A 41,068-nucleotide genomic window follows, 5' to 3' on the forward strand; every position below is an offset into this window, starting at 1 on the left:
CGCCCAGGCCCTGCCGGCCCACCTCACGCCCCAGGCGAAAATCACCCAGCAATTGCGCTTTATCTTTATCGGTTTGAAGCACTGGCAAGGCCTGGGCAGCACCGAGTAAAACGATCAACCCGCCGAGTGGAAACGCTTGGCCGTCGTGTAGTTTTTATTCCAGTAGCTGTTGCTCAGCGAATCGATGCGCACGCTCTTGCCGGTGCGTGGCGAATGGATAAATTTGCCTTCGCCGATATAAAGCCCCACATGGCTGACCTGCCCGCGCCCATTGGCTTTGAAAAACACCGCATCGCCGGGCTTCAGTGCATTTCGCGGGATGGTCGCGGCTGTCGAGCGGTGCATCGCCGCCGTGGTGCGCGGGATCTGGATATTCGCTTCGGTCTTGAACAGATAGACCAGGAAACTGCTGCAATCGAAGCCTTGTTGCACCGAGGTACCGCCGAACTTGTAGGGCGTGCCCAGCAGTTCATGGGCGCGGTCAACCACGTTGTTGATAGTTGCCGGTGCAAAGGTCGGACGCGGTTGTAGATTGGCCGAAGCCGTTGAAATGACGAATGACAGACTGGCGATGACTAAGCAAAAAAATGACTTGAACATGATGAGCGTCGCAGTGAATTAAACACGGCGCGAATCCTAAAGTTTCAATACGTAGCTCCATGAACGGCGAATCTTCAGGATGCGTAGGACAAATCCGAAAAATGCCCGGGTCAAGTGCACAATCACAAAACGAGCACCGTTTTGGCGCGCCGATAGAATTCTCCTACGCCCTATTTAGTGGCGCCACAGCGCCTACTTGCAGACTTTTCCTACTCACTGCCGAGATTGGCAAGGCCCTTGCTCTAGCACTTGCATCGCTCATTGCTGGAAGCCTTCTGATGCTGGTGATCCACCGCCGAATCGCCCCCCAAGCCCTCTGGGCTGCCGAGCTGCTGCTGAACTTCGAAGCCCGTAGCAAAAGCCGCCTGCGCTGTTTCAGTGCCGACGGCGAAGACGTCGGCCTGTTCTTGGAGCGTGGCCAGCCACCGCTGCACGATGGCGAATTCCTACAGGCCGAGGACGGACGTGTCGTACGCGTCTGCGCACGCCCTGAACAGCTGCTGCACGTCACCTGCCCCAGCGCCTTTGAACTGACCCGCGCCGCCTATCACCTGGGCAATCGCCACGTGGCACTGCAAGTAGGAGATGGCTGGCTGCGCCTGCTGGATGACTACGTGCTCAAGGCCATGCTCGATCAACTGGGCGCTACCACTGAAAACCTTGAAGCGCCGTTCCAGCCGGAACACGGCGCCTATGGCGGTGGCCATCACCATTCGCGCCATGGCGACGAAGACTTCAATTACCCGCCCAAGCTGCACCAGTTCGGCGTACGCCTATGAACCCAGCCTGGGCGCTGTTGCGTCTGGCCAGTCCGCAGTTGCCGATTGGCGGCTACAGCTATTCCCAAGGCCTGGAAATGGCCGTGGAGAACGGCCGCGTCAGTGATGCAGCCAGCGCCCGCCGCTGGATCAGCGATCAGTTGTTGCTCAACCTCGCGCGCTTTGAAGCACCGCTGCTGCTCGCCCATTGCCGCGCCGCCGCTGAACAGGATTGGGCGCAGTTGGCACAGCTGTGCGAAGAACACCGCGCCAGCCGTGAGACCCGCGAGCTGTATCAGGAGAGCCGGCAGATGGGTTACTCGCTGCAACAACTGCTCAATGGCTTGCCTGAATTGGACGACGCCGCGCGCCACTTCCTTGAACAACGCGGCGAACCTCACCTCGCCCTGGGCTGGGCCCTGGCCGCCCGCGCCTGGACCATCAGCCCCGCCGACGCCCTCGCCGCCTGGCTGTGGAGCTGGCTGGAAAACCAACTGGCCGTACTGATGAAAACTCTGCCCCTGGGCCAGCAAGCCGCCCAGCGCCTGACCAGCGAGCTGCTGCCACTGCTGCAACAAGCCCAGCAGGACGCCGCGCGCATCGACCCCAACCATTTCGGCAGCGCCGCGTTCGGCCTGTCCCTGGCGTGCATGGCCCACGAGCGCCAATACAGCCGCCTGTTCCGTTCCTAGGAGAACACCCCATGAATACACAACCTTTGCGCGTCGGCATCGGTGGCCCGGTAGGCTCCGGCAAGACCGCCCTGACCCTGGCCCTGTGCCTCGCCCTGCGCGACCGCTACAACCTGGCCGTGGTCACCAACGACATCTATACCCGCGAAGACGCCGACTTCCTGGTGCGCAACCAGGCGCTGGCGCCCGAGCGCATCATTGGTGTGGAAACCGGTGGCTGCCCGCACACGGCGATCCGCGAAGACGCGTCGATCAACCTTGAAGCGGTGGACCAGCTCAACCGGCGCTTCCCCGGCCTGGACCTGATCCTGGTGGAGTCCGGCGGCGACAACCTCTCCGCGACCTTCAGCCCGGAGCTGTCGGACCTGACCATCTACGTGATCGATGTGTCCGCCGGCGACAAGCTGCCGCGCAAGGGCGGGCCAGGCATTTGCAAATCCGACTTGCTGGTGATCAACAAGATCGACCTGGCGCCGCTGGTGGGTGCTTCGCTGGAGCTGATGAACAGCGACACCACCCGTATGCGCAACGGCAAACCCTTTGTGTTCAGCAACCAGAAAACCGGGGTTGGCCTGGAAGAAATCGTCGCCTTTATCGAACGCCAAGGCCTGCTGACCGCCGCCTGATCAACCCATAAGGAACCTGTCCATGAGCCTCAAGAAACTCTTCACCGCCGCCGCGTTGCTGCTGGCCCCGGCCCTCGCGTTCGCCCACCCGGGCCATGGCGATAACGGCTTGATCGCCGGGATCAGCCACCCGTTGGGCGGTATCGACCATTTGCTGGCAATGGTTGCGGTCGGCCTGTGGGCCGCGCAACAGAAAGGCGCGGCGCGCTGGGCGCTGCCGTGCACGTTTGTCGGCACCATGTTGATCGGCGGCGTGCTGGGCTTTGAAGGGATGCAATTGCCCGCGATGGAAAGCGGGATTGCCGCATCGGTACTGGCTTTGGGCCTGGCGGTAGCGCTGGCGGTGCGGCCGCCGTTGTTTGTCGCGGTGGGTGCGACTGCGTTGTTCGCCTTGTTCCATGGCGTGGCCCATGGTTTGGAGCTGCCGGACATGTCCAGCCCGTGGGCGTATGCGGCCGGGTTTGTTGGCGCGACGGCTGTGTTGCACGCGGCCGGTTATGCGGTGGTGCGTTTCCTGCCAGCCGCGGCTGCGCCGTTGGTGCGGATTGCCGGGGCAGCTTCGGCGGCGACTGGGGTTTGGTTGCTCGCGGGCTGATTCGCGACGCCTGTCAGGCCCGCATCGCAGGCAAGCCAGCTCCCACATTTTGATCTGCGAACCCAATCAAATGTGGGAGCTGGCTTGCCTGCGATAGCGGTCTCAAAGACACCACAGAACCCAAGCCTGCTACCATGCGCGCCTACACCCCTGCCGTGACGACGCCAGCCAATGCCCACCGCTCCAAGCTCCACCCTGAACGCCGTGCTCACGCACTTCCACAGCCTGATCGTGCCGCTCTGGCAAGGCCCTGGCTGGAATGCCGAGTTGGCGTTGCCCTATGAGGCGCTGGACGCCAACCATCAGCCACTGCCCCCGCAACGCTACCGCGCCATGGCCTGTGCCCGGCAGTTGTACCTGTTCGCCAGCCTGATCGGCGAACCCGGCGCGGCGTTTGCCGAAGAACGCGCGGCGGCGTTGTTCCGCTCCCTGCAACGGCACTTCCACGATGCCGAGCACGGCGGCTGGTTCTACAGCATCGACCCGGCCGGCCAACCGCTGGACAAGCGCAAAGACCTCTACACCCATGCCTTCATCATCTTCGCCTGCGCCCACTACTGGGCCAAGGTACGCGAGCCGTTGGTGGAATCGGTGCTCAACGCCGCCCTGGCAGTGGTCGCCGAGCGCTTTGCCACAGGCGACGGCCTGTACGAAGCCGTGCTGGAACGCAACTGGTCATCCCTCAAGTCCGGCCCGCTGCAAAACCCGCTGATGCACCTGGCCGAAGGCTTCCTGGCCACCCTCGCCGTGCGTGAAGACGCCGGTGTACAAGCGGCACTGCTGGGCCTGGCGACGGCCATGCAGCAGCGCTTCATCGACCGCCAGCATGGCGTGATGATGGAAAAACCGCTGGGCGCTGTGGATAACTGGTTTGAACCGGGGCATCAGTTCGAGTGGTTCTTTTTGCTGGAATCTTCCGACGTCCTACGCGGCACGCCGTTGCATGCCTCGCTGACGCGGGCTTTTGCCTACGCCGAGCAAATGGGTGTGGATAAGTTGAGCGGTGCGGTCAGCGGCATGTTGGCGCTGGATGGCAGCGTGCGCGATGGCACCCAACGCATCTGGGCCCAGGCGGAATACTTGCGGGCGCTGACCTTGCGGCCGGGCAGCGAGGCGGTGTTGCAGCGCCAGTTGCTGGCGCTGCAACAGCATTTTTTGCATGGCAAAGGCTGGAATGAATGCCTGGATGCCCAGGGTGTGGTGAGTCGGTGGGATATGCCTTCTACTACGCCTTATCACTTGGCGACTTGTTATCAGGGTCTGATCCAGCATTTGGGCTGACTTTCAGGGCCCTATCGCAGGCAAGCCAGCTCCCACAGTTTTGACCGCGTACACGGTCGAGTGTGGGAGCTGGCTTGCCTGCGATAGCCTCACCTCGGTCTAACTGCCGATCACGCAATCCACTTGCGATCCCCCGTAAAACTGATGGTCAACCACCGCGCCGCATCCGCTTTGCCCAGCCCTGTGGATATCTCTTCGCGCAGCCCATCCAGGGTCGCAACGTTATCCACCGGGTAATCCGCCGGCAACACCACATGAATCTCGATAAACCGCGCCCGCCCGTGTTTTTGCACGTAGGACACGTAGTCGTCGAAACCGTGTTTGGCCTGGGCCGCATCCATCACTTCACGCACCTTGTCGTCCAACTGGTCCGGGGCGATCCCCAGCACCTCGCGCAACGCCGGGCGCAGGATCTTGAACGCCGGCGCGAGCATGCTCAGGGCCAGCAGGATCAGGATCAATGGGTCGACGTACACCGCCCACTCGCCATAGCCCTGGGACTTGAGCAACAGCGCGGCGAGGAAGCTGATCAGCAAGCCGATCGATAGCATCGCGTCCACCAGCCAGCTGATGTTGTCGAACTGGATCAGCGAGGACTTGAGCGTGCGATTGCGATAACGCACGTAGAAGAAGTAGGCAAATTCGACGACGGTAAACACCGCCGCATAAATGATCACCAACCCCAACTCGATCTCGCGCCCTCCATTGATAATGCCGAACACGCCGTTGAGGAACGCATAGATGGCGATCAGCAACAGGAAGCTGCCTTCGATCAACAGCACCATGGGCTCCAGGTGCCAGTAGCCGAACTGGAAGCGCTCGTTGCTTTTCTTGGCGATCAGCTTGGCCGTGATCAGCATCAACACCTTGATGGCGGTGGCGATCAGCGAGAAAAAGCCGTCGAACAGAATGGATTGGGCGCCGGATATCACACCCGTGACAATCCCGGCGATCGCGACGGCGAACATCAGGATGGTCGATTGTTTGAGCAGTGCCTGCTCACCTCGGTTACTCACATTTCCTCCTGTCAAAACCTTGAAACCGCTGAGTGCGGTGGGGTTCTCAGGAGGGGAGTGTACCTTATGGCCTGTTTTGGCTGATTTGACGCCATCGCGGGCAAGCCCGCTCCCACATGTTGACCGAGTACATCCTTGGTGTGGGAGCTGGCTTGTCGGGTCGCCGCATCGCTGCGATGGGCGCGGCGCGGTCTAAAGCCTTACTTCGCGCCACGCTCGATGGCAAACCCAGCCCAGGTCTGGCTCACCGGCATCAACTCCAGGCGGTTGATATTCACATGGGCCGGGGTATTCATGACCCAGAAGATCGTGTCGGCAATGTCCTGCGGCTGGATCGGTTCGGCGCCGGCATAGGTTGCGTCATAACGCGCCTGGTCGCCGCCAAAGCGCACCAGCGAGAACTCGCTCTCACACAGGCCCGGTTCGATGTTGGTCACCCGTACGCCGGTGCCTTGCAGGTCGCAGCGCAGGTTCAGCGAGAACTGCTTCACGAACGCCTTGGAGCCGCCATACACATGGCTGCCCGGGTACGGATAGTTGCCGGCGATGGAACCCAGGTTGATGATCCCGGCGCCACGGCCGTGAGCGATCAGGCGCGGCAACAGCAGGCTGGTGGTGGTCAGCAGGCCCTTGATGTTGGTATCGACCATGGTTTCCCAGTCGTCGAGGCTGCACTTGGGTGCAGGGTCGGTACCAACGGCCAGGCCCGCGTTGTTGATCAGCCCGCGCAGCTTCGCGAACGATGGCGGCAGGTTGGCGATTGCCTCTTCCATGCCCTTGCGGTCACGCACGTCCACCACCAGGCCGTGCACTTCGGTTTGCTTGGAAAGCTCTTCGACCAACGCATTCAAGCGCTCGGCGCGACGACCGGTGAGCACCAGTTTCCAGCCGGCTTCGGCAAAACGACGGGCGCAGGCTTCGCCGAAACCTGAGGTTGCGCCAGTAATAAACAGCGTGTTGGACATGGTGTTCTCCTTGCGGGCATCGGAAAAAAATCAGCCAGCAGAATGCCCGTACGACGCGGTTGCGGCAACCGCTATGCACAGAACTTCATGTGCAATTGATCATTTTTTAACCATATCTCGCAAAGCCTTACAGAACGTGGCTTGCAGCCATGTGCGCGCAGGTTATCCACAACTGCGCCCACAGTCTTTGGGGGCAAGTGCAAAATACCTCAGGCCGCTGTATGCGGGGCTTGCAGGCGATTTTAGAAAGTTTTTTGCTTGACCTTGGCGGGGCCGTATGTAGGCCCATCAACGGGGAGAAAATCCCAACGATGGCTCCAGGCCAGTCATTCCGGCCTCTGCGGAGGTCTTTCCAGAGTTTAGTCACAGACTTATCCACAGGCTGGGGGGACATAAATCGGTCATATACCTGTGTCTTTAAACAGGTTGACAAAGCCCTTGGCCGGTCGCGAAAAAACCACTGATCAAAAAACAACCAGAACGCTGTAAGCCACGGCTTTAAAGGCTTTCAGCAGAGTACTACCACGTTACCCACAGCCGGTTCCACAGTGGATGGGGACAAGTCAAAACTGTGACAAAACAGGGATTTGCGGCGGCTATATGTCGCGCTTTGGAGGGTGGCTGGATTTGTTTTCCACAATTTGGTATCGGCGCTGTGGACACTACAAAAACAAATGTGGGAGCTGCTCATTGTGGGAGCTGGCTTGCCTGCGATGCAGACACCTCGGTCTATCTGGTAAACCGAGGCGATGCTATCGCAGGCAAGCCAGCTCCCACACAAAGCCAGCTCCCACCGGGGGTTTGCGTCAAGCTTTAGGTCAGTGCCCGCCAAGGTAGGCGTTACGCACTTCCTCGTTCACCAGCAGCTCTTTACCTGTGCCGGTGAGACGAATCTCGCCGTTAACCATCACATACGCCCTGTCCGACAAGCGCAGCGCATGGTTGGCGTTCTGCTCCACCAGAAAGATGGTCATCCCGGTCGACGCCAACTCCCGCAAGGTCGAGAAGATCTGTTTCACCACAATCGGCGCCATCCCCAGGCTCGGTTCGTCCAGCAGCAACAGCTTGGGCCGGCTCATCAGTGCGCGGGCGATGGCGAGCATTTGCTGCTCGCCACCGGACATGGTCATGGCCCGCTGGTTACGCCGTTCCTTGAGCCGAGGGAACAGCTCGAACATGCGCTGCATATCCTCGCTGGCGAACTTGTCGCCAATCGGGATGGTGCCCATCAGCAGGTTTTCCTCGACGGTCATGTCGGGGAACACCCGCCGCCCTTCCGGCGACTGCGCGATGCCGTTGGAGGCGATGTAGTGGGACGACTTGTGGGTAATGTCGACGCCGTTGTACAGAATCTGCCCCGACTCGGCCCGTGGCTGGCCGAAGATCGACATCAGCAGCGTGGATTTGCCCGCGCCGTTGGAGCCGATCAGGCTCACGGTTTCACCTTCATTGATGTGCAGCGAGACTTTTTTCAGGGCCTGGATCGGGCCGTAGAACACGTCCAGGTCCTTCATTTCGAGGATGGGTGTGCTCATACCAGCTCCTCTTCGTCGGCGCCGAGGTAGGCGGCAATCACTTTCGGGTCGTTACGGATCGCATCCGGGCCGCCTTCGGCGATCACGTTGCCGTGGTCGAGCACCACGATGTGGTCGGAAATACTCATCACCATGCCCATGTCGTGTTCAATCAGCACCACCGTCAGGTCGTGTTCGTCGCGCAGCAGGCGAATCATCGCGCTGAGGGCTTCGGTTTCCTGGGGGTTGAGGCCCGCTGCCGGTTCGTCCAGGCAGATGATCTGCGGCCGCGTGCACATGGCCCGGGCGATTTCAAGGCGGCGCTGCTGGCCGTAGGAGAGTTCGCCCGCAAGGCGATTGGCGCAGTCCACCAGGTCCACCACTTCCAGCCAATAGAAGGCGTGGTCGAGGGCGTCGCTTTCGGCCTTGCGGTAGCCCTTGGTATTGAGGATGCCCGCGAGCATGTTGCGGTTGACCCACATGTGCTGGGCCACCAGCAGGTTCTCCACCACGGACATTTCCTTGAACAGGCGAATGTTCTGGAACGTACGGGCCAGGCCTGCACGGTTGACCAGGTGGGTACCGCCGAACATCTTGTAGTACACACGGCTGAGGAAGCTTTTCGGCGAGACAAAGTCGGTGGGCTGGAAGCGTTCGCCGAGCAGTTGGATCACGTCGGTCTGCTTGCCGCGCACGTTGAGGTTGATCTTGCCGCCGCTGGCTTTGTAGAAGCCGGTGAGGCAGTTGAACACCGTGGTCTTGCCGGCACCGTTGGGGCCGATCAGGGCGAAGATCGAGTTGCGTTCGACCTTGAGGCTCACATCGCTCAGGGCCTTGATGCCACCGAAGTGCATCATCAGGTGTTCCACGGAGAGCACGACTTCCTTGCTCATGGCGCTACCCCCTTGCGTGGTGTCACACCGGTACGGCTGATGCGGATCAAGCCGCGCGGTCGCCAGATCATCATCACCACCATCAGCACGCCAAACAGCAGCACGCGGTATTCGGAGAAGCTGCGCAGCAGTTCCGGTGCGACGGTCAACACGAACGCCGCGATCACCACGCCCACCGTCGAGCCCATGCCGCCCAGCACCACGATGGCGAGGATCAGCGCCGACTCGAAGAAGGTGAACGACGACGGGTTGACGAAGCCCTGGTAGCTGGCAAAAAACACACCGGCCAGGCCTGCGGTGGACGCGCCGATGGTGAACGCCGAGAGCTTGACCAGCACGTGGTTCAGGCCCATGGAACGGCAGGCGATCTCATCTTCGCGCAAGGCTTCCCAGGCGCGGCCGACCGGCATGCGGGTCAGGCGGTGCTTGATGTACAGCACGGCCAGCACCACCAGGAACAGCACGATGTAGATGAACATGAACTTGATGTTGGGGTTGTAATCGATGCCGAAGAACTCGTGGAACGGAATCCCGCCCTCCTTCGCCTTGCGCCCGAATTCCAGGCCAAGGAATGTCGGCGATGGCACCGGCATGCCGTTCGGCCCGCCGGTAAACGACAGCCAGTTATTCAGCACCAGGCGGATGATTTCACCGAAGCCCAGGGTCACGATGGCCAGGTAGTCACCGTGCATTCGCAACACCGGGAAGCCGAGTATGCATCCCGCCAACGCCGCCGCGATGGCCGCCAAGGGCAGCACCGTCCAGAAGCCCAGGCCGAGGTATTGATAACCCAGGGCCAGGCCGTAGGCGCCAATGGCATAGAACGCCACGTAGCCGAGGTCGAGCAGGCCAGCCAGACCGACCACGATGTTCAGGCCCAGGCCCAGCAGCACGTAGATCAAGCCGAGGATGACCACAGTGAGCAGGTACTTGTTGGCGAAGATCGGGAACACGATGGCGATCACGATCAGCGCCGGGATGATCCAGCGCAGCCGCGACTTGTAGTCCGGCGCCAGCACATGCACGCCGGAGCCGCTGCTTTCGAAGCCCTGCAGGATCTTCAAGCCCTTGGGGGTTTGCAGGAACAGGCTGAGGGCAAAGCGGCCGACCATGACGATGGCGACCAGCGTGGCCACGCGGGCCGGTTCCAGGTTGAAGCTGTAGCCGTCGAGGACGACGCCGACGATCGGACCGAACACGACCAGGGAAATAAGCCCGGCGAGAATCGTATCGACCACACTTTTCTTGATATCGATGGGTTTGGCAGCAGACATGTTTACACCTTAGCCACGAGTGGGCGACCCAGCAGGCCCTGGGGACGGAAAATCAGAATCACCACCAGCAGGGAGAAACTGAACACGTCTTTGTAGTCAGAGTTGATCAACCCCGCGAACAGCGACTCGGAGATACCGAGGATGATCCCGCCAAGCATCGCCCCAGGCAGGGAGCCAATGCCGCCGAGGACCGCAGCGGTAAACGCCTTGATGCCGATGATGAAGCCGGCGTAGAAGTCGAAGGTGCCGTAGTTGAGGGTGATGAGCACACCGGCGAGGGCGGCCATGGCGGCACCGATGACAAACACGTAGGAGATCACGCGGTCGGTGTTGATGCCGAGGATGGAGGCCATCTTGCGGTCTTGCTGGGTGGCGCGGCACATGCGGCCGAGCTTGGTGTATTTGATCACGTAGGTCAGCAGGGCCATGCCCGCAAAGGCGGCGACCAGGATGAACACCTTGGTGTACGTCAGTTGCACGAAGCCGGTGCCGATATCGACACGCCAGGCCCCGGCCAACAGGGTGGGAATGCCTTGTTGCTTGGCGCCCTGGGCGATCTGTGCGTAGTTTTGCAGGATCAGCGAGATGCCGATGGCGCTGATCAGCGGCGCGAGTCGGGTGGAGTTGCGCAGGGGTTTATAGGCGACACGCTCGATGACCCAACCGTACACGCCGGTGACGACCACGGTGAAGATCAAGGTGCCGAGAATGAGCAGCGGGAAGGATTCAATGCCGAAGTAGGCGAGCAGGGCCAGGGTGATCGCCGCGAGGTAAGCGGAAATCATATAAACCTCGCCGTGGGCGAAGTTGATCATGCCGATGATGCCATAGACCATTGTGTAGCCGATGGCGATCAGGCCGTAGACCGACCCGAGGGTCAGGCCGTTGACCAGTTGCTGCAGGAAAATACCATCCATAACGCAATCTCACGCGGTGAGCACCTGCACACCTGTAGGTGTGCGGCGCTTCTGGAGGAAAAGACAGATTTGTTGCTGGACGCGATGTAGCTGACAACCGCGGTCCCCTGTGGGAGCTGGCTTGCCTGCGATAGCGGTTTCACATTCAACACCGTGTTGACTGTCAGTCCGTCATCGCGGGCAAGCCCGCTCCCACATGGGGTCCGTGTTGCTCGTGCTTACTTCTGTTTGTCCAGCTGATGGTATTTACCGTCTTTATCCCACTGGTAAACCACGTAGTCGGAGATTTTCAGGTCGCCCTTGCCGTCCCATTCCTTCTTGCCCATCACAGTCTGAACAGGGTTGGCTTTCAGCCACTTGGCCGCATCTTCGCCCTTGTTCGACTTGGCGCCGTTGAAGCCGGCAGCCAGGGCCTGGACCGACGCGTAGGCATACAGGGTGTAGCCTTCTGGCTCGGTGCCGTTCTTGCGGAACTCTTCCACCACGGCCTTACTGTCTGGCAGCAGGCGCGGGTCGGCGCCGAAGGTCATGTAGACGCCGTCGACGTATTGCGCGCCGCCAGCGGTGGCCACCAGTTCGTCGGTGACGACGCCATCATCGGACATGAACTTGACGTCTTTCAAACCGGCTTCACGGATCTGGCGAACCAGGGGACCGGCTTCCGGGTGCAGGCCGCCGAAGTACACGACGTCGGCGCCCAGGGAGCGGATTTTGGTGACGAGCGCACTGAAGTCTTTCTCGCCGCGGGTCAGGCCTTCTTCCAGCACCGGCTTGACGCCGCGCTTGGTCAACTGGGCAGCGGTGGCGTCGGCCAGGCCTTTGCCGTAGGTGTCCTTGTCGTTGATGACCGCGACTTTTTTGCCCTTGAGCACATCGACGATGTAGTCGCCGGCCACGATGCCTTGCTGGTCGTCACGCCCGCACATACGGAACATGGCGCCCAGGCCGCGCTCGGTGACCTGTGGGTTGGTGGAGCCTGGGGTGATTGCGATGATGCCCGCTTCGTCATAGACCTCGGAGGCCGGGATGGTGTTGGACGAGCAGAAGTGCCCGACGACGCCGATCACCTTGTCCTGGTCCGCCAGGCGGTTGGCCACGGCCACGGCCTGCTTGGGCTCGCAGGCATCGTCGCCGGCCACCAGCTTGATCTGCTCGCCGTTGATGCCGCCTTCCTTGTTGATTTTATCGGCTGCCGCTTGGGCACCCTTCATGTACTGCTCACCGAAAGCAGCGTTGGCACCCGTCATCGGGCCCGCCACGCCAATTTTCACATCAGCTTGAACAAACGTAGAAACACCCAGCGCCGCTGCAACGGCAAGGGCCAGGAAACCTTTCTTGTAAAACGTCTGGGACATGAGTGGTGCTCCGATATTTTTGATTTTTGGCACTACAACTTGCGTTCAAACTTTTCACTGAAAGCCCTGAGCAAAGCGCGTGCCAGTAGGTTTTTATTCTTCAAAAAGACACGGTGTCATTGTTATTGCGGGTGTTTCGGCGCCATTCGTCAGGACGTGCAACCCTCTAGCATCAAGAGGTGCAACCAGGACGCCGAAAAAGTACAACCCAGGTAGGTCACACCTGCAACCAAGCCAATAAACGACAGCTCCTATGGCTGTAACAGCCTGCGTAACGGAACTGCACATTTACAGTGCGTGACTGCTACGACTTGCACCAATACAGATTAGTAGCCTGCTAAGAAAATGCCGGCTTCTGAGCGGTATTTCGCTGATCAGATCACGATCCGCAAACATTGACCGGCGTGATACAGCGAGAATCCCGCCTCATACAGACAGCTGCGCAGGCCCACCCCGGCCAACGGCTGCATCGGTGCGAACGGAATCGGCAAGGCCTGGGGATTCTGGTGACACAGATAGTCGGCAAACGCCTTGCCGACCACGCTGCCAGTGGTCACGCCGCGGCCGTTGTAGCCCGTCACGGCCACCAGGCCCGGCGCCGGTTCGAACAGGCGCATCAGGTGGTCGGGGGTGAAGGCAATGCAGCCGGTCCAGGTGAACTCCCACTGCACCGATTTGAGGTACGGGAAGTAGTGCTGCTGCACCCGATCGGCCCACGCCTTGAGGAACCACGCCGGTTTCTGGTTGCCATTGCCCAGACTGCCGAGCAACAGGCGGCCATCGGCATCACGGCGGATGCTGCTCAAGACCTGGCGCGTGTCCCACGAACCCTGGCCGCCAGGCAGGATTTGCTCGGCGGCGGCGTCCGTCAGCGGGGCTGACGCGACCTGATAGTAGTAGCCGGGGAAAAAGTTGCGTCGCAGCTCGGTCCATTCGCCTTCGGTGTAGGCGTTGGAGGCGATCACCACTTGGGCGGCCTGCACCGAACCTTGGCCGGTCTGCACCGACCAATCAGAACCCTGGCGCTCCAGTTGGGTGACCGGGGAATGGTCGAACAACTGTCCGCCTAGGCCAACGGCGGCATTCGCCAGACCACTGGTGTAAGCCATCGGGTTCAAGGTGCCGGCGCGGCGATCGAGCAAGGCGGCGGCGATTTTCTGCGTACCGGTGGCCTGCTCGCAGGCCTGGCCGGTGAGCAGTTCCACCGGTGCGCCACGGCGCTTCCATTGTTCTTCACGGCTGCGCAGATCCGCCTCGCCCCGGGCGTTGTGCGCCATGTGCAAGGTGCCTTCGCGGCGCAATTGGCAATCGATGTGGTATTTGTCGATCAGGCTGAACACCAGCGAAGGCGCCGCGCCCAGCATGCGATTGAGCTGGCTGCCGACCTCGCTGCCGAAACCGGCCTCGATGTCATCCGGCGGGATCCACAGGCCGGCATTGACCAGCCCGACGTTGCGCCCCGAACCGCCGTGGCCGGTGCGATGGGCCTCCAGCACGGCAACGCTTTTGCCTTGTTCCAGCAAGTGAATGGCCGCCGACAAACCGGTGATGCCGGCGCCGATCACGCACACATCCACCTTGACCTCCCCCTTGAGCGCGGCGCGATCCGGCCGGCTGGGGGTGAGGTGTTCCCATAAACATGTTTCGCGTAATGCCATTGCCAGACTCCGATGAGACCCAACACACCACTTTTCCGAACTGCAAACCCAATCAACTGTGGGAGCTGGCTTGCCTGCGATAGCGGTGGTGCAGTCACTACCGCTATCGCAGCGATGCGGCGACCCGACAAGCCAGCTCCCACATTGACCTCACTCCGACTTTGAGGGATCAGTCGAAGGTGATGCCCTGGGCCAGCGGCAATTCCAGCGAATAGTTCACGGTATTGGTCTGGCGACGCATGTACCCACGCCACGCATCCGAACCCGACTCACGCCCGCCGCCGGTCTCTTTCTCACCGCCAAACGCGCCGCCGATTTCCGCCCCGCTCGGGCCGATATTGACGTTGGCGATGCCACAGTCACTGCCCACCGCCGACATGAACTGCTCGGCCTCACGCACATCCGTGGTGAAGATGCACGACGACAGGCCTTGGGGCACGGCGTTGTTCAGGCGCAGGGCTTCGGCGAAGTCGGTGTAGCCGACCACATACAGAATCGGCGCGAAGGTCTCGGTGCAGACCACGTCGCTCTGTTCGGGCATTTCCACGATGGCCGGCGACACGTAATAGGCATTCGGGAAGGTGTCTTCCAACTGGCGCTTGCCACCGAACACCCGGCCGCCTTCGCTCAAGGCTTGCTCCAGGGCGTCCTGCATGTTGTCGAAGCCGTGCTTGTCGATCAGCGGGCCGATCAGGTTGCCTTCCAGCGGGTGGCCGATGCGCACCTTGGAATAGGCGGCCTTGAGGCGGGTGACGATTTCTTCCTTCACTGACTCGTGGGCGATCAGGCGGCGCAAGGTGGTGCAGCGCTGGCCGGCGGTGCCGACGGCGCTGAACAGGATGGCGCGCACGGCCATATCCAGGTCGGCACTGGGACCGAGGATCATCGCGTTGTTGCCGCCCAGTTCAAGGATGCTGCGGGCAAAACGCGCGGCGACTTTGGGCGCTACTTCGCGGCCCATGCGCGTGCTGCCGGTGGCGCTGATCAGGGCGACACGCGGGTCATCCACCAGCGCGGCACCGGCGTCGCGGCCGCCGATGATCACTTGGCTGAGGTACGGCGGCGCATCGTTGAAGTTCTTCAGTACGCGCTCGAACAGCGCCTGGCAGGCCAGGGCGGTGAGCGGAGTCTTTTCCGACGGTTTCCAGATCACCGCGTTGCCACACACCAGGGCCAGGGCGGTGTTCCACGCCCAGACGGCGACCGGGAAGTTGAAGGCGCTGATCACGCCGACCACGCCCAGCGGGTGCCAGGTTTCACGCATATGGTGGCCGGGGCGCTCGGAGGCGATGGTCAAGCCGTAGAGCTGGCGGGACAGGCCGACAGCAAAGTCGCAGATGTCGATCATTTCCTGCACTTCGCCCAGGCCTTCCTGGGTGATCTTGCCGGCTTCCCACGACACCAACTCGCCGAGGTCGGCCTTGTATTCGCGCAGCACATCGCCAAATTGGCGCACCAGCTCGCCGCGACGCGGGGCTGGCACTTTGCGCCAGGCGTCGAATGCATGCTCGGCGCGACTGACCTGCTGCTCTACCTCGGCGGCACCTTCCCAGTGCACGCTGCCGATACGGCTGCCATCAATCGGCGAATGCACAGGCTGTTTACCCGACTGGTACAGCGCCGGGTTTACCCCCAGACGATCAAGCAATGCGGCAACCATGGGTCACTCCTTCAATCTGCAAACTCAGAAATTCGCGCCGCGGCCCGCACGGCGATCCAGAGCTTATTTGTAGCTGGCCCAAGACTTGCCAACAAACGACGATTAGGCGAGATATCATTCCGTTTATTCATGCAAAGCATAAAAAGAGGCACACCGTGCTGAACAAAAGACATTTGCCCTCGATCACCGCACTGCAATGTTTCGAAGCCGCCACCCGCCACCTGAGCTTCACCCGCGCCGCCGAGGAACTGAACCTCACCCAGAGCGCGGTAAGCAAGCAAGTGGCGCAGTTGGAAGAATTGCTGCAACACCTGTTGTTTCGCCGCGTACGTCGGCGCTTGCAAATGACCCCGGCCGGGGATTTGTACCTGGTGGAAGTGAGAAAAATCCTCACACAGGTGGAGATGTCCACCCACTACCTGCGTTCCTACGGCGGTGAGACCGAAGTGCTGCGCGTCTCCACGCCCTACACCTTTGGCGCCCGCTGGCTGGTGCCGCGCCTCAAGGGTTGGCGCTTGCGTCACCCGCAAATCCACCTGGACCTGTGCAACGAACAGGAGCCGGATGAGTTGCTGCAAGGCAAGGCTGACATGGCCTTCTACTTCGGCCAGGGCGCACGGCCCGGCACCGAGAGCCTGAAGCTGTTCAGCGAAGAGCTGGTGCCCGTCTGCGCCCCCGAAAGCTTGCCCGCGCAGCCCTTCACTGACCCAAGGCAACTGAGCGAACTGGTGCTGCTGCAAAATGCCTCGCGCCCGCAAGGCTGGCATGACTGGTTCGCCAGCCAGGGTTTGCAGACCGAGCACAGCTACCACGGGCCGCGGTTCGATACGTTCTATATGTGCATTCGGGCGGCGCAAGTGGGCTGTGGCGTGGCGTTGTTGCCGAGGTTTCTGGTGGAAGAGGAGTTGGCGGACGGCAAGCTGGTGATTCCTTGGCAGCATGCGATGCCGAGCCAGGATGCTTACTACCTCGCCTATCCCGAGCATTCGGCGGAGGTGCCGAAGGTCAGGGAGTTTGTGAAGTGGATGATGGAGCAGGTCTAGATTTTTTGGCCGCACTGGCGCCATCGCAGGCAAGCCAGCTCCCACAGGTTGGAATGCATTCCAAGTGTGGGAGCTGGCTTGCCTGCGATGGCGTCGGTGGCCTCAACCAAAAAATCACTGGCAAACCACCCCGTGTCTATGCGCCACTAGCCCCCTTCCTCAATTGTGCGTAAAGGCCGGCGCCCATCGCCGACCCGTCTGGAGATTCCCGTTATGAGCGAGAGTGTGTTTGCCGATCGCATCGTGCAGAACCTGCTCGACACCGACTTCTACAAGCTGACCATGATGCAGGCGGTGCTGCACAACTACCCGAACGTGGAAGTTGAATGGGAGTTTCGTTGCCGTAACAGTGAAGACCTGCGCCCGTACCTGGCGGAAATCCGCTACCAGATCGAACGCCTCGCCGAGTTGAGCCTGAGCCCGGACCAATTGGGTTTCCTGGAGCGCATCAGCTTTATGAAGCCGGACTTTTTGCGCTTCCTCGGGCTGTTCCGCTTCAACCTGCGCTACGTGCAGACCGGTATCGAAAACGGCGAGTTGTTCATCCGCCTGCGCGGGCCGTGGCTGCATGTGATCCTGTTTGAAGTGCCGATGCTGGCCATCGTCAGCGAAGTGCGTAACCGCTACCGCTACCAGACCGTGATCCTCGAACAGGCCCGTGAGCAGCTGTACCGCAAGTTCGATTGGCTGACGGCGAATGCCAGCAGCGAGGAATTGTCCGAGCTGCAAGTGGCCGACTTCGGCACCCGCCGACGCTTCTCGTACCGCGTGCAGGAAGAAGTGGTCAGCGTCCTCAAGCATGACTTCCCCGGCCGTTTCGTCGGCACCAGCAACGTGCACCTGGCCCGCGAGTTGGATATGAAACCCCTGGGCACCATGGCCCACGAATGGATCATGGCCCACCAGCAACTCGGTCCGCGCCTGATCGACAGCCAGATCGCCGCCCTTGATTGCTGGGTCCGCGAATACCGTGGCCTGCTGGGCATCGCCCTGACCGACTGCATCACCACCGATGCGTTCCTCGGCGATTTCGACCTGTACTTCGCCAAGCTGTTCGACGGCCTGCGCCACGACTCCGGCGACCCGGTGCAATGGGCCGAAAAAGCCATCGCCCACTACCACAAGCTTGGCATCGAGCCGATGAGCAAGACCCTGGTGTTTTCCGACAGCCTGTCGCTGCCTAAGGCCCTGGAAATCTTCCGTGCCCTGCGCGGGCGGATCAATGTGAGCTTTGGCATCGGCACCAACCTGACCTGCGATATTCCAGGTGTGGAACCGATGAGCATCGTGCTTAAAATGACCGCCTGCAATGGCCAGCCCGTGGCGAAGATCTCCGATGAAGCGGGCAAGACCCACTGCACCGATCCGAATTTCGTCGCCTATTTGCGTCATGTGTTCAAAGTACCTGCCCTCTCTAGCAAGGAGTGAATCATGCAAGCCGTACAGCGTGAGATAGCTGAAAAACTCAAGGTCCAGGCGCCGTTCAACGACCAGGCCGCCCTTGAGGCCGAGGTTGCCCGCCGCGTGGCATTTATCCAGGATTGCCTGCGCAATTCCGGGCTCAAGACGTTGGTGCTGGGCATCAGCGGCGGTGTCGACTCCCTGACCGCCGGCCTGTTGGCCCAGCGCGCGGTAAAAGAGCTGCGCGAAAACAGCGGTGATGCGGCCTACCGTTTTATCGCGGTGCGCCTGCCCTACGAAACCCAGTTCGACGAAATCGATGCCACGGCCTCGGTGGACTTTATCGAGCCCGACGAGCGCCACACCGTCAACATCGGCCCGGCGGTGAAAGCCCTGGCCCATGAAGTGGCGGCGTTTGAAGGCAAGGCCGCCGTTTCCCGTGATTTCGTGCTGGGCAACACCAAGGCGCGCATGCGCATGGTGGCGCAGTACACCATCGCCGGCGCGGCCAGCGGTTTGGTGATCGGTACGGACCATGCGGCGGAAGCGGTGATGGGCTTTTTCACCAAGTTCGGTGATGGCGCGTGCGATTTGGCGCCCTTGAGCGGGCTGGTGAAAAACCAGGTGCGGGCGATTGCACGGCACTTCGGCGCGCCGGAATCGTTGGTGGAGAAAGTGCCGACGGCGGACCTGGAAGACTTGTCGCCGGGCAAGCCGGACGAAGCGTCACATGGCGTGACCTATGCCGAGATCGATGCGTTCCTGCACGGTGAGCCGGTGCGTGAGGAAGCGTTCCGGATTATCTGTGAGACGTATCGCAAGACCGAGCATAAGCGGGTCATGCCGTTCGCGCCGTGAGGTAGACCGCTATCGCGGGCAAGCCCGCTCCCACAGTTGACCGCGTTACAACATGGAAATGCGGTCGAATGTGGGAGCTGGCTTGCCTGCGATGAACGATAACGCGGTCTTACTTGACGACCACGGTGCCTTTCATCATCGACACATGGCCCGGGAACGAGCAGAAGAACATGTAGTCGGTGCCGGCAGCCAGTTTCGCCACATCGAAGGTCACCGAATCTTTCTCGCCAGCACCGATGATCTTGGTGTGGGCGATGATGCGTGCGTCGCCTTCTTTCAGGTAGTTCTTGTCGATACCGGCAGCCATGCCGTCGGTGGCAACCGGCTGCATGTCAGCGGCGCTGGTCAGCACCCAGTTGTGGCCCATGACGTTTTTCGGCAGGTTGCCGGAGTGCGTCAGCTCGACGGTGAAGGTCTTGCAGCTCTTGTCGATTTCAATGGCTTTGGTGTTGAAGGACATTTGGTCAGTGGAGTCGACAGTGACCTTGCACTCTGCAGCAAGCAACTGGCCGCTAGCCAGAGTCAGCAGGGAAACAGCAACGAGTTTGGCGAACATGTGAATCTCCAAGGCAGGGTTTAGAAAACGCGGATTGCGGCAAGGGTGCCTCAAGCAGGCAAAAATTCTTATGATCTGAATCAACAGATTGTATACAACTTTAGGCTATCAGACTTATCAACACAATCTAACAGCCAAAGTCGTACGACCTTTCTATGATCGGCCCATCCCCCACCGGAGTCCGAGCCATGCACCTCAACCAACTGTTCAACGGCCTGCTGGCCGCTTACGCCTGCGGTAAGTGAGGGCCAAGCGCGCTGCTAAGCTGCTACCATAGCCACCCAAGGCAGCTGCGCGCCGCCCACCCTCACCTTCGACCCTAGAGGATCGCCCATGGCCAAACCTAATTACTCCTTCGCCAAACGTCAGAGAGACTTGGCCAAGGAGCAGAAGAAAGAGGAAAAACTGCAACGCAAGAAAGCCGCTGCGGATGAAGAAGCGGGTGCACTGAACCCGGAAGCAGAAGGCGACGTGGCAGCTGAAGAGACTGAAACACCGAAAGATCCGGCTGAATAATTGATCGTTCCCACGCAGAGCGTGGGAACGCTCCCTACTCTAAAGGCATCACCGTCACCCGCACTTCCGGGTCATGGCTCCCTCCCCCCAGAATCACCCCTCGCAACGGCGACACATCGGAGAAATCCCGGCCCCAGGCCAGGGTGATGTGCTCCAGCGCCGGCTGCACATTGTTGGTCGGATCAAAATCCACCCAGCCCGACACCGGGCAATACACCGAAACCCACGCATGGGATGCATCGGCGCCGATCAACCGTGGCTGCCCGGGCGGTGGCTGGGTCAGCAGGTAGCCGCTGATATAACGCGCCGCCAGGCCTCGCGAGCGCAGGCAGGCGAGCATCAGGTGGGCGAAGTCCTGGCACACGCCACGGCGGCGCTCCAGCACTTCCACCAGCGGCGTGGCGACCTGAGTGGCTTCGGCATCGAAGGTGAATTCGCTGAAAATCTTCTGCATCAGCGCCTGTACGCCGAGCAACAGCGGACGAGCCGGCGGGAAGCAGCTTTCGGAGAACTCGACGAAGTTTTTCTTCAGGTGCACGTAGGGCGATTCGAAGCGATAACGGATCGCCTCAAGCAGCTCAACGGACAGCGGTTGGCTGCTGTAGGTCAGGCTGTCACGGGTCTGGTCCCAGGCCGGCGACTGCTGGAAATCCAGCACCGGCCGCGCCAGCACTTCCACGGTCAGCCCGGCGTTCACCAACAGCTCATCATGGGGCCGTTCAAACGCCAGCCGCGTGATCGGGTTGCCAAACACATCCAGCTCATCGCGCCGCGACGTCGGCTCGGGGCTGATATCCAACTGCTGCGCGCTACAGCGCTGCCAGGCACACGGCCGTGGCCACAGGTGCGCCAACTGCTGGGCCAGGGACACCGGGCTGTCGTAGTGGTAATGGGTATCGTGGAAAATCTGGTAGCGCGCACTCATCACAACGACACCGTCTGCTGGCTGACATCATCCACATGGGCAAAATGGCGCAACGCGAGGCGATCCGACACTTGCCCGCTCTCATCGGCCACCGCTTGCAGCAAGTCGGCCAGGCCGTCCAAGGCGGCACGCACGCTGGACTCGCCAAACAACGGGTTCTCCAGGCAGCCCAGGTCGAAGTGCGCAAGGCGCTCCACCAGCGGGCCGAGGCCGGTTTCCCGCGGCACGCCAAAATCATCATTCAAGCGACGCAGGGTGCGGCTCACCAGCTTCAACTGGAACAGGACCGCGTGGGGGTTCTGCTCGTCCAGCAGCAGCAGGTCAAGCACCGGGATCAGCTGCGGCACCGCCAGGTAGCGCGAGCGATAGGTGATGCTGCTGTTGCCCAGTTCAAGCAACCACTCCAGCCCGGCCTGATCGAACACCGCCACGCCACGCAGGAATGCGGCGAGGCTGCTGCTGAGAAATTGCAGCCGCTCGATGCGCCGGCCCATCATCAAAAAGCGCCAGCCTTCGTCGCGGGTCATGTCGTCCAGGGCAAACCCGGACAGCGCCGCGAGCGACATCACCAGACGGTTGAGAAAATCCAGCAACTCGCCAAAGTCCGGCGCTTCGCTTTCCAGCTCCACGGCTTCGCGTTGCAGCTCAACCAGCGCCTGCCAGTTCTCCCGGGACAACTTGCCACGCACCTGGGACGCCGCCCACTGCAAACGCTGCAGGTTGGCGCGCAGGCTCGACGGCCAGTCGTCGCCGAGCATGGCGCCCAGCAGACGCTCAGGTAATTCGCCCTCCTCCGGCAGCAGGCGCAGGCTCTCGCCCAGTTCGACCGCCGCTTGCAAGGCCTGGGGATCGTCGCCGTCCACATAACGCGCCAGCACAATGCGTAGCCAGCGCGCGCTGTCATCACAGCGCTCGCAGTAGCGGCCAAACCAGAACAGGTTTTCCACCACGCGGGACGGCAGATACGGGTCGCGGCGCACCAGGTCATGGGCGCCGATGGTGCGTTGCGCACGCCACTGTTCGCCGCCGGGCGCACGCTCGCCGAGTACCCAGGTGTCCTTGCTCGCGCCGCCGCGTTGCATCGACACCACTTCGGCATCGGCTTCGGCGGCCACGCGGGTCAGGCCGCCGGGCAATACGCGGTATCCTTCATCGCTGGCCACGGCGTACACGCGCATGCCGATGGCGCGGTGTTGCAGGTGGTCATCCACGGTGTGCCACACCGGCGCCTGGGACAGTTGCGCCAGCTCCTGGGCGACATAAGCGTAAGGCCGCGCGCGCATGCGTGCGGCCAGGGCCTCGCGTTGCTCATCATCCAGGTCACGCCCGAACACCGGGGTGAAACTCTGCGACGGAAACGCCGGCTTGATTAGCAGCTCGGGCAATTTCTCCAGCGCTTCGGCGAGCACCGGCGCTTCACCGCACCACCAGGTGGCGATCGACGGCAGGATCAGTTCCTCGCCAAACAGGAACTCGTTGATCTTCGGCAAGAAGCCGAGCAGCCCCGGCGACTCCAGCACGCCGCTACCCAAGGCATTGGCCACCAGCACGTTGCCCTGGCGCACGGCATCGAGCAGGCCGGGCACGCCAAGGGCCGAGTCGGTACGCAGTTCCAGCGGGTCGCAGAAATCATCGTCGAGGCGCCGCATGATCGCGTGTACCCGGCGCAGACCGCTGAGGGTCTTGAGGAATACCGTGCTGTCGCGCACGGTGAGGTCGCCGCCTTCCACCAGCGGGTAGCCGAGCTGGCGGGCGAGGTAGAGGTGTTCGAAATAGCTTTCGTTGAAACGTCCCGGCGTGAGCAGCACGATCAGTGGCGGCTGGTCATCCCCCGGCGCCTGGCGGGCCAGGGTTTCCTGCAAGGTGCGGAAGAAGCCGGTGAGGTGCTGCACCTGCAAGTCGCGGTACAGGTCCGGGAAGGCACGGGACACGATGGTGCGGTTTTCCAGCGCATAACCGGCGCCGGACGGCGCCTGGGTGCGGTCGGCGGTGACCCACCAGCGACCGTCCGGCGTGCGCGCCAGGTCCACGGCGTACAGGTGCAAGAAGGCTCCGTCCGGCGGCTGGATGCCCTGGCATGGCCACAGGAAATTGTTGTGCCCGAACACCAGTTCGGCCGGCAGCAGGCCTTCCTTGATCAAACGTTGCGGGCCATACAGGTCGGCCAGCACCGCATTGAGCAGGCGCGCCCGCTGGGCGATCCCGGCCGACAGGTGCTGCCACTCTTCGGCGGCCAGCACGTGGGGCAGCAGGTCCAACTCCCACGGGCGATCGGCGCCCTTGGGGTCGGCGTAGACGTTGTAGGTCACGCCGTTTTCCTGGATCTGCCGGGTCAGCAACGCCTGGCGCTGGGCCAGTTGCGCCGGGGTGCTGCGTTGCAGGTGGTCGAGCAGGCGCTGCCAATGAGCACGCACCGCGCCACTGTCGTCCAGCAGTTCGTGGTAAGTGCCCGCAGTCAGCGGGTAACGGTCGAGCAAGTCGGACATGGAACGCTCGGCAGAGGCAAGGGGGCTCAAAGTCACCACAGTTTAATGTGGGATAGGGCTTGTGTGGGAGCGGGCTTGCTCGCGAAGGCGGCGGGTCAGTCAACACATGTATCGGCTGATACACCGCTTTCGCGAGCAAGCCCGCTCCCACATTTTTAACCGCGTTCAGTCATTTTTATTGGGGAAACGTCGTAGATCCAGAGTCATCGGCAGTTCGTCGTTGATGACGAGCGAGGGTACTGGGAGTTTCCCTGGGCTATGCCCCAACCGGAAAAACCGCGCCATCCGCCGACTCTCCGCCTCATTGGCATTCACCGGCAAGCTGTCGTAATTGCGCCCGCCCGGATGCGCCACGTGGTACTGGCAACCGCCCAGCGAACGCTGCATCCAGGTATCCAGCAAGTCGAACACCAGCGGCGCATGCACCGGGATGGTCGGTTGCAGGCAGTTGGCCGGTTGCCAGGCGCGGTAACGCACGCCAGCGACAAATTCGCCGACGCGGCCGGTGGCTTGCAGCGGCACCGGGATGCCGTTGCAGGTCAGCAGGTAGCGTTGCGGCGGCAGGCCGGTCAACTTGACTTGCAGGCGCTCCAGGGACGAATCCACGTAGCGCACCGTGCCGCCCACCGCGCCTTCCTCGCCCAGGACGTGCCAGGGTTCGAGGGCCTGGCGCAGCTCCAGTTCGATGCCGCTGACGGCGTAATCGCCGACCTTGGGAAAGCGGAACTCCAGGTGCGCGGCAAACCATTCGGCGCGCAGCGGGTAGCCGGCGGCGTTGAGTTCGACGATCACGTCGGCAAAGTCCTGCTCGATGAAGTGCGGCAGCAGGAAACGGTCGTGCAGCTCGGTGCCCCAGCGCGCCAGCTTCGGCGGCGCATAGGGTTCACGCCAAAAACGTGCGACCAGGGCGCGCAACAGCAGCTGTTGGGTCAGGCTCATGCGCGCATGGGGCGGCATCTCAAACGCGCGCAGTTCCAGCAGGCCCAGGCGACCGGTGGCGCCGTCCGGCGAGTAGAGCTTGTCGATGCAGAATTCGGCGCGGTGGGTGTTGCCCGTCACATCGATCAACAGGTTGCGCAGCAGGCGGTCCACCAGCCATGGCGGGCACTCTTCGCCCGGCTCGGGCATTTGCGCGAAGGCGATTTCCAGCTCGTACAAGGCGTCGTTGCGCGCTTCGTCCACGCGCGGGGCCTGGGACGTCGGGCCGATAAACAGACCGGAAAACAGGTAGGACAAGGACGGATGGTTATGCCAATAGCTGATCAGGCTGCGCAGCAGATCAGGACGGCGCAGGAACGGCGAGTCCTTGGGCGTCGCGCCGCCGAGGACAAAATGGTTACCGCCGCCGGTGCCGGTGTGGCGCCCGTCGATCATGAATTTTTCCGTGGTCAGGCGGGTTTGCCGCGCCTCTTCGTAGAGGAATTCGGTGCGTTCCACCAGCTCGTCCCAACTGGCGGACGGTTGCACGTTGACCTCGATCACACCCGGGTCTGGCGTCACGCGGAAGTTGCTCAGGCGGGTATCGGCCGGCGGCTCGTAGCCCTCCAGCAGCACCGGGCAATGCAATTCTTCGGCGGTGGCCTCGATGGCGGCGACCAGTTCCAGGTAATCCTCGACGCGCTCCAGCGGCGGCATGAACAGGTAGAGGCGGCCTTCCCGCGCTTCGGCGCACAACGCGGTGCGGGTCAGCCAGTCGGCGGATTCGTCCACCGCTGGCGTACGCTGATCGCTCGGCGCGGGTTCGCCGTGGCTGCTCAACTGAGCGGTGGTGGGCAGCGCCGGCTGATCCTGGTTCGGGTCCGTCGGGTGCACAAACGGATACTCCGCCGCCGTCACCCAGGGCTGCGACGCCAACGGCAGGCGATAGCCCAGGGGCGAATCCCCCGGCACCAGGCGGCAGTGGTTATCGCGCAGATACCAGCGCCCGCTCTGCCAGCGGTCATTGGCCGCCGTGCGCGCCAGCGGCAGCACTTGGCCGATGACTTTATCCAGGCCCTGGCTGAACACTTTGCGCAGGCGTTCGCGCTCCAGGTCGTCAGCCAGGCGCGGGTCCTGGGCCGTGACGTTTTGCGGCAGCGCACCTTCGCGCCACAGGTAGTAGAAGTTGTCTTCAAAGGCCGGGAAGACAAAGCGTGCCGGCAGTTTCAGGCGTTCGGCGACGCTGGCGAGGAAACGCCCGGCCATGGCGCCATCGGCACCGTAATCCTGTTGTTCGTCGGCAATCAGCGCGCTGTTATGCCAGATCGGCACGCCGTCGCGGCGCCAGTAGCAGTTGAGCGACCAACGCGGCAGCTGCTCGCCGGGGTACCACTTGCCCTGGCCAAAGTGCACCAGGCCCTTGGGCGCGTAGTGCTTGCGCATGCGCTGGAACAACTCGGCAGACAGGCGGCGCTTGTCCGGGCCCAGCGCGGCGGTGTTCCACTCGGCGCCGTCGGGGTCATCGATGGAGACGAAGGTCGGCTCGCCGCCCATGGTCAGGCGTACATCGTCCTTGAGCAGGTCACCATCGATCTGCCGGCCGAGGGCCTGGATCGCCAGCCATTGTTCTTCGGTGTAGGGCTTGGTGACACGCGGCGCTTCCCAAATCCGCTCAACGGACATTTCGTGGGTGAATTCGCACTCGCACGGTTCCACCAAGCCACTGATCGGGGCGGCAGACGATGGATCGGGACTACAGGCCAACGGGATATGGCCTTCACCGGCAAACAAACCGGAGGTGGCATCCAGGCCGATCCAGCCGGCGCCGGGCAAATACACCTCGCACCAGGCATGCAGGTCGGTGAAGTCCACTTCGGTGCCGGACGGGCCGTCGAGGGCTTTGACGTCGGCGGTAAGCTGGATCAGGTAACCGGACACAAACCGCGCCGCCAATCCCAGGTTGCGCAGCAATTGCACCAGCAGCCACGCGGAATCGCGGCACGAGCCGGAGGCGTTTTCCAGGGTGAATTCCGGGGTCTGCACGCCCGGTTCCATGCGGATCAGGTAGCCGATATCGGCGGCCAGGCGCTGGTTGAGTCCCACCAGGAAATCCACGGCGGGCAATGGCGTGCGGTCGATACCGGCCAGGTAAGCGGCGAATTTCGGCGTCAGCGGCAAGGTTTCCAGGTACGGCGCCAGCTCACGCTGCTCATCGGCGGCGTAGCTGAAAGGGATTTTTTCGGCGTAGGGTTCGAGGAAAAAGTCGAACGGATTGAACACCGCCATCTCGGCGACCAGATCGACTTCGATGCGCAGTTCGTCGGTCTTTTCCGGGAACACCAGGCGTGCCAGGTAATTGCCCTGGGGGTCTTGCTGCCAATTGATGAAATGCTGCTCGGGCAGCACTTTCAGCGCGTAGGACAAAATCCGCGTACGGCTATGGGCCGCCGGGCGCAAACGCACGATCTGCGGGCCGAGTTCGACAGCGCGGTCGTAGCGGTAATGCGTAACGTGGTGCAACGCGACATGAATCGACACGGCGGCCTCCTGCGAGCCAGGGCATGGGATTGACGCGCGCAAGACTTATGCCAGCGCGGCAGTCATTGCGCTTTGTCGTAGGACCCGGTGCAGTACAGCACCAAAACGGCGCCAACGTTGGTGCCCTGGTGCAACAGTTGCACATATTTGTGGCGGGCGTGGGGGATTACCTTGGTTTCTTTATTCTGATGATGGCGCGTTCGTGTTTGCGGCGTTTCTTGATGGCCACCAGTACGTTGCCGCGCAGGCGGCGAAGTTCTACGCAGTTGGCACGCATTTCCCTGTGTCGTTTACTGCTGAGCAGTATTAAGCCGAGCATGGGCCACACGACGCTTTCTACGTAGATGAATGGATGCGGTGAAAACCGAAAAGCCGGTAAAGCGAACAACAGGCAGGCGATGAAAAGACCATACATGCCCCAGACCCATTTTGGTCGCCCGTAGGCGATCATGAAATTGCAGAGGGTGATAAAGAAGGCCAACCCGACACAGGCGTTCTCAGCAGCAGACGCTGATAGAGCCCATGGGGCTGTACGCGGGTAGTAGTGCTCCAACAACGCCACGACAGCGGTCCCGCCTAAAATGCCCATGAAAATGGCACCAATAAAGACGGGGAAAAACCGCAAAAGAAAGGGGCGCACCGGCATAAGAAATCTCGCTCTGAAAAATTTCATTCCGAGATTTCCTCATGCAGCCCAACCGCGATAATCCGGATGTTCCCAGACCTCACACTGCCAGCAATACTCGATACGGCACCAAGGGCATCAAGCATCTGAATCATGGTCCCACGCCTTACTTCAGAGGAAGTGAAACGTTTGGGCATCTCGCCAGTCATCTGCTTGAGCTTAAGCATTTTTCGGGACATTTCCGGATGGTTGATACCTATCAACTCCTTGGTGAGCTTCAACCGCTCCTGCCGATTCAACCCTTTGAGCACTTGGTGTGTACTTCTCCCCGTTGCCTTTTTGAGCGAATTGACCATTCGAATCGTAGACATTGCTGTGTTGCCAGCACCTAGTAATGAGGCGGCGTCTAGCCCAAGCGTGACGGCTTGATACCATTCGTTGCGGTCGAGTTCGTCATTAAGTGCTGGGTCTACAAGTTCATTTCGCGTTCGTCGCACACCAATAGCGCATTGGAGAGTGCTTGCCGAAGCGCCTACGACGCTAATCGCAGCAACTACACCTGTGGCTCCAAAAGTAAACGGGGTGAGCGCTGCGCCCCCCAGTATCACGAACCAGCTGATCACCGCCGAAGCACACGCAAACCCCGCGTTCACCGCCTCGAACGTCACATCCGCCTCTCGCGGCTCATTCACCAACCGCCGCGCAAACTCCACCCGCCCGACATAACTCGGCGCCTCCCGCAAAATCACCTTCTTCGGTACAACGCTGCAAATCGGCTGAAACTCCCGCAACACAATCACCCGCAACTGCGCATCGAGGTACACCACGCCCGCACCGATAATCGCCGGATCAGCATCAATGGCCGCAAACAACTTACGCAGATCGATACTGCTTTCCACCCACTGCCGCGTCGTCAAATGCACACTGGGGAACCCGTCTTTCAACACACTGGAAGTCATCCCTTTACTCCGGTTTTTCACAAGAGCGCAGAGGGTAAAGACTGGGCATCGCTTAAAAATGTCAGAAGCTTCGCTTTATCCCGACAGGCACTTCTTGATCACGGTGTAGCGTCTTGTAGGCCATGTCCCGAATAAGAAAAAGTACGCCCCGCGCCACTACCGGCGGACACCAGTACAGGGAACGACAATGGCAACTGATATGTTTTTGAAGTTGGGCGACATCAAGGGCGAATCCAGGGATCAGGCCCATCGCGATGAAATCGAGATCAGCCGCTGGGGCTGGGGCATGTCGCAGACGGGCTCGATGCATAGCGGCAGCGGCGGTGGAGCGGGCAAGGTCAATATCGAGAACCTGTCCATCTCGAAAGTGATGGATAAGTCCTCACCCAACCTGATGATGGCCTGCTCCAGCGGCAAGCATTACCCGGAAGCGCGGCTGGTGGTGCGTAAGGCCGGGGGCAGCAGTGCCGTGGAGTATCTGGTGATCACCTTGAAGGAGGTGATGGTGATTTCCTACCAGTCCGACGCGGTGAAAAACAGCGACGAACTGACAGAGGTCATCGGCTTGAATTTCGCCAGCGTCGAAGTCAGCTACCAACCGCAGAAAGCGGACGGCGGCAAGGACGGCGGCGCGGTGAAATACGGCTGGAACATTCGTCAGAACGTGAAAATCTGACCACGCGAGCCAAGGCTACAACCCGGCCTTGGCCGCCTCTCGCAGTCGGCGCACGCCCACCAGTTTGCCCACCATCGCCCGATAGCCCTTGCTGTTTATCAGCAACAACCCCAGCAGCGGCCAGAACAGGCATTCACTGTAGAGAAACCAGTGCGGCTCGTACGCCAATGTCGGCAGGGTGACCAACAGGCACACGACAAAAAAACCGACCATGCCCCACACCGCCCAGGCATGCCCGCGCACCACCAGGAAGTTGCTGTTGGTCACGAACAGCGCGGCGAAGAGCACGACGAACCAGGACACGGTGGCATTGGTGGCGACGGGCACGTCGGCAAAATACGTACTGGCCGCCAGGGAAATCGCAGCGGAGCCGCCCAGGCAGCCGGCGAGAATCACGCCGATAAACGCAGGAAAATGCGCCAGCAAAAACGGTTTCAGGGACGGCACGCCACTCATTATTCGCCCTCCTCGTACAGGCCGATCGCAAAGGTCTTGGCCTGTTTGTAGTTGTCCGAGCGTTTCAGCCCCCAGACACTCGCGCCCGCCCCTATCGCATCCCCCAATTGCACATAGGTGGCGTGTTTGAGTTGCGTCGGGGTGAAGCGCTTGGGCAACTCGCCGCTCATCTGCAGCAGTTTGCGCATCTTGGTCGACATTTGCGGGTCGGCGACTTTGAGCAACTCTTTGGTGAGTTTCTCGCGCTCATGCCCGTTCAAGCCCTTGAGCACCTGGCGCAGGCTTTTGCCAGTGGCGGCGCGGGTGACATTGACCAGCTTGACGGTGGTCAGTGCCGAAGCGCCTACACCCACCAGCGCGGCGCCATCGAGCACCTTGGTCGCGGTCTGGTACCACTCTTCGTTGTCCAGGTAGTCGTTCATCGCCGGGTTGCTGATTTCGTTGCGCGTACGAAAGCCGCCCACCAGGCAAGACACGGTGCTGGCAGACGCCGCGGTGTAGCCGATGGCCGTCACCACGGTGCTGGCGCCAGCGGTGAATGGGATGGCGATGGTGCCACTCAACACCACCAGCCAGCCGATCACCGCGCCGGTGCAGGCCAGGGTGGTGTTGAAGGCCTCGCTCATCAGCCGCGATTCGCGCGGGTTGTTCAGCACCTGGTCGGCGAACTGGGCCGGGGCGATGTACTTCTGCGCCTCGCGGATAATGATGCGCTTGGGCAGGATGCTGCAGATGGGCTTGAATTCGCGCAGGGTGACGATGTTGAAGTCGGCATCGATGTACACCACGCCGGCGCCGACGATGGCAGGGTCGGCGTCGATGGCGGCGAACAGGCGGGGCACGTTGATTTCGCTTTCGATGCGCTGGCGGGCCATGAACTGGGAGCGGTTGGAGTCCATGCCGATGTTGGCCAGGGGGTTGCCCATGGGGGTGTTCTTCCTTGAAATTGATGTTGGCTGAACTGACGCCATCGCGGGCAAGCCCGCTCCCACAGGTTGAGCGTGTGAACCCGATCCATTGTGGGAGCTGGCTTGCCTGCGATGGCGATTGAATGGGCGCCACCTTAACAAACAGGCTCGCCAGAGAATAGAAAGCAAAACGCCAGCACGAGGCTGGCGTTTGGCATGTTCAGGCGTCGATCAACGCGGCACCACCGGCTTGCGCGCAGGCTTGCCGCCCTTGCCCTTGGCCGCATCGCTGCGTTCCTTGGCGGCCTGCTTGTTGCGCGCCTGGGCCGCGGCCTTGGCTTGCTCACGCTTGTCCCACGGGTTGCTGCCGTCGCTGCCGCGCGGCGGCAAACCGGTGTGCTGGGTGAGGATCTTGGTGGTGGTTTCCTTCGCGACCTTGTGGCTGCCAGCCGGCGTCGAATTCTTGCGACGGGCGCTCTGGTAGCTGTCGGTGCTCGGCTGGTGCAGCGGGATCAACTGGTCCTTGCCCGGCCCGATCAGGTCGGCGCGGCCCATGCGGGTCAGCGCTTCACGCAGGATCGGCCAGCCTTTCGGGTCGTGGTAGCGCAGGAACGCCTTGTGCAGACGGCGCTGGTCTTCGCTCTTGACGATGGTCACCGCGTCGCTCTTGTACGTGACCTTGCGCAGCGGGTTCTTGCCCGAGTGGTACATCGCGGTGGCGGTGGCCATCGGCGACGGGTAGAACGCCTGCACCTGGTCGGCGCGGAAGCCGTTGCCCTTGAGCCACAGGGCCAGGTTCATCATGTCTTCATCGGTGGTGCCCGGGTGGGCGGCGATGAAGTAAGGAATCAGGTACTGCTCCTTGCCCGCTTCCTTGGTGTACTTCTCGAACATGCGCTTGAACTTGTCATAGCTGCCAATGCCCGGCTTCATCATCTGGTTGAGCGGACCTTCCTCGGTGTGCTCCGGGGCGATCTTGAGGTAGCCACCGACGTGGTGGGTCACCAGCTCCTTGACGTACTCCGGCGACTCAACGGCGAGGTCGTAGCGCAGGCCCGACGCGATCAGGATCTTCTTCACCCCCGGCAGCGCACGGGCGCTGCGGTACAGCTGGATCAACGACGAGTGGTCGGTGTTCAGGTTCGGGCAGATGCCCGGGAACACGCACGACGGCTTGCGGCACGCGGATTCGATTTCCGGGCTCTTGCAGGCGATGCGGTACATGTTCGCGGTCGGGCCGCCGAGGTCGGAGATCACGCCGGTAAAGCCCGGGACCTTGTCGCGGATCTCTTCGATCTCGCGAATGATCGACTCTTCGGAACGGTTCTGGATGATGCGACCTTCGTGCTCGGTGATGGAGCAGAACGTGCAGCCACCAAAGCAGCCACGCATGATGTTCACCGAGAAGCGGATCATGTCGTAGGCCGGGATCTTTTCCTTGCCGTACACCGGGTGTGGGATACGTGCGTAAGGCATGCCGAACACGTAGTCCATTTCTTCGGTGGTCATCGGGATCGGTGGCGGGTTGAACCACACGTCCACTTCGCCGTGTTTCTGCACCAGGGCGCGGGCGTTGCCTGGGTTGGTTTCCAGGTGCAACACGCGGTTGGCGTGGGCGTACAGGACCGAATCACCACGGACTTTTTCCACGGACGGCAAACGAATGACCGTCTTGTCACGGGTCATGCGCGGGCTGGCCAGGATCTGTACGACCTTGGCTTCCTCAGGGTCATCCACCGGGCCTTTCTCTTGCTCGATGGCGCAGGCCTGGGTGTCCTGGGTGTTGACGTATGGGTTGATGATCTTGTCGATCTTGCCCGGACGGTCGATACGGGTGGAATCCACCTCGTACCAGCCTTCGGGCGTGTCACGGCGAATGAACGCAGTGCCGCGCACGTCGGTGATGTCTTCGATCTTGTGGCCCCACGACAGGCGCTGGGCAACTTCGACAATCGCCCGCTCGGCGTTGCCGTACAGCAGGATGTCGGCGGCGGCGTCGATCAGGATCGAGTTGCGCACACGGTCCTGCCAGTAGTCGTAGTGGGCGATGCGGCGCAGGGAGGCTTCGATGCCGCCCAGTACGATCGGCACGTTCTTGTACGCTTCCTTGCAACGCTGGCTGTACACCAGGCTCGCGCGGTCCGGGCGTTTGCCAGCCATGCCACCCGGGGTGTAGGCGTCGTCGGAACGGATTTTCTTGTCGGCGGTATAGCGGTTGATCATCGAGTCCATGTTGCCGGCCGCGACGCCGAAGAACAGGTTCGGCTCGCCGAGCTTCATGAAGTCGTCTTTGGACTGCCAGTTCGGCTGCGCAATGATCCCGACGCGGAAGCCCTGGGACTCCAGCAGCCGGCCGATGATCGCCATGCCGAACGACGGATGGTCAACGTAGGCATCACCGGTGACGATGATGATGTCGCAGGAATCCCAGCCAAGCTGATCCATCTCCTCCCTGCTCATCGGCAGGAATGGCGCAGGACCGAAACATTCGGCCCAGTACTTGGGATAGTCAAATAACGGCTTGGCTGTTTGCATGACGGTGACCGGTGTTGAGATGAAAAATCGCGGGCGCGGAATATAGCACAAATTTTGACCAATTCCGACGGTAATGGTCGGAATTGTGGTGACGCCATCGCAGGCAAGCCAGCTCCCACAGGTGACCGCATTCCTACAGGATAAACGCGGTCACCTGTGGGAGCTGGCTTGCCTGCGATGAGGCCCTTACAGGCGCAGGAGCACTACTCGTCGTCGAAGTTGTAGCTACCCGGCGCGAGGTTTTCGAAGCGGGTGTACTTGCCGATAAACGCCAGGCGCGCCGTACCGATCGGGCCGTTACGCTGCTTGCCGATGATGATCTCGGCGATGCCTTTATGCTCGGTCTCGGGGTGATACACCTCGTCGCGGTACACGAACATGATCACGTCAGCATCCTGCTCGATCGCTCCGGATTCCCGCAAGTCGGAGTTGATCGGGCGTTTGTTGGGGCGTTGCTCCAGGGAACGGTTGAGCTGGGACAGCGCCACCACCGGGCAGTTGAACTCTTTGGCCAGGGCTTTCAACGAGCGGGAAATCTCGGAAATTTCGTTGGTCCGGTTGTCGCCGCCGGAACCGGGGATCTGCATCAATTGCAGGTAGTCGATCATGATCAGGCCGACGTCACCGTGTTCACGTACCAGGCGGCGGGTACGCGCGCGCATTTCCGAGGGGCTGATACCGGCGGTGTCATCGATGAACAGCTTGCGATCGTTGAGCAGGTTGACCGCCGAGGTCAGGCGCGGCCAATCGTCGTCTTCCAGACGACCGGCACGTACCTTGGTCTGGTCGATACGACCCAGCGACGAGAGCATCCGCATGATCAGCGATTCACCTGGCATCTCGAGGCTGTAAACCAGTACGGCTTTTTCGCTGCGCAGTACGGCGTTTTCCACCAGGTTCATGGCGAAGGTGGTTTTACCCATCGACGGACGGCCGGCGACGATGATCAAGTCGGCCGGCTGCAGGCCGCTGGTCATGCCATCGAGGTCGGTGTAGCCGGTGGACAAGCCGGTGATGGCGTTGTCAGTGTTGAACAGCGTGTCGATACGATCGATGGCCTTGGTCAACAGCTCGTTGACGCCCACCGGGCCGCCGGTTTTCGGCCGTGCTTCGGCGATCTGGAAGATCTGCCGTTCAGCCTCATCGAGGATTTCTTCGGCGGTACGGCCTTCGGGGTTGAAGGCGCTGTCGGCGATTTCAGTGGCGATGCCGATCAACTGGCGCAAGGTCGCCCGCGCACGGACGATCTGCGCATAGGCCTTGATGTTGGCGACCGACGGGGTGTTTTTCGCCAGCTCGCCCAGGTAGCCGAGGCCGCCCACTTGTGAGGTCTGACCTTCCTTGTCCAATTGCTCGGCAAGGGTCACGACGTCGATAGGCGAGTTCAGGTCGGCCAGCTTGGCGATGGCGCGGAAGATCAGGCGGTGGTCATGTCGATAGAAGTCGCCGTCCGAGACTTGATCCAGCACGCGTTCCCAGGCGTTGTTGTCCAGCATCAAGCCACCGAGCACGGCCTGTTCGGCCTCGATGGAATGCGGCGGCACCTTCAGGGCAGCGGTTTGCAGATCGTATTGCTCGGGAGCTGAAATATCGTTCATGGCCACTTGGAATTTGGGGTGTGTAGAAAAACAAAAGGCACGACCTGTAAACAGGATCGTGCCCGATGTTAACCGCCTGGCACACGAGGTGCCAGTCAGTTAGGTGCGACTTAAGCTGCTACCACGACAACGCGTACGGTGGCTTCAACTTCAGCGTGCAGGTGCACGGCTACGTCGAATTCACCTACGTTGCGGATGGTGCCGTTCGGCAGACGAACTTCGCTCTTCTGCACTTCAACGCCGGAGGCGGTCAGTGCATCAGCGATGTCGTGGGTGCCGATCGAACCGAACAGCTTGCCTTCGTCACCGGCGGTGGCAGTGATAGTCACTTCCAGCTCAGCCAGTTGGGCAGCGCGAGTTTCGGCCGAAGCTTTTTTGTCTGCTGCTGCTTTTTCCAGCTCAGCACGACGCTCTTCAAACGCAGCCAGGTTGGCAGCGGTTGCAGCGGTAGCTTTGCCGTATGGCAGCAGGTAGTTACGACCGTAGCCGGCCTTAACGTTCACTTTGTCGCCCAGGTTGCCCAGGTTGGCGACTTTTTCCAGAAGGATCAGTTGCATGTGAAAATCCTCTAACTTTTAACCTTCACCGTTCGCGTTATCGGCGTCTTTCGACGCCAGACGACCGCGAAAATCAATCAGGCCGTCGATAATGGCCAAGACCACGAGTAACGGATAGATCAGCTGCATGAACAGCAACAGCGTGACGTACAACCCAACCAGCCAAAACTTGGCCAGGCGCTTTCGCGCAACCAGCCCATGAATCAAGGCCAGCCCGGCAAACACCAGCGGTACGCTGCAAATCGGCGCCAGCAAGGCCATCTGTGGACCGAAGTTCGGCCCGACAACCATGCACGCCAGCAGCAACATCGCCGGCCCCGCAGGGATTCTGATACTGCGAAATTCGCGACCAAAACCACCCGGGTTGTACAACAACGCCTGCCAATAACGCCCGACAATCAGGCTCAGCACGCTGACGACCTGCAACAATGCCGCAATCAGGCCGGTCAGGACCGGGGCAATCAGTGACGCAAACCGCGCTCGCTCATCTACCGACAATTGCTGGTAGAGATCCCCGAGGGCCATCGGCAGGATCTTGACGATCTCTTGCGACAACCCTTCGATTTGCGGGCGGAAAGCCGCGCCAAGCATCACTGAGTACACCAACCCCAATGCCACGCTGACCAGCAGCGTGCGGACCCAGGACTCACTTGCGCGTAAAACCAACGCAAGGCTCGATGACCCCAGCAGTACCAGAAGTACCCGTGGATCACCCAATTGCAGCCACCAGATCAAGGCCGGCAACAATCCCAGGGCAAGAACGCCAAGGGCGTCCTTCAAACCGCGCCGCAGCAGCACAAGGCAACCCGCGGCAGCACCCAACCAATAAAGCAACGGCAATGCCGCACATCCAGCCACTACCAGAGTGGCCTGCACACGACCGCGCATGATGAACTCAGCTAAGGCGCGCATGCATTCAATCCCTTACTACTTATCGACTGCCCGGTCTCAGCGGCCGTGGCTGTCGGTGTAGGCCAGCAGGGCCAGGAAGCGGGCGCGCTTGATAGCGGTGGCCAGCTGACGCTGATAACGAGCTTTGGTACCGGTGATACGGCTTGGAACGATTTTGCCGGTCTCGGATACGTAGGCTTTCAGAGTGTTGAGATCTTTGTAATCGATCTCCTTCACTTCTTCAGCGGTGAAGCGGCAGAATTTACGACGACGGAAGAAACGTGCCATTTGATAGGCTCCTTAATAAGGTCCGTGGATTACTCGTCAGCGTTGTCGCTGTTGTCGCTGTCATCACTATCAGCGCTTTCAGCGCCTTCGTGCTCAGGACGGTCGCGACGCTCACGGCGCTCACTGCGGTTTTCTTCAGCCTTGAGCATCTCGGATTGGCCGGTAACGGCTTCTTCGCGACGGATGACCAGGTTACGGATCACTGCATCGTTGTAGCGGAAGTTGTCTTCCAGCTCGGCCAGGGCCTTGCCAGTGCACTCAACGTTCAGCATCACGTAGTGAGCCTTGTGAACATTGTTGATTGCGTAGGCCAGTTGACGACGGCCCCAATCTTCCAGACGGTGGATTTTGCCGCCGTCTTCTTCGATCAGCTTGGTGTAACGCTCAACCATGCCGCCGACTTGCTCGCTTTGATCCGGGTGGACCAAAAAGATGATTTCGTAATGACGCATGAATGCTCCTTACGGGTTGTAGCCTGCCGCTCAAAAACGGTCAGACAAGGAGTGAATGACACTTATGGATCTTGCCGAAGGGGGACACATCGGTGCCCGCCAGGAAGGCAAGGGGCGCAATTGTAGAGAAGGGGGAGGAAGCGTGCAAGGTGATTGGTGATTATTTGAACAATCTTCCCAACACCCAGAAACAACTGTGGGAGCTGGACTTCTGTGGGAGCTGGCTTGCCTGCGATGCAGACACCTCGGTGCATCAGTCATACCGAGGGGATGCTATCGCAGGCAAGCCAGCTCCCACACAAGCCCTGCTCCCACAGGATCTTGCGTGACGCTTGAGGCTTATTTCTTGCTCTTGGCCTTGGCGCCACGCTGGCGCTGGGCTTCAAACAGGCACACGCCGGTGGCAACCGACACGTTCAAGCTGCTGACGCTACCGGCCATCGGCAAGTGCACCAGGTAATCGCAATGCTCACGGGTCAGGCGACGCATGCCCTTGCCTTCGGCGCCCATGATCAGGATGGTCGGGCCGGTGAGGTCCTGGTCATAAATGCTGACCTCGGCCTCCCCCGCCGTGCCCACGACCCACAGGCCGCGCTGCTGGAGTTTCTCCAGGGTGCGCGCCAGGTTGGTCACGGCCACCAACGGAATCACTTCCGCCGCACCGCAGGCAACCTTGCGCACAACCGGCGTCAGGGTGGCCGACTTGTCTTTAGGCACGATCACCGCCAGCGCGCCGGCAGCATCTGCCGAACGCAGGCAGGCACCGAGGTTGTGCGGGTCGGTCACGCCGTCGAGCACCAGCAGCAACGGTGCGCCTTCTGTGCGATCGAGCAGCTCGTCGAGCATCGCTTCGCCCCAGACCTGGCTCGGGCTTACGTCCGCGACCACGCCTTGGTGAACGCCTTCAACCCACACGTCCATCTCACGACGTTCAGCCTGGCCGATGGCGACCTTGTTTTGCGTGGCCAGCTCAACCAGCGCTTGTACACGTGGCTCGCTACGACCCTCCGCCAACCACACTTGCTTGACGCGTTTCGGGTGGTGACGCAGCAGTGCTTCTACGGCGTGCACGCCGTAGATTTTTTCCAGACTCATGACTTGGCCTTAGGTTTGCGCGACCCGCCGCTTTTGGCAGGGGCCGAACCCGCTTTGGGCGGGCCTTTACGGTGTTTACTTGGCTTGCTCGACGGCTTTTCCGCCCCGTGGGACTTTCCCCCAGACGCCGCTTTACCACCGCTTTTGGCTTCGTTGAGCAACTGCTGCTTCAACTCGCGGCTCTTGCGCAGCTCGGCGTTTTTCGCCGCGGCGTCGCTTGGGCGGTAGGCTTCGGGGGCCTTTTCCTTGGTGGACGAACGACGACCAGCCTTGGCGGCCGGCTCAGGCTCGGCCGCTTTCGCAGGGGCGCCCTTGCCTTTGCTGGCAGGTGCGGTCGGCGTGCTGCCACGATTTTTCTTGCGGCTACCCGGCGACTCGGCTGGTTTATCAGACATGCCGAAGTCGATCTTGCGCTCGTCGAGATCGACGCGCATGACCTGCACTTCCACAGTGTCGCCCAGACGGAAGCTGCGCCCAGTGCGCTCGCCCGCCAGGCGGTGATGCACAGGGTCGAAGTGGTAGTAATCGCCCGGCAAGGCCGTAACGTGTACCAGGCCTTCGACGTAGATGTCGGTCAGCTCGACGAACAGACCAAAACCGGTCACAGCGGTGATCACGCCAGGGAAAGTCTCGCCTACGCGATCCTTCATGAACTCGCACTTCAGCCAGTTCACTACGTCGCGGGTGGCTTCGTCGGCGCGGCGCTCGCTCATGGAGCACTGCTCGCCCAACTGTTCCAGGGCCGCTTCGTCGTACGGATAAATCCGCGCCTTCGGAATGGTCATGGCACCGGCGCGCTTGACGTGCGGGGTGTTCTGCTTGGAATGGATCACGCTGCGGATCGCGCGGTGCGTGAGCAGGTCCGGGTAGCGACGGATCGGCGACGTGAAGTGGGTGTACGCCTCGTAATTCAGGCCGAAGTGGCCCTGGTTATCGGCGCTGTACACCGCCTGGCTCAGGGAGCGCAGCATCACGGTCTGGATCACGTGGTAATCCGGACGATCCTTGATGCTGGCCAGCAAGGCCTGGTAGTCCTTCGGCGACGGGCCATCCTTGCCTTTGTGCAGGGACAGGCCGAGCTCGCCGAGGAACGCGCGCAGTTTTTCCAGGCGCTCCGGCGGCGGGCCGTCGTGCACCCGGTACAGCGCAGGAATCTCGTGCTTCTTCAGGAACTCAGCCGTGGCCACGTTGGCCGCCAGCATGCATTCCTCGATCAGCTTGTGCGCATCGTTACGCGTGGTCGGGGTGATTGCGGCGATCTTGCGCTCAGAACCGAAGACAATCCGGGTTTCCTGGGTTTCAAAATCGATCGCGCCACGGGTATGACGGGCACCCAGCAACACCTTGTACAGCGAGTAAAGCTGCTTGAGGTGCGGCACCACGCCAGCGTATTCAGTACGCAGGGCCTTGGCTTCGCTGGTCTTCGGCGTTTCCAGGATGGTGCTGACCTTGTTGTAGGTCAGTCGCGCCTGGGAATGGATCACCGCTTCGTAGAACTGGTAGTCGGTCATTTCGCCGGTTTTCGAGATGGTCATCTCGCACACCATGGCCAAACGGTCGACTTTCGGGTTCAGGGAGCACAGGCCGTTGGACAGCTGCTCAGGCAGCATCGGGATCACGCGCTCAGGGAAGTACACCGAGTTGCCGCGCACCTGGGCTTCGTTGTCCAGGGCCGAACCGATCTTCACGTAGCTGGACACGTCGGCAATCGCGACGAACAGCTTCCAGCCGCCGGAGAACAGGCGCAGTTTGCCCGGCTTGGCTTCGCAGTAGACCGCATCATCGAAGTCGCGGGCATCTTCGCCGTCGATGGTGACGAACGGCAGATGGCGCAGGTCGATGCGTTTTTCTTTGTCTTTTTCTTCCACTTCCGGCTTGAGCTTGGCGGCTTCTTTCAGCACCGCCTCAGGCCAGACGTGAGGAATATCGTAGGTGCGCAGCGCAACATCGATTTCCATGCCCGGCGCCATGTAGTTGCCGACCACTTCGACGATATCGCCCTGTGGCTGGAACCGTGCGGTTGGCCAGTGAGTGATCTTCACCTCAACGAACTGACCGACCTTGGCAGCGCCGTTGCGGCCCGGGGTGATCAGCACCTCCTGCTGGACCTTCGGGTTATCCGGCACGACAAAGCCGATGCCGCCTTCTTCGAAGTAACGGCCGACGATGGACTCGTGGGCACGGGACACCACTTCGACGATCACACCTTCACGACGACCACGACGGTCGAGGCCGGACACGCGCGCCAGCGCACGGTCGCCATCGAACACCAGGCGCATTTGCGCCGGGCTCATGAACAGGTCGTCGCTGCCGTCGTCCGGAATCAGGAATCCGAAGCCGTCACGGTGACCGGCGATACGGCCCAGGATCAGGTCGAGCTTATCCACAGGTGCGTAGGTGCCACGGCGGGTGTAGATCAGTTGTGCGTCGCGCTCCATGGCACGCAGGCGGCGGCGCAGGGCTTCGAGCTGGTCTTCGGTGGTCAGACCGAATTCTTCGACCAACTGCTCGCGGCTAGCAGGCGAACCACGATCGGCGAGGTGCGCCAGGATCAGTTCACGGCTAGGAATAGGGTTTTCATATTTTTCCGCTTCACGAGCGGCCTCGGGATCGAGGGACTGCCAATCGGCCATTAGAGAGTTTTCACCTTGTCTATATGCGGGTTAGTTTGGCATACGCGTATTGAAACGGGAAATTTCAGGCATCAACAAGCGTTTAAAAGCCCTTTGGCGCCCTTTCCAGGCACCTTGCACGACCATTGGCGAAATATTCCAGGATTTTTTCATGGCAGGGGTTTACAGCTCATTAGGCCCTCCGTATAGTGCGCGCCATCGACGACGGCAACGTTGTTGATGTTGCCCAGGTGGTGAAATTGGTAGACACGCCAGCTTCAGGTGCTGGTGATCGCAAGGTCGTGGAAGTTCGAGTCTTCTCCTGGGCACCAAATTCAGATCAAACCCGCGAAAGCGGGTTTTTTCGTTTC

At 61.2% G+C, this 41,068-nt stretch carries 36 protein-coding genes, 1 tRNA gene and 1 pseudogene; 12 read left to right on the forward strand and 26 right to left on the reverse strand.

What is annotated here, in order from left to right:
• Positions 1-109, forward strand: a pseudogene (locus J1G37_RS26845) (TetR family transcriptional regulator); the annotation flags it as partial.
• A gap of 5 nt (positions 110-114) precedes the next feature.
• On the opposite strand, the gene J1G37_RS26850 reads toward J1G37_RS26845, so the two are convergent.
• Positions 115-600, reverse strand: coding sequence for a C40 family peptidase (locus J1G37_RS26850; protein ID WP_207046575.1), 486 nt, complete (start codon positions 598-600; stop codon positions 115-117).
• A gap of 278 nt (positions 601-878) precedes the next feature.
• On the opposite strand from J1G37_RS26850, the gene ureE reads away from it, so the two are divergent.
• The 5 genes from ureE (at position 879) to J1G37_RS26875 (ending at position 4,552) form a co-directional block, all read left to right on the forward strand.
• Positions 879-1,379 (forward strand): urease accessory protein UreE, encoded by a 501-nt coding sequence (gene ureE, locus J1G37_RS26855; RefSeq protein ID WP_207046577.1) that lies wholly within the window; start codon positions 879-881, stop codon positions 1,377-1,379.
• Positions 1,376-2,050: an urease accessory protein UreF gene (locus J1G37_RS26860; RefSeq protein ID WP_207046579.1), complete on the forward strand. Its 675-nt coding sequence runs from the start codon at positions 1,376-1,378 to the stop codon at positions 2,048-2,050. The genes ureE and J1G37_RS26860 overlap by 4 nt, the downstream gene beginning before the upstream one ends.
• An 11-nt stretch (positions 2,051-2,061) precedes the next feature.
• Positions 2,062-2,676 carry an urease accessory protein UreG gene (ureG, locus tag J1G37_RS26865; protein ID WP_017737493.1) on the forward strand — a complete coding sequence of 205 codons (615 nt, stop codon included), beginning with the start codon at positions 2,062-2,064 and terminating at the stop codon, positions 2,674-2,676.
• Positions 2,677-2,698: 22 nt separating this feature from the next.
• Entirely contained in the window at positions 2,699-3,271 is a 573-nt protein-coding gene (locus J1G37_RS26870; RefSeq protein WP_207046581.1) for a HupE/UreJ family protein, read from the forward strand.
• Between the two features lie 171 nt (positions 3,272-3,442).
• A complete protein-coding gene (locus tag J1G37_RS26875; RefSeq protein WP_207046583.1) occupies positions 3,443-4,552 on the forward strand; it encodes an AGE family epimerase/isomerase in 1,110 nt (369 codons plus the stop codon).
• Positions 4,553-4,662: 110 nt separating this feature from the next.
• Here the strand turns inward: J1G37_RS26875 and J1G37_RS26880 are convergent, their stop codons facing one another.
• The 9 genes from J1G37_RS26880 to J1G37_RS26920 all read right to left on the reverse strand — a co-directional run bounded on the left by J1G37_RS26880 (position 4,663) and on the right by J1G37_RS26920 (position 15,804).
• A complete protein-coding gene (locus J1G37_RS26880; RefSeq protein WP_124525581.1) occupies positions 4,663-5,568 on the reverse strand; it encodes a cation diffusion facilitator family transporter in 906 nt (301 codons plus the stop codon).
• 200 nt (positions 5,569-5,768) lie between these two features.
• Positions 5,769-6,533: an SDR family oxidoreductase gene (locus J1G37_RS26885; RefSeq protein WP_017737489.1), complete on the reverse strand. Its 765-nt coding sequence runs from the start codon at positions 6,531-6,533 to the stop codon at positions 5,769-5,771.
• An 818-nt stretch (positions 6,534-7,351) separates the two neighbouring features.
• Complete coding sequence (locus J1G37_RS26890) at positions 7,352-8,068, reverse strand: ABC transporter ATP-binding protein (RefSeq protein ID WP_207046585.1); 717 nt, start codon at positions 8,066-8,068, stop codon at positions 7,352-7,354.
• Positions 8,065-8,940, reverse strand: coding sequence for an ATP-binding cassette domain-containing protein (locus J1G37_RS26895; RefSeq protein ID WP_124525577.1), 876 nt, complete (start codon positions 8,938-8,940; stop codon positions 8,065-8,067). Before J1G37_RS26895 ends, J1G37_RS26890 begins: the two co-directional genes overlap by 4 nt.
• Positions 8,937-10,214: a high-affinity branched-chain amino acid ABC transporter permease LivM gene (gene livM / locus J1G37_RS26900; RefSeq protein WP_017737487.1), complete on the reverse strand. Its 1,278-nt coding sequence runs from the start codon at positions 10,212-10,214 to the stop codon at positions 8,937-8,939. Before livM ends, J1G37_RS26895 begins: the two co-directional genes overlap by 4 nt.
• Positions 10,215-10,216: 2 nt before the next feature.
• Positions 10,217-11,131: a branched-chain amino acid ABC transporter permease gene (locus J1G37_RS26905; RefSeq protein ID WP_017737486.1), complete on the reverse strand. Its 915-nt coding sequence runs from the start codon at positions 11,129-11,131 to the stop codon at positions 10,217-10,219.
• 218 nt (positions 11,132-11,349) lie between these two features.
• Complete coding sequence (locus tag J1G37_RS26910) at positions 11,350-12,486, reverse strand: branched-chain amino acid ABC transporter substrate-binding protein (protein WP_207046600.1); 1,137 nt, start codon at positions 12,484-12,486, stop codon at positions 11,350-11,352.
• 374 nt (positions 12,487-12,860) lie between these two features.
• Positions 12,861-14,144: an FAD-binding oxidoreductase gene (locus J1G37_RS26915; protein WP_207046601.1), complete on the reverse strand. Its 1,284-nt coding sequence runs from the start codon at positions 14,142-14,144 to the stop codon at positions 12,861-12,863.
• A 169-nt stretch (positions 14,145-14,313) separates the two neighbouring features.
• Positions 14,314-15,804, reverse strand: a complete 1,491-nt coding sequence (locus tag J1G37_RS26920) for an aldehyde dehydrogenase family protein (RefSeq protein ID WP_207046602.1) — start codon at positions 15,802-15,804, stop codon at positions 14,314-14,316.
• Between the two features lie 155 nt (positions 15,805-15,959).
• Here J1G37_RS26920 and J1G37_RS26925 point away from each other — a divergent pair, with 155 nt between their 5' ends.
• From J1G37_RS26925 to nadE, 3 genes are all read left to right on the forward strand, one after another.
• Entirely contained in the window at positions 15,960-16,847 is an 888-nt protein-coding gene (locus J1G37_RS26925) for a LysR family transcriptional regulator (protein WP_207046604.1), read from the forward strand.
• Between the two features lie 213 nt (positions 16,848-17,060).
• Positions 17,061-18,275 carry a nicotinate phosphoribosyltransferase gene (gene pncB, locus J1G37_RS26930; protein ID WP_185705119.1) on the forward strand — a complete coding sequence of 405 codons (1,215 nt, stop codon included), beginning with the start codon at positions 17,061-17,063 and terminating at the stop codon, positions 18,273-18,275.
• A gap of 3 nt (positions 18,276-18,278) precedes the next feature.
• Complete coding sequence (gene nadE / locus J1G37_RS26935) at positions 18,279-19,106, forward strand: ammonia-dependent NAD(+) synthetase (RefSeq protein WP_207046613.1); 828 nt, start codon at positions 18,279-18,281, stop codon at positions 19,104-19,106.
• 109 nt (positions 19,107-19,215) lie between these two features.
• Here nadE and azu read toward each other — a convergent pair whose 3' ends face one another.
• Positions 19,216-19,662: an azurin gene (gene azu / locus J1G37_RS26940; protein ID WP_207046615.1), complete on the reverse strand. Its 447-nt coding sequence runs from the start codon at positions 19,660-19,662 to the stop codon at positions 19,216-19,218.
• Between the two features lie 333 nt (positions 19,663-19,995).
• Here azu and J1G37_RS26945 point away from each other — a divergent pair, with 333 nt between their 5' ends.
• Positions 19,996-20,178: a hypothetical protein gene (locus J1G37_RS26945; RefSeq protein ID WP_207046617.1), complete on the forward strand. Its 183-nt coding sequence runs from the start codon at positions 19,996-19,998 to the stop codon at positions 20,176-20,178.
• A gap of 34 nt (positions 20,179-20,212) precedes the next feature.
• Here the strand turns inward: J1G37_RS26945 and J1G37_RS26950 are convergent, their stop codons facing one another.
• The 5 genes from J1G37_RS26950 to J1G37_RS26970 form a co-directional block, all read right to left on the reverse strand.
• A complete protein-coding gene (locus J1G37_RS26950) occupies positions 20,213-21,103 on the reverse strand; it encodes a transglutaminase family protein (RefSeq protein WP_207046619.1) in 891 nt (296 codons plus the stop codon).
• Positions 21,103-23,589, reverse strand: coding sequence for a circularly permuted type 2 ATP-grasp protein (locus J1G37_RS26955; protein WP_207046621.1), 2,487 nt, complete (start codon positions 23,587-23,589; stop codon positions 21,103-21,105). Before J1G37_RS26955 ends, J1G37_RS26950 begins: the two co-directional genes overlap by 1 nt.
• Positions 23,590-23,754: 165 nt before the next feature.
• Complete coding sequence (locus J1G37_RS26960; RefSeq protein ID WP_207046623.1) at positions 23,755-27,045, reverse strand: transglutaminase family protein; 3,291 nt, start codon at positions 27,043-27,045, stop codon at positions 23,755-23,757.
• 166 nt (positions 27,046-27,211) lie between these two features.
• On the reverse strand, positions 27,212-27,718 hold the full coding sequence (locus J1G37_RS26965) for a hypothetical protein (RefSeq protein ID WP_207046624.1): 507 nt from the start codon (positions 27,716-27,718) through the stop codon (positions 27,212-27,214).
• A complete protein-coding gene (locus J1G37_RS26970) occupies positions 27,715-28,629 on the reverse strand; it encodes an NAD synthetase (protein WP_207046626.1) in 915 nt (304 codons plus the stop codon). Before J1G37_RS26970 ends, J1G37_RS26965 begins: the two co-directional genes overlap by 4 nt.
• 187 nt (positions 28,630-28,816) lie before the next feature.
• On the opposite strand from J1G37_RS26970, the gene J1G37_RS26975 reads away from it, so the two are divergent.
• The gene (locus J1G37_RS26975; RefSeq protein WP_207046628.1) at positions 28,817-29,305 is read left to right on the forward strand and encodes a type VI secretion system tube protein Hcp; all 489 of its coding nucleotides are present in this window, start codon (positions 28,817-28,819) and stop codon (positions 29,303-29,305) included.
• Between the two features lie 15 nt (positions 29,306-29,320).
• Here J1G37_RS26975 and J1G37_RS26980 read toward each other — a convergent pair whose 3' ends face one another.
• The 10 genes from J1G37_RS26980 to rnr all read right to left on the reverse strand — a co-directional run bounded on the left by J1G37_RS26980 (position 29,321) and on the right by rnr (position 40,718).
• Entirely contained in the window at positions 29,321-29,761 is a 441-nt protein-coding gene (locus J1G37_RS26980) for a hypothetical protein (RefSeq protein ID WP_207046630.1), read from the reverse strand.
• The gene (locus tag J1G37_RS26985) at positions 29,761-30,687 is read right to left on the reverse strand and encodes an NAD synthetase (RefSeq protein ID WP_207046632.1); all 927 of its coding nucleotides are present in this window, start codon (positions 30,685-30,687) and stop codon (positions 29,761-29,763) included. The genes J1G37_RS26980 and J1G37_RS26985 overlap by 1 nt, the downstream gene beginning before the upstream one ends.
• 213 nt (positions 30,688-30,900) lie before the next feature.
• Entirely contained in the window at positions 30,901-33,204 is a 2,304-nt protein-coding gene (locus tag J1G37_RS26990; RefSeq protein ID WP_207046634.1) for a YgiQ family radical SAM protein, read from the reverse strand.
• 203 nt (positions 33,205-33,407) lie between these two features.
• On the reverse strand, positions 33,408-34,802 hold the full coding sequence (gene dnaB / locus J1G37_RS26995) for a replicative DNA helicase (protein ID WP_017734974.1): 1,395 nt from the start codon (positions 34,800-34,802) through the stop codon (positions 33,408-33,410).
• A gap of 110 nt (positions 34,803-34,912) precedes the next feature.
• Entirely contained in the window at positions 34,913-35,359 is a 447-nt protein-coding gene (rplI, locus tag J1G37_RS27000; protein WP_003171376.1) for a 50S ribosomal protein L9, read from the reverse strand.
• 18 nt (positions 35,360-35,377) lie between these two features.
• Positions 35,378-36,271: a hypothetical protein gene (locus J1G37_RS27005; RefSeq protein ID WP_124525559.1), complete on the reverse strand. Its 894-nt coding sequence runs from the start codon at positions 36,269-36,271 to the stop codon at positions 35,378-35,380.
• A 36-nt stretch (positions 36,272-36,307) separates the two neighbouring features.
• A complete protein-coding gene (gene rpsR, locus J1G37_RS27010; RefSeq protein ID WP_003171373.1) occupies positions 36,308-36,538 on the reverse strand; it encodes a 30S ribosomal protein S18 in 231 nt (76 codons plus the stop codon).
• Positions 36,539-36,567: 29 nt separating this feature from the next.
• Positions 36,568-36,990: a 30S ribosomal protein S6 gene (rpsF, locus tag J1G37_RS27015; RefSeq protein WP_003217491.1), complete on the reverse strand. Its 423-nt coding sequence runs from the start codon at positions 36,988-36,990 to the stop codon at positions 36,568-36,570.
• A gap of 339 nt (positions 36,991-37,329) precedes the next feature.
• Entirely contained in the window at positions 37,330-38,085 is a 756-nt protein-coding gene (gene rlmB / locus J1G37_RS27020) for a 23S rRNA (guanosine(2251)-2'-O)-methyltransferase RlmB (RefSeq protein ID WP_017734971.1), read from the reverse strand.
• The gene (rnr, locus tag J1G37_RS27025; protein WP_207046636.1) at positions 38,082-40,718 is read right to left on the reverse strand and encodes a ribonuclease R; all 2,637 of its coding nucleotides are present in this window, start codon (positions 40,716-40,718) and stop codon (positions 38,082-38,084) included. The genes rlmB and rnr overlap by 4 nt, the downstream gene beginning before the upstream one ends.
• 224 nt (positions 40,719-40,942) lie before the next feature.
• Between rnr and J1G37_RS27030 the strand changes: the two genes are divergently transcribed.
• Positions 40,943-41,029, forward strand: a tRNA-Leu gene (locus J1G37_RS27030).
• Positions 41,030-41,068 lie beyond the last annotated feature (39 nt).

It is taken from the genome of Pseudomonas sp. Marseille-Q1929, from assembly GCF_017316265.1.
In the GTDB taxonomy this organism is placed as follows: Bacteria; Pseudomonadota; Gammaproteobacteria; order Pseudomonadales; family Pseudomonadaceae; genus Aquipseudomonas.

Coding starts and splice junctions, on each gene's coding strand:
- J1G37_RS26955 (WP_207046621.1), bottom strand. CDS start 23,589: ATGTCCGACTTGCTCGACCGTTACCCGCTGACTGCGGGCACTTACCAC.
- ureG (WP_017737493.1), top strand. CDS start 2,062: ATGAATACACAACCTTTGCGCGTCGGCATCGGTGGCCCGGTAGGCTCC.
- ureE (WP_207046577.1), top strand. CDS start 879: ATGCTGGTGATCCACCGCCGAATCGCCCCCCAAGCCCTCTGGGCTGCC.
- rplI (WP_003171376.1), bottom strand. CDS start 35,359: ATGCAACTGATCCTTCTGGAAAAAGTCGCCAACCTGGGCAACCTGGGC.
- dnaB (WP_017734974.1), bottom strand. CDS start 34,802: ATGAACGATATTTCAGCTCCCGAGCAATACGATCTGCAAACCGCTGCC.
- J1G37_RS26850 (WP_207046575.1), bottom strand. CDS start 600: ATGTTCAAGTCATTTTTTTGCTTAGTCATCGCCAGTCTGTCATTCGTC.
- J1G37_RS26990 (WP_207046634.1), bottom strand. CDS start 33,204: ATGCAAACAGCCAAGCCGTTATTTGACTATCCCAAGTACTGGGCCGAA.
- J1G37_RS26895 (WP_124525577.1), bottom strand. CDS start 8,940: ATGAGCAAGGAAGTCGTGCTCTCCGTGGAACACCTGATGATGCACTTC.
- J1G37_RS26915 (WP_207046601.1), bottom strand. CDS start 14,144: ATGGCATTACGCGAAACATGTTTATGGGAACACCTCACCCCCAGCCGG.
- rnr (WP_207046636.1), bottom strand. CDS start 40,718: ATGGCCGATTGGCAGTCCCTCGATCCCGAGGCCGCTCGTGAAGCGGAA.
- J1G37_RS26985 (WP_207046632.1), bottom strand. CDS start 30,687: ATGGGCAACCCCCTGGCCAACATCGGCATGGACTCCAACCGCTCCCAG.
- J1G37_RS26890 (WP_207046585.1), bottom strand. CDS start 8,068: ATGAGCACACCCATCCTCGAAATGAAGGACCTGGACGTGTTCTACGGC.
- azu (WP_207046615.1), bottom strand. CDS start 19,662: ATGTTCGCCAAACTCGTTGCTGTTTCCCTGCTGACTCTGGCTAGCGGC.
- rpsR (WP_003171373.1), bottom strand. CDS start 36,538: ATGGCACGTTTCTTCCGTCGTCGTAAATTCTGCCGCTTCACCGCTGAA.
- rlmB (WP_017734971.1), bottom strand. CDS start 38,085: ATGAGTCTGGAAAAAATCTACGGCGTGCACGCCGTAGAAGCACTGCTG.
- J1G37_RS26910 (WP_207046600.1), bottom strand. CDS start 12,486: ATGTCCCAGACGTTTTACAAGAAAGGTTTCCTGGCCCTTGCCGTTGCA.
- nadE (WP_207046613.1), top strand. CDS start 18,279: ATGCAAGCCGTACAGCGTGAGATAGCTGAAAAACTCAAGGTCCAGGCG.
- rpsF (WP_003217491.1), bottom strand. CDS start 36,990: ATGCGTCATTACGAAATCATCTTTTTGGTCCACCCGGATCAAAGCGAG.
- J1G37_RS26860 (WP_207046579.1), top strand. CDS start 1,376: ATGAACCCAGCCTGGGCGCTGTTGCGTCTGGCCAGTCCGCAGTTGCCG.
- J1G37_RS26885 (WP_017737489.1), bottom strand. CDS start 6,533: ATGTCCAACACGCTGTTTATTACTGGCGCAACCTCAGGTTTCGGCGAA.
- J1G37_RS26870 (WP_207046581.1), top strand. CDS start 2,699: ATGAGCCTCAAGAAACTCTTCACCGCCGCCGCGTTGCTGCTGGCCCCG.
- livM (WP_017737487.1), bottom strand. CDS start 10,214: ATGTCTGCTGCCAAACCCATCGATATCAAGAAAAGTGTGGTCGATACG.
- J1G37_RS27005 (WP_124525559.1), bottom strand. CDS start 36,271: ATGCGCGCCTTAGCTGAGTTCATCATGCGCGGTCGTGTGCAGGCCACT.
- J1G37_RS26950 (WP_207046619.1), bottom strand. CDS start 21,103: ATGAGTGCGCGCTACCAGATTTTCCACGATACCCATTACCACTACGAC.
- J1G37_RS26945 (WP_207046617.1), top strand. CDS start 19,996: ATGGCCAAACCTAATTACTCCTTCGCCAAACGTCAGAGAGACTTGGCC.
- J1G37_RS26975 (WP_207046628.1), top strand. CDS start 28,817: ATGGCAACTGATATGTTTTTGAAGTTGGGCGACATCAAGGGCGAATCC.
- J1G37_RS26905 (WP_017737486.1), bottom strand. CDS start 11,131: ATGGATGGTATTTTCCTGCAGCAACTGGTCAACGGCCTGACCCTCGGG.
- J1G37_RS26970 (WP_207046626.1), bottom strand. CDS start 28,629: ATGACTTCCAGTGTGTTGAAAGACGGGTTCCCCAGTGTGCATTTGACG.
- J1G37_RS26875 (WP_207046583.1), top strand. CDS start 3,443: ATGCCCACCGCTCCAAGCTCCACCCTGAACGCCGTGCTCACGCACTTC.
- J1G37_RS26965 (WP_207046624.1), bottom strand. CDS start 27,718: ATGAAATTTTTCAGAGCGAGATTTCTTATGCCGGTGCGCCCCTTTCTT.
- J1G37_RS26980 (WP_207046630.1), bottom strand. CDS start 29,761: ATGAGTGGCGTGCCGTCCCTGAAACCGTTTTTGCTGGCGCATTTTCCT.
- J1G37_RS26920 (WP_207046602.1), bottom strand. CDS start 15,804: ATGGTTGCCGCATTGCTTGATCGTCTGGGGGTAAACCCGGCGCTGTAC.
- pncB (WP_185705119.1), top strand. CDS start 17,061: ATGAGCGAGAGTGTGTTTGCCGATCGCATCGTGCAGAACCTGCTCGAC.